The 46,132-nt window shown below is 72.0% G+C and carries 42 protein-coding genes and 2 tRNA genes; 8 read left to right on the top strand and 36 right to left on the bottom strand.

Features of this window, described 5'->3' with window-relative positions; translation table 11 throughout:
* Positions 1–89: 89 nt before the first annotated feature.
* Genes ruvX through ABTY56_RS33850 form a run of 4 tightly spaced genes read right to left on the bottom strand, consistent with a single transcriptional unit; the run spans position 90 to position 4,156 of the window.
* Positions 90–569, bottom strand: coding sequence for a Holliday junction resolvase RuvX (gene ruvX / locus ABTY56_RS33865; protein WP_350633210.1), 480 nt, complete (start codon positions 567–569; stop codon positions 90–92).
* On the bottom strand, positions 569–3,238 hold the full coding sequence (gene alaS / locus ABTY56_RS33860) for an alanine--tRNA ligase (protein WP_350633209.1): 2,670 nt from the start codon (positions 3,236–3,238) through the stop codon (positions 569–571). The genes ruvX and alaS overlap by 1 nt, the downstream gene beginning before the upstream one ends.
* A complete protein-coding gene (locus ABTY56_RS33855; RefSeq protein WP_350633208.1) occupies positions 3,238–3,672 on the bottom strand; it encodes a DUF6167 family protein in 435 nt (144 codons plus the stop codon). The genes alaS and ABTY56_RS33855 overlap by 1 nt, the downstream gene beginning before the upstream one ends.
* A 4-nt stretch (positions 3,673–3,676) precedes the next feature.
* Positions 3,677–4,156: a DUF948 domain-containing protein gene (locus ABTY56_RS33850; RefSeq protein WP_350633207.1), complete on the bottom strand. Its 480-nt coding sequence runs from the start codon at positions 4,154–4,156 to the stop codon at positions 3,677–3,679.
* Positions 4,157–4,376: 220 nt separating this feature from the next.
* Between ABTY56_RS33850 and ABTY56_RS33845 the strand changes: the two genes are divergently transcribed.
* Positions 4,377–6,605, top strand: a complete 2,229-nt coding sequence (locus ABTY56_RS33845) for an ATP-binding protein (protein ID WP_350633206.1) — start codon at positions 4,377–4,379, stop codon at positions 6,603–6,605.
* 48 nt (positions 6,606–6,653) lie between these two features.
* Entirely contained in the window at positions 6,654–6,980 is a 327-nt protein-coding gene (locus tag ABTY56_RS33840; protein ID WP_350633205.1) for a tetratricopeptide repeat protein, read from the top strand.
* A gap of 93 nt (positions 6,981–7,073) precedes the next feature.
* Here ABTY56_RS33840 and rpsD read toward each other — a convergent pair whose 3' ends face one another.
* The 8 genes from rpsD to ABTY56_RS33800 all read right to left on the bottom strand — a co-directional run bounded on the left by rpsD (position 7,074) and on the right by ABTY56_RS33800 (position 15,539).
* Positions 7,074–7,688: a 30S ribosomal protein S4 gene (rpsD, locus tag ABTY56_RS33835; protein ID WP_063346792.1), complete on the bottom strand. Its 615-nt coding sequence runs from the start codon at positions 7,686–7,688 to the stop codon at positions 7,074–7,076.
* 311 nt (positions 7,689–7,999) lie between these two features.
* Complete coding sequence (locus ABTY56_RS33830) at positions 8,000–9,454, bottom strand: replication-associated recombination protein A (RefSeq protein ID WP_350633204.1); 1,455 nt, start codon at positions 9,452–9,454, stop codon at positions 8,000–8,002.
* 120 nt (positions 9,455–9,574) lie between these two features.
* Positions 9,575–10,186 carry a hypothetical protein gene (locus ABTY56_RS33825; RefSeq protein ID WP_350633203.1) on the bottom strand — a complete coding sequence of 204 codons (612 nt, stop codon included), beginning with the start codon at positions 10,184–10,186 and terminating at the stop codon, positions 9,575–9,577.
* 73 nt (positions 10,187–10,259) lie between these two features.
* Positions 10,260–11,063 carry a polyphosphate kinase 2 gene (gene ppk2 / locus ABTY56_RS33820; RefSeq protein ID WP_350633202.1) on the bottom strand — a complete coding sequence of 268 codons (804 nt, stop codon included), beginning with the start codon at positions 11,061–11,063 and terminating at the stop codon, positions 10,260–10,262.
* A 105-nt stretch (positions 11,064–11,168) separates the two neighbouring features.
* Positions 11,169–11,615, bottom strand: a complete 447-nt coding sequence (locus ABTY56_RS33815; RefSeq protein ID WP_502893245.1) for a GNAT family N-acetyltransferase — start codon at positions 11,613–11,615, stop codon at positions 11,169–11,171.
* Between the two features lie 155 nt (positions 11,616–11,770).
* Positions 11,771–13,561, bottom strand: a complete 1,791-nt coding sequence (aspS, locus tag ABTY56_RS33810) for an aspartate--tRNA ligase (RefSeq protein WP_350633201.1) — start codon at positions 13,559–13,561, stop codon at positions 11,771–11,773.
* Positions 13,558–14,820, bottom strand: coding sequence for a histidine--tRNA ligase (gene hisS, locus ABTY56_RS33805; RefSeq protein ID WP_350633200.1), 1,263 nt, complete (start codon positions 14,818–14,820; stop codon positions 13,558–13,560). The genes aspS and hisS overlap by 4 nt, the downstream gene beginning before the upstream one ends.
* An 11-nt stretch (positions 14,821–14,831) precedes the next feature.
* A complete protein-coding gene (locus ABTY56_RS33800; RefSeq protein ID WP_350633199.1) occupies positions 14,832–15,539 on the bottom strand; it encodes an MBL fold metallo-hydrolase in 708 nt (235 codons plus the stop codon).
* Between the two features lie 251 nt (positions 15,540–15,790).
* Here ABTY56_RS33800 and ABTY56_RS33795 point away from each other — a divergent pair, with 251 nt between their 5' ends.
* Both ABTY56_RS33795 and ABTY56_RS33790 read left to right on the top strand, forming a co-directional pair.
* Entirely contained in the window at positions 15,791–16,633 is an 843-nt protein-coding gene (locus tag ABTY56_RS33795; RefSeq protein ID WP_350633198.1) for a peptidylprolyl isomerase, read from the top strand.
* Between the two features lie 276 nt (positions 16,634–16,909).
* Positions 16,910–18,139, top strand: coding sequence for a DUF349 domain-containing protein (locus tag ABTY56_RS33790; RefSeq protein WP_350633197.1), 1,230 nt, complete (start codon positions 16,910–16,912; stop codon positions 18,137–18,139).
* An 81-nt stretch (positions 18,140–18,220) separates the two neighbouring features.
* Here ABTY56_RS33790 and ABTY56_RS33785 read toward each other — a convergent pair whose 3' ends face one another.
* From ABTY56_RS33785 to pgsA, 16 genes are all read right to left on the bottom strand, one after another.
* Complete coding sequence (locus ABTY56_RS33785) at positions 18,221–20,635, bottom strand: RelA/SpoT family protein (protein ID WP_502893246.1); 2,415 nt, start codon at positions 20,633–20,635, stop codon at positions 18,221–18,223.
* Between the two features lie 191 nt (positions 20,636–20,826).
* On the bottom strand, positions 20,827–21,378 hold the full coding sequence (locus ABTY56_RS33780) for an adenine phosphoribosyltransferase (protein ID WP_350633196.1): 552 nt from the start codon (positions 21,376–21,378) through the stop codon (positions 20,827–20,829).
* Positions 21,379–21,406: 28 nt separating this feature from the next.
* On the bottom strand, positions 21,407–22,495 hold the full coding sequence (gene secF / locus ABTY56_RS33775) for a protein translocase subunit SecF (RefSeq protein ID WP_350633195.1): 1,089 nt from the start codon (positions 22,493–22,495) through the stop codon (positions 21,407–21,409).
* A 4-nt stretch (positions 22,496–22,499) separates the two neighbouring features.
* Positions 22,500–24,338, bottom strand: coding sequence for a protein translocase subunit SecD (gene secD, locus ABTY56_RS33770; RefSeq protein WP_502893244.1), 1,839 nt, complete (start codon positions 24,336–24,338; stop codon positions 22,500–22,502).
* A gap of 148 nt (positions 24,339–24,486) precedes the next feature.
* Positions 24,487–24,894: a preprotein translocase subunit YajC gene (gene yajC / locus ABTY56_RS33765; protein WP_350633194.1), complete on the bottom strand. Its 408-nt coding sequence runs from the start codon at positions 24,892–24,894 to the stop codon at positions 24,487–24,489.
* 260 nt (positions 24,895–25,154) lie between these two features.
* Positions 25,155–26,243, bottom strand: coding sequence for a Holliday junction branch migration DNA helicase RuvB (ruvB, locus tag ABTY56_RS33760; RefSeq protein WP_350633212.1), 1,089 nt, complete (start codon positions 26,241–26,243; stop codon positions 25,155–25,157).
* A 55-nt stretch (positions 26,244–26,298) separates the two neighbouring features.
* Positions 26,299–26,910 (bottom strand): Holliday junction branch migration protein RuvA, encoded by a 612-nt coding sequence (gene ruvA, locus ABTY56_RS33755; protein ID WP_350633193.1) that lies wholly within the window; start codon positions 26,908–26,910, stop codon positions 26,299–26,301.
* A complete protein-coding gene (gene ruvC / locus ABTY56_RS33750) occupies positions 26,907–27,476 on the bottom strand; it encodes a crossover junction endodeoxyribonuclease RuvC (RefSeq protein ID WP_350633211.1) in 570 nt (189 codons plus the stop codon). The genes ruvA and ruvC overlap by 4 nt, the downstream gene beginning before the upstream one ends.
* A gap of 143 nt (positions 27,477–27,619) precedes the next feature.
* A complete protein-coding gene (locus tag ABTY56_RS33745) occupies positions 27,620–28,378 on the bottom strand; it encodes a YebC/PmpR family DNA-binding transcriptional regulator (RefSeq protein WP_049651428.1) in 759 nt (252 codons plus the stop codon).
* Between the two features lie 112 nt (positions 28,379–28,490).
* A complete protein-coding gene (pdxT, locus tag ABTY56_RS33740) occupies positions 28,491–29,114 on the bottom strand; it encodes a pyridoxal 5'-phosphate synthase glutaminase subunit PdxT (RefSeq protein ID WP_350633192.1) in 624 nt (207 codons plus the stop codon).
* Positions 29,115–29,217: 103 nt separating this feature from the next.
* A complete protein-coding gene (gene pdxS / locus ABTY56_RS33735; protein ID WP_350633191.1) occupies positions 29,218–30,129 on the bottom strand; it encodes a pyridoxal 5'-phosphate synthase lyase subunit PdxS in 912 nt (303 codons plus the stop codon).
* A gap of 128 nt (positions 30,130–30,257) precedes the next feature.
* Positions 30,258–30,803, bottom strand: coding sequence for a LemA family protein (locus tag ABTY56_RS33730; RefSeq protein WP_350633190.1), 546 nt, complete (start codon positions 30,801–30,803; stop codon positions 30,258–30,260).
* Between the two features lie 43 nt (positions 30,804–30,846).
* The gene (locus ABTY56_RS33725) at positions 30,847–31,215 is read right to left on the bottom strand and encodes a 5-carboxymethyl-2-hydroxymuconate Delta-isomerase (RefSeq protein ID WP_350633189.1); all 369 of its coding nucleotides are present in this window, start codon (positions 31,213–31,215) and stop codon (positions 30,847–30,849) included.
* A 111-nt stretch (positions 31,216–31,326) separates the two neighbouring features.
* On the bottom strand, positions 31,327–32,511 hold the full coding sequence (locus ABTY56_RS33720; protein WP_350633188.1) for a glycosyltransferase family 4 protein: 1,185 nt from the start codon (positions 32,509–32,511) through the stop codon (positions 31,327–31,329).
* 40 nt (positions 32,512–32,551) lie between these two features.
* Positions 32,552–33,514, bottom strand: a complete 963-nt coding sequence (locus tag ABTY56_RS33715; RefSeq protein ID WP_350633187.1) for a phosphatidylinositol mannoside acyltransferase — start codon at positions 33,512–33,514, stop codon at positions 32,552–32,554.
* 16 nt (positions 33,515–33,530) lie between these two features.
* Positions 33,531–34,178 carry a phosphatidylinositol phosphate synthase gene (gene pgsA, locus ABTY56_RS33710; RefSeq protein WP_350521275.1) on the bottom strand — a complete coding sequence of 216 codons (648 nt, stop codon included), beginning with the start codon at positions 34,176–34,178 and terminating at the stop codon, positions 33,531–33,533.
* Between the two features lie 255 nt (positions 34,179–34,433).
* Between pgsA and ABTY56_RS33705 the strand changes: the two genes are divergently transcribed.
* Complete coding sequence (locus ABTY56_RS33705) at positions 34,434–36,482, top strand: elongation factor G-like protein EF-G2 (protein WP_350633186.1); 2,049 nt, start codon at positions 34,434–34,436, stop codon at positions 36,480–36,482.
* A gap of 77 nt (positions 36,483–36,559) precedes the next feature.
* On the opposite strand, the gene ABTY56_RS33700 is transcribed toward ABTY56_RS33705, so the two are convergent.
* The gene (locus tag ABTY56_RS33700; protein ID WP_350633185.1) at positions 36,560–36,985 is read right to left on the bottom strand and encodes a thiol-disulfide oxidoreductase DCC family protein; all 426 of its coding nucleotides are present in this window, start codon (positions 36,983–36,985) and stop codon (positions 36,560–36,562) included.
* A 205-nt stretch (positions 36,986–37,190) separates the two neighbouring features.
* Here ABTY56_RS33700 and ABTY56_RS33695 point away from each other — a divergent pair, with 205 nt between their 5' ends.
* On the top strand, positions 37,191–38,837 hold the full coding sequence (locus ABTY56_RS33695) for an AbeC-like domain-containing protein (protein ID WP_350633184.1): 1,647 nt from the start codon (positions 37,191–37,193) through the stop codon (positions 38,835–38,837).
* 85 nt (positions 38,838–38,922) lie between these two features.
* On the opposite strand, the gene ABTY56_RS33690 is transcribed toward ABTY56_RS33695, so the two are convergent.
* The 4 genes from ABTY56_RS33690 to ABTY56_RS33675 form a co-directional block, all read right to left on the bottom strand.
* Positions 38,923–39,483: an HIT family protein gene (locus ABTY56_RS33690; protein WP_350633183.1), complete on the bottom strand. Its 561-nt coding sequence runs from the start codon at positions 39,481–39,483 to the stop codon at positions 38,923–38,925.
* 81 nt (positions 39,484–39,564) lie between these two features.
* Complete coding sequence (thrS, locus tag ABTY56_RS33685) at positions 39,565–41,544, bottom strand: threonine--tRNA ligase (protein ID WP_350633182.1); 1,980 nt, start codon at positions 41,542–41,544, stop codon at positions 39,565–39,567.
* An 88-nt stretch (positions 41,545–41,632) separates the two neighbouring features.
* Positions 41,633–42,796, bottom strand: coding sequence for a hypothetical protein (locus ABTY56_RS33680; RefSeq protein WP_350633181.1), 1,164 nt, complete (start codon positions 42,794–42,796; stop codon positions 41,633–41,635).
* A gap of 32 nt (positions 42,797–42,828) precedes the next feature.
* Positions 42,829–43,383 carry a DUF4365 domain-containing protein gene (locus ABTY56_RS33675; RefSeq protein WP_350633180.1) on the bottom strand — a complete coding sequence of 185 codons (555 nt, stop codon included), beginning with the start codon at positions 43,381–43,383 and terminating at the stop codon, positions 42,829–42,831.
* A 169-nt stretch (positions 43,384–43,552) separates the two neighbouring features.
* Here ABTY56_RS33675 and ABTY56_RS33670 point away from each other — a divergent pair, with 169 nt between their 5' ends.
* Positions 43,553–44,320 (top strand): exonuclease domain-containing protein, encoded by a 768-nt coding sequence (locus ABTY56_RS33670; protein ID WP_350633179.1) that lies wholly within the window; start codon positions 43,553–43,555, stop codon positions 44,318–44,320.
* Between the two features lie 80 nt (positions 44,321–44,400).
* Here ABTY56_RS33670 and ABTY56_RS33665 read toward each other — a convergent pair.
* The 3 genes from ABTY56_RS33665 to ABTY56_RS33655 all read right to left on the bottom strand — a co-directional run bounded on the left by ABTY56_RS33665 (position 44,401) and on the right by ABTY56_RS33655 (position 45,287).
* Positions 44,401–44,472, bottom strand: a tRNA-Val gene (locus tag ABTY56_RS33665).
* 206 nt (positions 44,473–44,678) lie between these two features.
* Positions 44,679–44,750: transfer RNA gene (locus tag ABTY56_RS33660), tRNA-Val, on the bottom strand.
* Positions 44,751–44,828: 78 nt separating this feature from the next.
* A complete protein-coding gene (locus tag ABTY56_RS33655; RefSeq protein WP_350633178.1) occupies positions 44,829–45,287 on the bottom strand; it encodes a TIGR02611 family protein in 459 nt (152 codons plus the stop codon).
* A gap of 195 nt (positions 45,288–45,482) precedes the next feature.
* Here ABTY56_RS33655 and ABTY56_RS33650 point away from each other — a divergent pair, with 195 nt between their 5' ends.
* Positions 45,483–45,896 carry an SsgA family sporulation/cell division regulator gene (locus tag ABTY56_RS33650; protein ID WP_030056266.1) on the top strand — a complete coding sequence of 138 codons (414 nt, stop codon included), beginning with the start codon at positions 45,483–45,485 and terminating at the stop codon, positions 45,894–45,896.
* The last annotated feature ends 236 nt before the right edge of the window (positions 45,897–46,132 follow it).

The raw sequence follows: 46,132 nt of genomic DNA, 5'->3' as shown, positions 1-46,132 counted from the left end.
GCTGAGGAGCCTGATCTAACGTCCCGATTGAGGGGTCCGTGCGGACGCGTCCGCACGGACCCCTCAATCGGGACGTTAGATCAGGCTCCTCAGCCGACCGCCTCGACGCTCTCACCGGGCGGGCGTCCGCTCACCCGTTCGGACTCAAGGGCGGTCTGCAGGATCACCACCGCGGCGGCCTGGTCGACCACCGAGCGGCCCTTCTTCGCCTTGACCCCCGAGGCGCGCAGCCCGTGGGTCGCGGTGACGGTCGACATCCGCTCGTCCACCAGCCGCACCGGCACCGGGTAGAGCCGGTTGGCCAGCCGCGCCGCGTACGCCCGGACCTTCTCCGCCGCCGGGCCCTCCTTGCCGCTCAGCGAGCGGGGCAGCCCGACGATCACCTCCATCGCGCCGTACTCCTCGACGATGGCGGCGATCCTGGCCTGCGACTTCACGCCGGCCGGGACGGTCTCCACGGGCGTGGCGAGCACCCCGTCGGGGTCGCAGGACGCGACCCCGATCCGGGCGTCACCGACGTCGACGGCGATCCGCCGCCCACGCCGGAAGGGCCTCTCCTCCTGCTCCATCAGCTGGCGCGCTCCGCGACCAGACCGCGCACCGCAGCGATGGCCTCGCCGACCGCGGCCGGGTTGGAGCCGCCGCCCTGGGCGACGTCGTCCTTGCCGCCACCGCCGCCGCCGAGGGTCTTGGCGGCGGTCCGGACCAGCTCGCCGGCCTTGATGCCGCGGCCGCGGGCGTCCTCGTTGGTGGCGATCACGGTCAGCGGGCGGTCGTTCGCCACGGTGAACGCGGCGACCACGGCCGGGCGCGAGCCGAGGCGGCCGCGCACGTCCAGGACCAGCTTGCGCAGCTCGTCCGCGCCCACGCCGTCGGCGACCTGGGCGGCGACCACGGCGATGCCGTGCACGTCCTCGGCCGAGTCGGCCAGGCCGGCCGCGGCGGCCAGCACCTTCTCGGCGCGGAAGCGCTCGATCTCCTTCTCGGCGTCCTTGAGCTTGGCGAGCATGCCCGAGATCTTCTCCGGCAGCTCCTCCGGGCGGCCCTTGACCAGCTCGGTGAGCTGGGAGACCACGGTGTGCTCGCGGGCCAGGAACTTGTACGCGTCGACGCCGACCAGCGCCTCCACGCGGCGCACGCCGGAGCCGATCGAGGACTCGCCGAGCAGCTTCACCAGGCCCAGCTGGGCGGTGTTGCCGACGTGCGTGCCACCGCACAGCTCCTTGGAGAAGTCGCCGATGGTGACGACCCGAACCTCGTCGCCGTACTTCTCGCCGAACATCGCGATGGCGCCGGCCTTGCGGGCCTGGTCCATCGTCATGACCTCGGCGGTGACGTCGAGTTCGCGGCCCAGCACGTCGTTGATCTTCTGCTCGACGTCGACCAGCACGCTGCCCGGGACGGCCGCGGGCGAGCCGAAGTCGAAGCGGAAGCGACCGGGGGCGTTCTCGGAGCCGGCCTGGGCGGCCGTCGGGCCGAGCGCGTCGCGCAGCGCCTGGTGGGTCAGGTGGGTGGCCGAGTGGGCGCGGGCGATCGCCCGGCGGCGCTCGGTGTCGATCGTGGCGTACGCCGAGGCGCCCAGCACGACCTCGCCGAACAGCACGCCGCCGGAGTGCACGATGACACCCGGGACGGGCTGCTGCACGTCGCGGATCTCCACCACCGCGCCGGACTCCAGCCGGATCCGGCCGTGGTCGGCGAGCTGGCCGCCGCCCTCGGCGTAGAACGGGGTACGGTCGAGGATGAGCTCGATCTCGTCGCCCTCGGAGGCGGCCGGCGAGGGCACGCCGTCCACCAGCAGGCCGACGACGGTGGCCTCGCCCTCGGTGAGGGCGTAGCCGGTGAAGACGCTCGCGCCGGACTTGTCGGCGACCTCGCGGTACGCGGCGACGTCGGCGTGGCCCATCTTCTTGGCCTTGGCGTCCGCCTTGGCGCGGTCCCGCTGCTCCTGCATCAGGCGGCGGAAGCCGGACTCGTCCACCTGGAGGCCCTGCTCCTCGGCCATCTCCAGGGTGAGGTCGATCGGGAAGCCGTAGGTGTCGTGCAGTTTGAACGCCTGCTCGCCGGAGAGCACCACGCCGCCGGACTGCTTGGTCTCGGTGACCGCGGCGTCCAGCAGGCTGGTGCCGGCCTTCAGGGTCTGCAGGAAGGCCGCCTCCTCGCCGATGACGACCGTCTCGATGCGCTTGCGGTCGCTCTCCAGCTCGGGGTACTGCGGCGCCATCGCCTTGATGGCGACGTCGATGAGCTCCTTCGCCACCGGCTCGGTGGCACCCAGCAGGCGCATGTTGCGGATGGCGCGGCGCAGGATGCGGCGCAGCACGTAACCGCGGCCCTCGTTGCCGGGGGTGACGCCGTCGCCGACCAGCATCAGCGCGGTGCGGATGTGGTCGGTGACCACGCGCAGCGAGACGTCCGACTTGTGGTCGGCGCCGTAGGCGTGGCCGGTGAGCTCGGCGGCGCGGTCGAGGATCATCCGGCTGGTGTCGATCTCGAAGAGGTTGTCGACGCCCTGCAGGATGGCGGCGAGACGCTCCAGGCCGAGGCCGGTGTCGATGTTCTTGCTCGGCAGGTCGCCGAGGATCTCGAAGCCGTCCTTGCCGTCGCCGTGGCCGCGCTCGTACTGCATGAAGACCAGGTTCCAGATCTCCAGGTAGCGCTCGCCGTTGACGGCCGGGCCGCCCTCCTCGCCGTACGCGGGGCCGCGGTCGTAGTTGATCTCCGAGCACGGGCCGCACGGGCCGGGGACGCCCATCGACCAGAAGTTGTCCTTCATGCCGAGGCGCTGGATCCGCTCGGCGGGGACGCCGATGACGTCACGCCAGATCTGCTCGGCCTCGTCGTCGTCCTTGTAGACGGTGATCCAGAGCTTCTCCTTCTCCAGGCCGTAGCCACCGTCCGCGACGGGCGAGGTGAGCAGGTCCCACGCGAACTTGATGGCTCCTTCCTTGAAGTAGTCGCCGAAGGAGAAGTTGCCGCACATCTGGAAGAAGGAGCCGTGCCGGGTGGTCTTCCCGACCTCCTCGATGTCCAGGGTGCGCACGCACTTCTGGACGCTGGTGGCGCGCGAGAACTGCGGCTTGACCTCGCCCAGGAAGTAGGGCTTGAACGGCACCATGCCGGCGTTGACGAGCAGCAGGGTGGGGTCGTCGGCGACCAGGGACGCCGACGGAACGACGGTGTGGCCGCGCTCCTCGAAGAAGCGCAGCCATCGGCGGCGGATCTCAGCCGACTCCATTAGTGGTCCTTCCGGTTCGGGGTTCCGCCCCGCGGCGGCAGGGCGCGGCGGGGCGTCTCTTCAATGGCTTGGGGAGCGGTACGGGAACCGCGGGCGGGGGGCAGGGCGGCGGCCGGGCTGCCGGGCGCCGCCGAGATAGCTCGGTACTGCGGCTCGCCGCGCAGGACTCTGCGCGCACCCCGGAGCTCGCTCCGGGGCTCGACGACGGCGGTGCCGTGCAGCCCGAGGTCGTCCTTCAGCTGCTCCTCGCGCTCGGCCATGCCGGCCCGCACGTCCTGGGCGAACTGCTTGGCGAGGTCGCCCAGGTGCAGCGCGCCGCGCGCGGCGGTGCCGGAGAGGCTGTCCGGGGTGAGCTTCTGCACCGCACCGTTGGCCTTTTTCATGGCCCACACCGCGGCGCCGGCGCCGACCGCCATCCAGAAGATGCGTGCCATGCCGTCAGCCCCTCACCGCTCGCCGGACCCTGGAGAGCAGGCCGCCCCTGGGCGCGGTCGCGGCGCGCACCTCGGCCCGGATCAGCCGGGCCAGCTCCTCGCGCTCGCCGGTCTGCAGCGGCACGGAGGGCAGGTTGCCCTGCTGCTTGGCGACGGCCTTGCGGACGCCGTAGCTGAAGGCCGCGACCTTCACCAGCGGTCCGCCCAGGGTGGCGGCCACGGTGGAGGAGAGCGCGTTGGCGTTGGCGGCGGCGTCCTGCACGTTGGCGGTGATCTCGTCCACCCGCTCCAGCTGCTCGTTGGCGCTGCGCACGGCGGCGCCCGCGTCGGTCAGCAGCGGCACGGCCTGCTCGGTGACGGCGGAGACCAGGACGGCGGCCTCCTTCAGCACCCGCGAGAGGCGGACCAGGACCACGGCGAGCAGGGTGACCAGGACCGCCCAGAAGACGGCGACGAGCAATCCGGCCAGCTCTCCCATGGACACCTTTGCGCGCTCCCTCGCCTTGCTGTTCTCCAGACGGAACCCTATCGCGCCCACACCCGGTTTCCGGACCGGGTTGTCGACGCGGGAGGTCCGACCGGGTGTGCGATCCGCGCGCGTAACCTACCCGCCGGTCACCTCGTTCTGCCAGGCAGGCCGTCGCGCGGACGGCCGGAGCACGTCCGGGCCGCGAACGGTCCGGCCTGGAACACGGGAGCAGCGCTTGGCCGGCGACTGGACAGCACAGCCCGGGGAGCCCTCGGCGGGGCCGCGCGAGCCGGAGCACGGCCGGTTGCCGGCCGAGGTGACCGGCTTCGTCGGGCGGCAGCGGGAACTGGCCGAACTGGCGCGCCTGCTGGCCGCCGCCCGGCTGGTGACGGTGACCGGTCCGGGCGGGGTGGGCAAGAGCCGGCTGGCGCTGCGCGCGGCGGCCCGCGCGGGCGGTGTGTTCCCCGACGGCACCTGGCTGGTGGACATCGCCCCGGTGCAGGACCCGCTGCTGCTCGGCCACGCCGTCCTGGAGGCCCTGCGACTGACCGACGGCACCGCCCGTCCACCGCTGGACGTGCTGACCGAGCGACTGGCCGGCCGCCGCCTGCTGCTGGTGCTGGACGGCTGCGAGCACCTGGTCGAGGCCTGCGCCGAGCTGGCGGACGCACTGCTGCGGGCGCTGCCCGGCCTGCGGCTGCTGGCCACCAGCCGCACCGCGCTGCGCGCCTCCGGCGAGCACCTGCTGACCCTCGCGCCGCTCCCGGTCGACCCGGCGCCGGCCGGCCCCGCGGGGCCCGGCGCACTGCCGGACGCGGTACGGCTGTTCGCCGACCGGGCCCGGGCGGTGCTGCCCTCCTTCGCGGTGACCGAGGCCAACGCCGAGGCGATCGGGCTGCTCTGCCGACGGCTGGACGGCATCCCGCTGGCCGTGGAGCTGGCGGCCGGGCGGCTGCGCGCGCTGTCCGTGGAGCAGATCACCGCCCGCCTGGACGACCGCTTCCGGCTGCTCACCGGCGGCTCCCGGACGGCCCTGCCGCGGCACCAGACGCTGCGGACGACGATCGGCTGGAGTCACGAGCTCTGCGCGGTGCAGGAACGTTTACTCTGGGCCCGCCTGTCGATCTTCGCCGGCAGCTTCGACCTCGAGGCCGCCGAGTACGTCTGCGCCGGCGACGGCATCGAGCCCGAGGACGTGCTGGACCTGCTCGACGAGCTGGTCGCCAAGTCCGTGGTGCTGCGCGAGGACAGCGCCTTCGGCGTCCGCTTCCGCCTGCTGGACACCCTGCGCGAGTACGGCGGCCACTGGCTGCGCGCCGCCGGCGAGGAGCCGCGGCTGCTGCGCCGCCACCGGGACTGGTACCTGGGCGTCGCCACCTGGGGCGAGGTCGAGTGGTTCGGCCCCCGCCAGGCGGAGACCGCCGAACGCACCGAGCTGGCCCACACCAACCTCCGCGCGGCGCTGGAGTTCTGCCTCGGCGAGCCCGGCGAGGAGCAGATCGCCCTGCTGCTGGCCGGCACGCTCTGGTTCTACTGGGTCGGCTGCGGCCACCTCGGCGAGGGCCGGCACTGGCTGGACCGCGCACTCGCGCTGGACCGCGAACCCACCGAGGCCCGTGCCAAGGCGCTCTGGGTGACCGGCTACACGGCCACGCTGCAAGGGGACCTGGCGGCCGCGCGTCCGGCCCTGGAGGAGTGCCGCCGCCAGGCCCTGGACACCGGTGACGACCGGGCCCTCGCCTACGCCGTCCACCGCCAGGGCTGCGCCGCCCTGATCGGCGACGACCCGAACCGCGCCGCCGAGCTGTTCGAGGAGGCGCTCTGGCACTACCGGACCATCGGCGAGCTCAACAGCAACGTCGTGATGGCCATGCTGGAGCTCGGCCTGGCCTACCTGTTCCAGGGCGACCTGGACAGCGGTGAGCTCTGGTTCGGCCAGGCCCGCGAGCTGTGCGAGGAGCACGGCGAGCAGTGGGCGTACGCGTACGTGCTGTACGCGACGGCGTACTCGCACTGGCTGGACGGCGCGGTCCAGGCGGCCCGCGCGCTGGCCCGGGAGTGCGTGCGGCTGAACCACCGCTTCCACGACCTGCTCGGCATCGTGCTGGGGATCGACCTGCTGGCGTTGCTGGAGACCGAGCCGAGCGGCCCGGACGAGGTGGGCGACCTGCGCGAGGCCCGGGTGCTGCAGGGCGCTGCACACCGGATCTGGCGCGCGGTCGGCACCCCGTTCCTCGGCTCGCGGAACTTCTTCGGCACCCACCAGGAGTGCGCCGAGCGGGCCCGGGCCGGGCTGACCGAGCAGGAGTACCGGGAGTGCTACGAGGCCGGCGCCCGGCTGGACCTGGACGAGGCCGTGTACCGGGCGCTCGGCCGCGGAGGCTCCGCGGAGGGCCCCGAGCGCGGTCCGGGGCCCTGCTCGGTACCGCCCGCTCCGGCTCCCTCGCCGGTCCGGAATAGTTGAAACTTGTCCGTTGCTTGAGGAGGCAAGGATCCACCCGGAAGGAGCACCATGGCCGTCCACAACGCCGCCGACGAGTACCGCATGGCGAAGTTCTACTTCGACTCCAAGGCGTACACCGACGCCGCCCGCATGCTTGAGGGCGTGCTGGCCGAGGAGCCGGCCAACCTCTCCGTCCGGCTGCTGCTCGCCCGCAGCTACTACCACTCCGCCCAACTCGGCAAGGCCGAGGCCGAGTTGATCCGGATCCTGGACGCCGACCCGGCCGAGGACTACGCCCGGATGATGCTCGGCCGCACCCTGGAGCGCCAGGGCCGCACCGAGGAGGCCCGCCCGCACCTGCGGCTGGCCGCCGCGATGGCCGGCGAGAGCGTCTGACCGGCGCAGGCCGGAAAAGGGGCGAGCCCCCGCCGCCTCGAAAGGCGACGGGGGCTCACTCGTGGTCCTGCGAAGAGCGGAACCGCTCGCGGGTCAGCGCGAGTAGTACTCGACGACGAGCTGCTCGTCACAGATCACCGGGACCTCCTTGCGCTGCGGCGCACGGTCCAGGCGGAAGGCCAGGGCCTTCAGGTTGACCTCGAGGTACTTCGGGGTCTGGCCCTCACCCGCGTAGCCACCCTCACGGGCGACCTGGAACGGGACCTTCTCCTTGCTGCGCTCGCGGACGGTCACCACGAAGCCCGGCTTCATCTGGTACGACGGCTTGTTGACCTTGCCACCGTTGACCTCGATGTGGCCGTGGACGACCATCTGGCGGGCCTGGTAGATGGTGCGGGCGATGCCCGAACGCAGGACCAGGGAGTCCAGACGGGTCTCCAGCTCGGCGACGAGCGCCTCACCGGTCTTGCCCTCGGCCTTCTTCGCGCGGTCGAACGCGCGCGCCATCTGCTTCTCGCTCAGGTCGTACTGGGCGCGCAGACGCTGCTTCTCGAGCAGACGGACCTTGTAGTCCGAGTTCTGCTTGCGACCACGGCCGTGCTGGCCGGGCGGGTACGGGCGGGCCTCGAAGTACTTGACGGACTTCGGGGTCAGCGGCACGCCGAGCGCACGCGCGATCTTGACCTTGGGACGCTTCTGGTTCGCCATGAACCAAACCTTCCTTGCTTACGAATACGGCTTTCACCAGGTGTTGACGGAGGTCGCATGTCGCGACCCGGAGAAAACCCCGCCGCCTGCGCGATGGGATCAGCCGCTCTCCGGAGCCGGGCACGAGAGTGCTTGTCACACGGGCCGGCCCAGAACCTGGGCCACCCGCGACACCGAAACGGTGCGCGACGCTCCTGGTGCGGGCCCCTCGGAAGGGGCCTACCGCCGATGTCCCGCTGGTGCGGCCGGTCGGTGGGGTCTCCCCCGCCGCCGTCCCGGGACATGGCACTCCGATCGAGTATAGCCGCCGATCACTCGCCCATCTGCCCGGGCTCCCGCTCGGGCTCCCGCTCCGCCTTCGGCGCGGGCTTCTGCTCCGGCTTCTCGGGCTTCCGATCCGCCTTCTGCTCGCTCCGCCGCTCCCCGCGCAGCCGCCCCCGGGTCCAGTCCACGACGTCCGCGTACCGCGCCTCGCCGCCGCGCCGGGTCGGCTGGTAGTACTCCCGGCCGTGCACCGCGTCCGGCGCGTACTGCTGGGCGGCGATGCCCTCCGGCAGGTCGTGCGGGTACCGGTAGCCCTTGCCGTGGCCGAGCTTGCCCGCGCCGCCGTAGTGCGCGTCCCGCAGGTGCGCCGGCACCGCCCCCGCCAGGCCCTGCCGGACGTCCGCCAGCGCCGCGTCGATCGCCAGGTAGGCCGCGTTGGACTTGGGCGCCAGGGCCAGCGCGATCGCCGCCTGGGAGAGGATGATCCGCGCCTCCGGGAAGCCGATCAGCGCCACCGCCTGCGCGGCCGCCACCGCCGTCTGCAGCGCCGTCGGGTCGGCCAGGCCGACGTCCTCGCTGGCCGAGATCATCAGCCGGCGGGCGATGAACCGCGGGTCCTCCCCCGCCTCGATCATCCGGGCCAGGTAGTGCAGGGTCGCGTCCACGTCGCTGCCGCGGATCGACTTGATCAGCGCGCTCGCCACGTCGTAGTGCTGGTCGCCGTCCTTGTCGTAGCGGACCGCCGCCTGGTTGACGGCCGTCTCCGTGGTGGCCAGCGTGATGCTCGGCTCGCCCTTCTCCAGCGCCGCCCCGGCCGCCGCCTCCAGCGTGGTGAGCGCCCGCCGGGCGTCCCCGCCGGCCAGCCGCACCAGGTGGTCCTCGGCCTCCTCGGTCAGCTCCAGCGCGCCCTCCAGGCCGCGCTCGTCGGCCACCGCCCGGCGCAGCAGCGCCCGGATGTCCTCGTCGGTCAGCGACTCCAGGGTGAGCAGCAGCGAGCGGGACAGCAGCGGCGAGATCACCGAGAAGTACGGGTTCTCGGTGGTCGCCGCGATCAGGGTGACCCAGCGGTTCTCCACGGCCGGCAGCAGCGAGTCCTGCTGGGCCTTGGAGAAGCGGTGGATCTCGTCCAGGAAGAGCACCGTCTCCCGGCCGGACATCCCGACCGCCCGCCGGGCGCCGTCGATCACCGCCCGGACCTCCTTGACCCCGGCGGTGATCGCGGACAGCTCGACGAAGCGGCCCTCGACGGCCTGGCTGATCACGTGCGCCAGCGTGGTCTTCCCGGTGCCGGGCGGGCCCCAGAGGATCACCGAGCTGGTGGCCGCCGGCCCGCGCGAACTCGCGACCAGCCGCCGCAGCGGCGAGCCGGGCTTGAGCAGCTGCCGCTGCCCGGCCACCTCGTCCAGGGTGCGCGGGCGCATCCGTACGGCCAGCGGCGCCCGGCCGGGCTCCCTGGTCTGGCGTTCCTCGGCGGCGGCGGTGAAGAGGTCCGGTTCGTCCACACCGGAAGCCTATGCGAGGCCGCCGACACGCCGGGGGCCGTCGTCGCCTCGCGGGCGACGGTTCGAGGACCGCGGTTCGAGGACGGCGGTTCGAGGGCGGCGGTTCGGGAGCGGCGGGCCCTACGGCCGACGACGGTCGAGCAGGACGACCTCGAACTCCTCCAGCGACCGCACCGTGACGCCGGCCGCCGCGACCGCCCTGGCCCGGGCGTCGGCCTGCGGACCGCGCGAGGCCACCAGCGTCTCCCGGTCGGCGAAGATCGCGCCCACCGAGGCGCGGCCGGTCGCCCGGTCGACCAGCATCGCGGCGGAGACGAACCCCGGCGCCTTCTCCAGCATCGGCAGCGCGCGGCCCCGGAAGGCCTCCGTCATCCGGTCCACCGCGGCCGGGTCGGCGTCGGTACGCACCAGGCGGAACCAGGCGCCCGGCCCGGCCTCGCCGGGCGGGGTGTCCACCGCGACCTCCCAGACGTCGGTGGCCACGGTGCCCTCGAACGGTGCCAGCAGCTCGGCGCGGCGCTCCCGCAGCTCCAGGTCGCTGTCCCGCTCGGCCTGCGCGGACTCCCACCACGAACCCATGGTGATCTTGCCGAGCTCGCGGTCGGCGAACAGTCCGTAGCCCCGGTATCCGGGCCGGGCGGTGAGCAGTCCGACGGCCTCGGCCCTGAGCCCGTCGAGGGTCCGGTCGATCCGCTCCGGGTTGCCGGTGGCGTAGACGGTACGGACGAACATGAGCGCGCCTCCTGCGGACGCCCGGGCGCCACACGGGGCCGGTTCTCGACAGCAGCGCCCGGTGGGGCCCCGTCTACTCCAGTCTGGCAGCGTGGTCCGGGACGTACTTCTGCAGGTCGCGCGGGGGCCGCTGGTAGCCGCGCGGGGCCGGGCGCGGCGGCAGTTCGATCTGCGGCGCCTTGATCTCGTGGTACGGCAGGGTGGAGAGCAGGTGGGCGATCATGTTGATTCGGGCCCGGCGCTTGTCGTCGCTCTCCACCACGTGCCACGGCGATTCCGGGATGTCGGTGTGGATGAACATCTCGTCCTTGGCCCGCGAGTAGTCCTCCCAGTGGGCGATCGACTCGACGTCCATCGGGGAGAGCTTCCAGCGCTTCATCGGGTCCCCCAGCCGGGCCCGGAAGCGCTGTTCCTGCTCGGTGTCGCTCACCGAGAACCAGTACTTGCGCACCAGGATGCCCGCCTCGATCAGCATCCGCTCGAAGTTCGGGCACTGGTGCAGGAACTGCCAGTACTCCTCGTCGGAGCAGAAGCCCATCACCCGCTCGACCCCGGCGCGGTTGTACCAGCTGCGGTCGAACAGCACGATCTCCCCGGCCGCGGGCAGGTGCTCCACGTACCGCTGGAAGTACCACTGGGTCTTCTCCCGCTCGGTCGGCGTGGGCAGCGCCGCGACCCGGGCGATGCGCGGGTTCAGGTACTCCGTCACCCGCTTGATCGCCCCGCCCTTGCCGGCGGCGTCACGTCCTTCGAAGACCACCACCAGCCGGGCGCCCTCGACCCGCACCCACTCCTGGAGCTTCACCAGCTCCTGCTGCAGCCGCAGCAGCTCCCGCTCGTACGGTCTCCTCGCCAGTCGCTCCGGCTTCGCCGCCACCCTCTGATCCTCCGTCCGACCGATGCTGATGCACACTCACCGTAGGCGCAGGGCGACGGGTTCGCAGGCCGGACCGGCCCGGACCGCCGGAGGAGCGGCAGCGGTCTAGACCGCGACGAAGGGCTCGGGGTAGCGGCAGAGCCCGCGCGGGCCGCCGTCGTACGACGCCAGCGGCAGCGCCTGGAAGTACGCCTCCGGCACCTCGAACGGGCCGACGACCTCGTGCCGCCCGGCCGGCGTGAAGCCGAACCGCCCGTAGTACGCCGGATCGCCGAGGACGACCACGAGCTTCTCCCCCGCGCCCTCGGCCGCCGACAGCGCGGCCCGGACGACGAGCTCGCCGACGCCCCGGCGCTGCCACTCCGGCGCCACGGCGACCGGCGCGAGCGCCAGCGCCTCGCCGTCGCCGACCCGCAGCCGGGTCAGCAGCGCGTGGCCGACCACCAGCCCGGTCTCGTCGACCGCGACCACGGACAACCCGGGCAGCCAGGCGGGATCGCGGCGCAGCGCGTCCACCAGGTCCGCCTCGTCCGGGCCGGGGAACGCGGCCATGTGGACGCGTCTGGTCGCCGGTGCGTCCGCCGGACATTCCATTCTCGTTGTGACCTTCATCGGTCAACCCTCCCTGTGTCCCACATCGTTGTGGACCGGCCCCGGACGGTGGGTGGACCGTCCGGGGCCGTTGCAGGTTAGCGGATGACGCTTCGTCAGGACTTGGGCTCAGCCTCGGACTTGGCGTCCTCGCGGACCTTGGGCTTGGCGTCCACGCCGGCCTCGCGGCGCTGCGCCGGGGTGATCGGGGTCGGGGCACCGGTCAGCGGGTCACCACCGGTGGACGTCTTCGGGAAGGCGATGACGTCCCGGATGGTGTCGTACCCGCCGAGCAGCGTGACGATCCGGTCGAGGCCGAAGGCGACGCCACCGTGCGGCGGCGGGCCGTAGTTGAAGGCGTCCAGCAGGAAGCCGAACTGCGAGGCCGCCTCCTCCTCGGAGAGGCCGATCGCGTCGAACGCCCGCTTCTGCACGTCGCGCTGGTGGATACGGATCGAACCGCCGCCCAGCTCCGAGCCGTTGAGGACCAGGTCGTACGCGTTGGACAGCGCCGAGCCCGGGTCGGTGTCGAAGGTGTCCAGCGACTCCTTGGTGGGGGCGGTGAACGGGTGGTGCACCGCGTGCCAGCCCTGGAAGGCGCCCTTGTCGTCCTCGATCGGCTCGAACATCGGGAAGTCGACGACCCAGAGGAAGGCCCACTTCGACTCGTCGATCAGCTCGCAGCGGCGGCCGATCTCCAGGCGGGCGGCGCCGAGCAGCTCCTGGGAGGCGCGCTCCTTGCCGGCCGCGAAGAAGACCGCGTCGCCGTTCTTGGCGCCCGCGGCGGCGGCCAGGCCGGCCAGGTGCTCCTCGGAGAGGTTCTTGGCGACGGGGCCGCGCAGCTCGCCGGTCTCGGCGTCGATGAGCACGTAGGCCAGGCCCTTGGCGCCGCGCGCCTTGGCCCAGTCCTGCCAGGCGTCGAGCTGCTTGCGCGGCTGCGAGGCGCCGCCGGGCATGACCACGGCGCCGACGTACGGGGCCTGGAAGACGCGGAACTCGGTGCCCTTGAAGTACTCGGTGAGGTCGGTGAGTTCCTGGCCGAAGCGGACGTCCGGCTTGTCGGAGCCGTAGCGGCCCATGGCGTCCGCGTAGGTCATCCGGGGCAGCGGGTTGGGGACCTCGTAGCCGTGCACCTCGCGCCAGATCGCACCGATGATCTTCTCGCCGAGGGCCAGGATGTCCTCCTGGTCGACGAAGGAGGCCTCGATGTCCAGCTGGGTGAACTCCGGCTGCCGGTCGGCGCGGAAGTCCTCGTCGCGGAAGCAGCGGGCGATCTGGTAGTAGCGCTCCATGCCGGCCACCATCAGCAGCTGCTTGAACAGCTGGGGCGACTGCGGCAGGGCGTACCAGTGGCCGGGCTGCAGGCGGACCGGGACGAGGAAGTCGCGGGCGCCCTCGGGGGTGGAGCGGGTGAGGTACGGCGTCTCGATGTCGAGGTAGTCGTTCTCCTCCATCACCCGGCGGATGATGTTGTTGACCTTGGAGCGCAGCCGCAGGCCCTTGGCCGGGCCCTCACGGCGCAGGTCCAGGTAGCGGTAGCGCAGCCGGACCTCCTCGTTGACCGTGCCCGGCTCGTACTCGGCGACCGGGAAGGGCAGCGGGGCGGCCTCGGAGAGCACCTCGATCTCGCTGACGACGACCTCGATCGCGCCGGTCGGGATGTCCGGGTTCTCGTTGCCCTCGGGGCGGACTCGGACGTCACCGACGACCTTGACGCAGTACTCGGCGCGCAGGCCGTGGACCGAGTCCAGGTCGCGGACCACGATCTGCACGGTGCCGGAGGCGTCGCGCAGGTCGATGAAGGCCACGCCGCCGTGGTCGCGGCGGCGGGCGACCCAGCCGGCCAGGGTGACGGTGGTGCCTGCGTGCTCCGGGCGGAGCGTGCCCGCGTCGTGCGTGCGGATCACAGCTGCTTCTCCTTCAGGGTGGTGACGAGTGCGTCGAGGGCGACGGGGGTCTGCTCGCCGGTGCTCAGGTCCTTGAGCTGGACGACGCCCTCGGCGAGGTCCCGGTCCCCGGCGATCAGGGCGAAGCGGGCGCCGGACCGGTCGGCGGACTTCATGGCGTTCTTGATGCTCTTGACGCCGAAGGCGAGGTCGGTGGCCACGCCGGCCCGGCGCAGCTCGATCACCTTGGCGAACAGGACGTTCTTGGCCTCCTCGCCGAGCGCGACCGCGTACACCGCGGTGGCGGCCGGCAGGTCGAGGGTCACGCCCTCGGCCTCCAGCGCGAGGTAGGTGCGGTCGACGCCGAGGGCCCAGCCGACGGACGGCAGAGCCGGGCCGCCGATCATCTCGGAGAGACCGTCGTAGCGGCCCCCGCCGCCGATCGCGGACTGGGCGCCGAGGCCGTTGTGCACGAACTCGAAGGTGGTGCGGGTGTAGTAGTCCAGGCCGCGGACCAGCTTCGGGTCGTCCTCGAAGGCCACGCCGGCCGCGGTGAGCAGCTCGCGGACCTTCTCGTCGTACGCCTTGCAGTCCTCGCACAGGTAGTCGCGCAGCATCGGGGCGTCGGTGAGCTGGGCCTGCACGGACTCGCGCTTGTCGTCCAGCACGCGCAGCGGGTTGATCTCGGCGCGGCGGCGGGTGTCCTCGTCCAGGTCCAGGCCGGAGAGGAACTCGATCAGCGCGGCGCGGTAGACCGGGCGGCACTGCTTGTCGCCGAGGCTGTTGAGCAGCAGCGAGTAGTCGCTCAGGCCCAGCGAGCGGAAGGCGTCGTCGGCCAGGATGATCAGCTCGGCGTCCAGCGCCGGGTCCTCGGCGCCGATCGCCTCGGCACCGACCTGGGAGAACTGGCGGTAGCGGCCCTTCTGGGCGCGCTCGTAGCGGTAGTACGAGCCGGAGTACCAGAGCTTGACCGGCAGGTTGCCCTGCTTGTGCAGGTTGGCCTGGAGCGCCGCGCGCAGCACCGAGGCGGTGCCCTCCGGGCGCAGCGCGAGCTCGTCGCCGCCCTTGGTGGTGAGGTTGTACATCTCCTTGGTGACGATGTCGGTGGACTCGCCGACGCCGCGGGAGAAGAGCTTCACGTCCTCGAAGACCGGGGTCTCGACGTAGCCGTAGCCGGCCCGGCGGGCGGGCGCAGCGATGCGCTCGCGGATCGCCAGGAAGGTCGCGGAGCTGGGGGGCAGCAGGTCGTAGGTGCCCTTGGGGGCGGTGAAGGTGCTCAACTTCTCTTCCGTCACATTCCTCGTCGCGGGAAAGCCGGGGCGCCGACCGCCCCTGCTGCCTGTCGGAGGTAGGGGTTGGTGGCGCGCTCGCGGCCGATGGTGGTCTGACCGCCGTGGCCGGAGAGGACCACGGTGGAATCGTCGAGGGGCAGGCACACCCGGGCCAGCGACGTCATGATCGCCTCGCTGTCCCCGCCCGGGAGGTCGGTACGCCCGATGGAGCCGGCGAACAGCAGGTCGCCCGAGAACAGCACCGGGGGGAGGTCCTCGGCACCGGGCGTCCGGAAGGTCACCGACCCCCCGGTATGGCCCGGGGCGTGGTCCACGGTGAGCTGCAGGCCGGCGAGCTCCAGCACGCTGCCGTCGGTGAGTTCGCGCACGTCGTCGGGCTCGCCGACGGTGAGCTCGCCCATCAGCTGGGTGCCCAGGGAGCGGCCGAGCGCCTTCTCCGGGTCGGACATCATGTACCGGTCCTCGGGGTGGATCCAGGCCGGGACGCCGCGGGCGCCGCAGACCGGGACCACCGAGGCCACGTGGTCGATGTGGCCGTGCGTGAGCAGCACGGCGACCGGCTTGAGCCGGTGCTCGCGGACCATTTCCTCGACGCCGCGGGCCGCCTGGTGGCCGGGGTCGACGATGACGCACTCCTCGCCCGCCGCCGGAGCGACCAGGTAGCAGTTGGTGCCCCAGGCTCCAGCGGGGAATCCGGCGATGAACACGCGCGTCCTTCGGGTGTGCGGCGGTCGGCTTGCGAGAACCACCTGTAGTGATGCTGTCTATTGGTTACCCAGGGGCAGCCTACCGGCGGTCCGGCTCCGGTTGCGAACCAGATAGGGGTGGCGGGACACGGCCGCGTGTCAGGTTCACCTCGCCCTTACGGGCCCGGTCCCTACACTTGGCCGCCGGGGGATGCGATGATCCGCTCCGGAATCCATCCACTTTTTCCGCACATGCGTAGGAGACACGGCCGGTGGTCAGCAGCGAACAGCGGCGGCGGCAGCTCGCCCGCGAGAAGTACGAGCGCCAGATGGAACGCCGCGTCGAGGCCGCGGCCGCGCGCAAGCGCCGCAACACGGTCCTGGGCGCCTCGTTGGCCGTCGTGGTCCTCGCCGGCGGCGGGACACTGATCGCCACCGGCGCGTTCAGCTCGGACGACAAGGACAAGGCCTCGGCCGCGAGCAGCCCGCAGGCCGCGCCGACCCAGGCCGCCGAGCCGACCGCCCCGACCCGCAAGCCGGTCGAGGGCTGCACGGACCCGGCGCCGGGCGCCCCCAACGGCAAGAAGTGGCAGGCCGAGCCGGCCATGTCGATCGACCCGGGCGCGTCGTACACCATGGCGCTGGACACCAACTGCGGCAAGGTGACCATCGCGCTGGACGCGGCCAAGGCCCCGCACACGGTGAACTCCTTCTCCTTCCTCGCCGGCGAGAAGTACTTCGACCACACCAAGTGCCACCGCCTCACCACGGACGGCATCTACGTGCTGCAGTGCGGTGACCCGACCGCCAGCGCGACCGTCCCCGGCGGCACCGGCGACCCGGGCTACAAGTTCGCGGACGAGAACCTGACCGGCGCGACGTACCCGGCGGGCACCGTGGCGATGGCCAACTCCGGCCCCGGCACCAACGGCAGCCAGTTCTTCCTGGTCTACAAGGACACCAAGCTGTCGCCGAACTACACCCCCTTCGGCAAGATCAGCGGCGGCCTGGACGTGGTGCAGAAGATCGCCGCCGCCGGCACCCTGGAGGGCTCCCCGGACGGCCACCCGATGGCCGACGTGACCTTCAACTCCGTTACGGTGTCGAAGGGTTGATCAGTCCCGGGGCCGGCGCAACCCTGGTCGGGCGGACGCACCGCCGCCGAAGTCGCCCGGCCCCGGCCCGAAATCGCCCGGCCCGGATGCGGACAGCACCGGGCCTGGTCGCCTATGTTGGCGTTGTATAGGGTGCCCGGACCCGCCTAGCCGTCACCCTCGGCAGAAAGGCACGGCGGACGGGGACGGCGGACTCATCGGTCCGCCGCACATCAACTGTGGACGACGGACGCGCGCCGCCCCGGCGCGGGCGCGACGTCATGTGGAGGACGCGCTATGAGCAGCGACCCGTGGGGCCGTGTGGACGAGCAGGGCACGGTCTACGTCAGGACGGCCGACGGCGAACGCGTCGTGGGTTCCTGGCAGGCCGGCTCGCCCGAGGAGGCCCTCGCCTACTTCGAGCGCAAGTACCAGGGCATCGAGGTGGAGATCGGCCTGCTGGAGAAGCGGGTGCGCACCACCGACCTGGCCGCCAAGGACGCCCAGACCGCGCTGGAGCACCTGCGCGCGCAGGTGGTCGAGGGGCACGCGGTCGGCGACCTGGACGCCCTGGCCAAGCGACTGGACACGCTCGCCGGCGAGATCGAGACCCGGCGGGAGGAGCGCAAGGCCGCCCGCGCCAAGGCGCAGGACGAGGCCCGCGCGGCCAAGGAGGCGCTGGTCTCCGAGGCCGAGCAGCTCGCCGATTCCACCCAGTGGCGGGAGGCCGGGGACCGGCTGCGCGCCCTGGTGGACACCTGGAAGGGCCTGCCGCGCCTGGACCGCAAGAGCGACGACGAGCTGTGGCACCGCTTCTCGCACGCCCGCTCGGTCTTCTCCAAGCACCGCAAGGCGCACTTCGCCACCCTGGACGCCGAGCGCGACAAGGCCCGGCAGACCAAGGAGTCGCTGGTCGCCGAGGCCGAGGCGCTGTCCTCGTCCACGGACTGGGGCAGCACCGCGGCCGCCTACCGCGACCTGATGGCGCGCTGGAAGTCCGCCGGCCGGGCCCAGCGGGACATCGAGGACGAGCTGTGGGCGCGGTTCCGCGGCGCGCAGGACGTCTTCTTCCAGGCCCGCTCCGCGGTGTTCAGCGAGCGGGACGCCGAGCAGGTGGAGAACCAGAAGCTCAAGGAGGCGCTGGCCGTCGAGGCCGAGGCGATCCTGCCGATCACCGACCTGAAGGCCGCCAAGGCCGCGCTGCGTGACGTCAACGAGCGCTGGGAGGCGATCGGGCACGTGCCGCGCGAGGTCCGTCCGAAGCTGGACGGCCGGCTGAACGCGGTCGAGCGGGCCATCCGCGAGGCCGAGGACTCCGAGTGGAAGCGCTCCAACCCGGAGGCCAAGGCCCGTGCGGCCGGCATGGTCGGGCTCTTCCAGAGCAAGGCCGACAAGATCCAGGCCGACCTGGACAAGGCCCGCGCGGCCGGCAACGCCGGCAAGGTCGCCAAGCTGGAGTCCGAGCTGGCCGGCGTGCAGACCCTGCTGGAGCAGGCGCACAAGAGCCAGGAGGAGTTCAGCGGCTGATCCTTGCCGCCGAATTCGAACGCCGAGAGGGGCCCCGGGAAGACCCGGGGCCCCTCTCGCGCGTCCGCCCTCGCGCGTCCGCTACTTGCGGGCGGAGGTGACGCGGTAGACGTCGTACACGCCCTCGACGCCGCGCACCGCCTTGAGCACGTGGCCGAGGTGCTTCGGGTCGCCCATCTCGAAGGTGAAGCGGCTCATCGCCACCCGGTCGCGGGAGGTCTGCACCGCCGCCGACAGGATGTTGACGTGCTGGTCGGAGAGCACCCGGGTGACGTCCGAGAGCAGGCGGGAGCGGTCCAGCGCCTCGACCTGGATGGCCACCAGGAAGACCGAGGACTGGGTGGCCGCCCACTCGACGTCGATCATGCGCTCCGGCTGCTGGCTCAGCGACTCCACGTTGACGCAGTCGGCGCGGTGCACCGAGACGCCGTTGCCGCGGGTGATGAAGCCGACGATCGGGTCGCCCGGCACCGGGGTGCAGCAGCGGGAGAGCTTGACCCAGACGTCCTCGACGCCCTTGACGATCACGCCCGGGTCGCCCTTGGCCCGGCGGCGCGCCGCACGGCGGTTGTCGTGCGTCGGGGTGGCGGTCTCCGCCAGGTCCTCGGTCGCGCCCTCCTCGCCGCCGAGTGCCTGGACCAGCTTCTGGACGATGTTCTGCGCGGCGACGTGCCCCTCGCCGATCGCGGCGTAGAGCGAGGAGATGTCGGGGTAGCGCATCTCGTGGGCCAGGGTGACCAGCGAGTCGCCGGTCAGGATCCGCTGGATCGGCAGGCCCTGCTTGCGCATCGCCCGGACGATCGCCTCCTTGCCGTGCTCGATCGCCTCCTCGCGGCGCTCCTTGGAGAACCAGGCACGGATCTTGTTGCGGGCACGCGGCGACTTGACGAAGCCCAGCCAGTCCCGGGAGGGGCCGGCGTTCTCCGCCTTGGAGGTGAACACCTCGACGGTGTCGCCGTTCTCCAGCGTCGACTCAAGCGGCACCAGCCGCCCGTTCACCCGGGCGCCTATCGTCCGGTAGCCGACCTCGGTGTGTACCGCGAAGGCGAAGTCGACCGGGGTCGCGCCGGCCGGCAGGGCTATCACGTCGCCCTTGGGGGTGAAGACGAAGACCTCGTTGCTGGCCAGGTCGAAGCGCAGCGACTCCAGGAACTCACCCGGGTCGGCGGTCTCCTTCTGCCAGTCCAGCAGCTGCCGCAGCCAGGCCATCTCGTTGACGGCGCCGGCCTTGTCGTCCTTGCGGGTCTGGGTCGGGGTGTCGGTGCGGACCTTGGAGGCCCCGGCGACCGCGCGCTGCTTGTACTTCCAGTGCGCGGCGATGCCGTACTCGGCCCGCCGGTGCATGTCGAAGGTGCGGATCTGGAGTTCGACGGGCTTGCCGCCGGGACCGATCACCGTCGTGTGCAGCGACTGGTACATGTTGAACTTGGGCATCGCGATGTAGTCCTTGAACCGCCCCGGCACCGGGTTCCACCGCGCGTGGATGGTGCCCAGCGCCGCGTAGCAGTCGCGGACGGTGTCGACCAGGACCCGGATGCCCACCAGGTCGTAGATCTCGGCGAAGTCCCGGCCCCGGACGATCATCTTCTGGTAGACCGAGTAGTAGTGCTTCGGCCGGCCGGTGACGGACGCGGTGATCCGGGCGCCGCGCAGGTCCGCCTGGACCTGGTCGATCACGGTCGCCAGGTACTCGTCCCGCTTGGGGGCGCGCTCGGCGACCAGCCGGACGATCTCGTCGTACATCTTGGGGTAGAGGATCGCGAAGGCGAGGTCCTCCAGCTCCCACTTGATGGTGTTCATGCCCAGCCGGTGCGCCAGCGGGGCGTAGATCTCCAGCGTCTCGCGGGCCTTCTTCTCCTGCTTCTCCCGCTTGAGGTAGCGCATCGTGCGCATGTTGTGCAGGCGGTCGGCCAGCTTGATCACCAGGACGCGCGGGTCCTTGGCCATCGCGACGACCATCTTGCGGACGGTCTCGGCCTGCGCAGCCTCGCCGAACTTGACCCGGTCCAGCTTGGTGACGCCGTCCACCAGCAGGGCCACCGAGTCGCCGAAGTCCTTGCGCAGGGTCTCCAGGCCGTAGTCGGTGTCCTCGACGGTGTCGTGCAGCAGCCCGGCCATCAGGGTCGGGGCGTCCATGCCGAGCTCGGCCAGGATCGTCGCGACGGCCAGCGGGTGGGTGATGTACGGGTCGCCGCTCTTGCGCTTCTGACCGCGGTGCCACTTCTCGGCGACCGCGTACGCCTTCTCGATGTCGCGCAGCAGTGCCGGGTCGGCCTTGGGGTCGTTCGCCCGGATCGAGCGGAACAGCGGCTCCAGGACGGGGTTGAGCACGCTGGAGCGCTGGCCGCCGAGGCGGGCCAGGCGGGCGCGCATGCCGCCGGTGGAGCCGCGGCCCGAGGGGGCGAGCGAACGCGAGGAAGTCGGCGCCGGGCGTGCCGGGGTGGCCCCCGAGGGCGTGGGACGGTTTTCGGGGGTGGCCGCTGCGGCCGTGGGCACAACCTCGTCGGGCAAGGACAACTCCTCGGGGCACCGGGCCGACCCCTGCCGGGGCCCGAACGGACGGACACAACCGGGAGGGGATGAATCTTCATGGTACCGAGCCGGGCGCCCGGGTGTTCATCCGGCCGGGCCAGGAAACGGAAGGGCGGCAGTCGGATGTTCCGACTGCCGCCCTTCGCGGGGTTGCCTCAGACCGTGACCAGCGTCTCCAGCGGAGCGCCGTCCAGGTGCCCGGCCAGCCGCGCGCGGCCGTCCAGGAAGCCCAGCTCCATCAGCACCACGACGCCCACCAGTTCGGCGCCGGCCTCCTTCACCAGGTCCAGCGAGGCGCCGATGGTCCCGCCGGTGGCCAGCACGTCGTCCACCACCAGCACCCGCTCACCGGGCGCGAAGGCGTCGCACTGCACCTCCAGCGTCGCCGAGCCGTATTCCAGCTCGTACGAGCGCCGGAACACCTCGCCGGGCAGCTTGCCCTGCTTGCGGATCGGCACGAAGCCGAGTCCGGCCGCGAAGGCCGCCGGGGCCGCCAGCACGAAGCCGCGGGCCTCCAGGCCCACCACCTTGGTCGCCCCGAGCTCCTTCGCCCGGCCCGCCAGCGCCTTGGTGAGGGCACCGAAGGCCTCGGCGTCGGCGAGCAGCGGCGCGATGTCCTTGAACAGCACACCCGGCTTCGGGTAGTCCGGGACGTCCCGGATCCGGCTGTTCAGCAGCTCGGCCAGTGCGGTGTCGGCGGTGGTCACGGTGGTGTCCTCGGGATCGTGGTTCGGATCAGCGCTTGGTGGACGGACGGCCCTTGGCACGGGTGCCGGCCGAGCGACCACGCTGACCGACCATACCCGCAGGCTGGCCCTCCTCCACGACCTCGTCCGCGGGCGCCTCGTCCCCGGCCTTGGCGGCCGCGGCCCGGTGCTGCAGGACGCGCTTGCGCAGCGCCTTCATCTCCGGCTGCTCCTCCTTGAGCTGCGCCAGCAGCGGCGTGGCGACGCAGATCGAGGAGTAGGCACCGGCCGCGAGGCCGATGAACAGCGCGAGCGAGATGTCGTTCAGCGTGCCGGCGCCCAGGAGGCCGCCACCGATGAACAGCAGCGCGGCGACCGGCAGCAGCGCGACCACGGTGGTGTTGAGCGAGCGCACCAGGGTCTGGTTGAGGCCCGCGTTGGCCGCCTCGCTGTAGGTGAGCTTGTTCTGCTTGGCGATCCCCTTGGTGTTCTCCTTCACGGTGTCGAAGACGACGACCGTGTCGTAGAGCGAGTACCCGAGGATCGTCAGGAAGCCGATCACCGTACCGGGGGTGACCTCGAAGCCCACCAGGGCGTAGACGCCGATGGTGATCAGGAGGTCGTGGATGAGGGCCACCAGGGCGGCCACCGCCATCCGCCACTCGAAGGCGATCGCCAGGTAGGCCGTGACGAGGATCATGAAGATGATCAGGCCGGTGACGGCCTTGTTGGAGATCTGCTTGCCCCAGCTGGGGCCGATCACCTGGGCCTCGACGGTGTCCAGCGGAACGCCGATCTTGTCGGCGAGCTGCGAGCGCACCTCGTCCGAGCTCTTCGGCTCCTCGGTGCTGACCTGGATGCGGATCTTGCCGTTGTCGGTCGACTGCACCAGCGGGTGCGAGGAGACGACCTGGTCGGCCTTCTCCTGCGCCTGCGAGACGGTCAGGCCGGGCTTGGCCACGGTGTAGACCGAGCCGCCCTTGAACTCGATGCCCAGGTGCAGGCCCATGGCCAGGCCGATCGCCGCGACGAGCACGATCACGCCGGAGATGGAGTACCAGAGCTTGCGGCGTCCGACGAAGTCGAAGCTGACTTCGCCCTGGTAGAGCCGGTGGCCCAGGTTGGAGAAGCGTGACACGGTGTCAGGCCTCCTTCACGGCGGCAGAGGAGGGGCTACGGCGACGGCTGCTGCGCAGCGGCGGGCGGGCGCCCAGCCGCTTCGGGTCCAGACCGGACCACGGGTGGCCGTCGAGGAAGAACTTGCGGCGGGCCAGCAGCGTGATCAGCGGCTTGGTGAACAGGAAGATCACCACGACGTCGAGCGCAGTGGTCAGACCGAGGGTGAACGCGAAGCCCTGGACCTTGCCGACCGAGACCACGTAGAGCACGGCGGCACAGAGGAAGGACACGAAGTCCGAGACCAGGATGGTGCGCCGGGCGCGCGGCCAGGCCCGCTGGACCGCCGGGCGCAGCGGGGCGCCCTCGCGGACCTCGTCGCGGATGCGCTCGAAGTACACGATGAAGGAGTCGGCGGTGATACCGATCGCGACGATCGCACCGCAGACCGCGGGCAGGTTCAGCGCGAAGCCGATCCCGCCGCCGAGCAGGCTCATGATCGAGTAGGTCAGGGCCGCCGAGACGAGCAGACCGGCGATCGAGACCAGGCCGAGGCCGCGGTAGTAGATCAGCGAGTAGACGACCACGAGCAGCATGCCGATCGCACCGGCGATCAGACCGGCCTTGAGCTGGTCGCTGCCCAGCGCCGGGGAGACGGTGGTGATGTCGCTCTTGGCGAACTCCAGCGGCAGGGCGCCGTAGCCCAGCACGTTGGAGAGGTCCTGCGCCTCGGCCTGGGTGAAGCCACCGGTGATGACCGCGGTGCCGCCCGGGATCGGGCCGTTGACCTGCGGGTGCGAGACGACCTGGTTGTCCAGGACGATGGCGAACTGGTTGGTCGGCGGGGCCTGGGTGGCCAGCTGGCCGGTGATCTTGGAGAAGGCGTCGGTGCCGGTGCCGTTGAACTGCAGCTGGACCTGCCAGCCCTGACCGGTCTGGGTGTCGATGGTGGCCTGGGCCTTGGAGACGTCCGAGCCCTTCACGGCCGCCGGGCCGAGGGCCAGCTTCTCGTAGTAGCCGCCCTTACCGGGCTTCTGGGAGCAGGCGACGACGGCCTTGTCCTCGGCGCCGGTCTGGGCGACGCGGACCTCGGGCTTGGAGCAGTCGAGGGTGGCGAACGCGGCGGACAGCTCCGGCGGAACGGTGCCCTGCGTCATCGCGGCGCTCAGGTCGGCGGCGCTCGGCGGGGTGGCCGCGGCACTCGGGGTGCCGGTGGCGGCCGGGGCGGCGCTGCCTGTGGCGGCGGACGGGGCCGCGCTCGCGCCGGTGGCGGCGGGCGACGGGGTGGTGCCCTCGGCGGCCAGCGCCTCACCGACGGTGCGGCCCTGCTTGGTGGCGCTCGCGGTCGCGGACGGCGTGCCGGTCGCGGCGGGCGCGGTGGCCGACGGGGTGGCACCGGCCGGCGGGGTCGCGCCCGGGGTGCCGGTGGCGCCGGCGGACGGGGTGCCGGTGGGGGCCGGGACGGTGACGCCGCTGGGGGCCACGGCCAGGACCGGGCGGAAGAACAGCTTGGCGGTGGTACCGACCTGGTCCGCCGCGTTCTGCTGGTTGCCGCCCTTGGGGATGTTCACGATGATCGTGTTGTCGCCCTGGGTCTGGACCTCCGCCTCGGAGACACCCATACCGTTGACACGGCGCTCGATGATCCCGGTGGCGATGTCCATGTTGGACTTGGTGATCGCCTTGGGGTCGGTCGACTTCGCGGTCAGCGTGATGCTGGTGCCGCCTGCGAGGTCGATCCCGAGCCGGGGCTTGGTGTTGCCCGTCCCGAACATGAGGGCGACCAGTCCGACGGTGACGACCAGGATGAGGGCCAGCGCCCGCCCTGGGTAGCCGTCGCGCGGGCGCGACTTGGGTGTTGCCACCTTGCTCGTTTCTCCCTGTCCATGCCACCTCCCCGACCGGACCCCCGTCCGGCTCGTGGCTGGACAGGGGTCCGGGTGGTTCTGCGGCCCTGAGGTCCTGTGGGCTCGCGGCACTGCGCCGCGCGACCGGGCGGGTTGCCCGGCCGTACTACTTGCTCGCGGGAGCCCCGCCCTCGACGTCGCCCTTCTCGGCGCTGTCCTTGGTCAGCGACAGCGGCTTGTCCTCGACCGGCTCGGCGTCGGCGTCCTCGGCCTCCGGCTCGGGAAGCTCGTCGTCGGCGGGGCGACCGTTGATGATCGCGTCGTACTCCTGGGGGTCCAGGACGGCAGCGATCGCACTCTTGGTGAAGTGGGTGAACACGCCGGGCGCGATCTCCAGCTCGACGGTCTCGTCGTTGACCGCCTTCACCTGGGCGTACAGACCGCCGATGGTGCGCACTCCGGCCCCCGGCTCCAGTGCCGTCTGCATCTGCTGCATCTGCGACTGGCGCTTCTTCTGCGACCGGAACATGAGCACGATCGCGACGATCGGGAGGAGAAGGATGATGAGGTTCACTGCAGCCAGGGTCCTTAACGGGCCGCCGGCCGGCGGCCTGTGTGGTATGGGTCGGCCCGTCGGGTGAGAGGGGCGGTCCGGCGGAGTCTATGCAACCCCGAATCGATCGGACAACGCCAAGCATCGCATCCTGCCGCCGAAAGTGGCGACCCTCTGCCTGCACAGTTTCGAGGGACCCCGGTCCCGGCTCCCCCTTGCCGCGTCCCGGCCGCGCCCTGCGGGAACGCACCACCCCGGCTCACCCGTTCAGCCGATGGCGGTCAACTTCCGTCGGCCGGGAAGAGCTCCGGCGGCTGCGGCGGGACACCGCCGCGCGTGGTCTGGACCGGCGCGGTCCGTGCCGGTGGGGTCAGGCCGAGGTGCTGCCAGGCGGCGGCGGTGGCGATCCGCCCGCGCGGGGTCCGGGCGAGCAGGCCCTCGCGGACCAGGAAGGGCTCGGCGACCTCCTCGACCGTCTCCGACTCCTCCCCCACCGCGACCGCGAGTGTCGACAAACCGACCGGGCCGCCGCCGAACAGCCGCAGCAGCGCGTCCAGCACCGCGCGGTCCAGCCGGTCCAGGCCGCGGGCGTCCACCTCGTAGACGTCCAATGCCTGCGCGGCGATCCCGGCGGTGACCACGCCGTCGTGCCGGACCTGCGCGTAGTCGCGGACCCGCCGCAGCAGCCGGTTGGCGATGCGCGGGGTGCCGCGCGAGCGCCCGGCGATCTCCGCGGCGCCGGCCGGGTCTATCTCCACGTCGAGCAGCGTGGCCGAGCGGTGCACCACCCGCTTCAGCTCGGCCGGGGCGTAGAACTCCATGTGGCCGGTGAAGCCGAAGCGGTCGCGCAGCGGCGGCGGCAGCAACCCGGCCCGGGTGGTGGCGCCGACGAGGGTGAAGGGCGGAAGCTCCAGCGGGATGGCGGTGGCGCCCGGGCCCTTGCCGACGATCACGTCGACCCGGAAGTCCTCCATCGCCATGTAGAGCATCTCCTCGGCGGGCCGGGACATCCGGTGGATCTCGTCGAGGAAGAGCACCTCCCCCTCGGTGAGCGAGGAGAGGATCGCGGCGAGGTCCCCCGCGTGCTGGATCGCCGGGCCGGAGGTGATCCGGATCGGGGCGCCCAGCTCGGCCGCGATGATCATGGACAGGGTGGTCTTGCCCAGCCCGGGCGGCCCGCTCAGCAGCACGTGGTCGGGCGCGCTGCCGCGCTTGCGGGCGGCCTGGAGCACCAGGGACAGCTGCTCGCGCACCCGCTCCTGGCCGATGAACTCGTCCAGCAGCTTGGGGCGCAGCGCCGCCTCCACCGCCTGGTCCTCACCGTCGGCGGAGGCCGTGACCAGCCGGTCGGCGGGTTCCGAGTCGTACATCGTCACGGGCTCCAGGTATTCCGAGGTCGACAAAGGGACAGATCGTCAGACGGTCTCAGCGGGCGCGGTTGAGGCCGCGCAGCGCGAGCCGGAGCAGGGCGCCGACGTCCGGCGTCTGCTGCGCCTCGGCCTCCGGGGCGACGGCCGCGACCGCCTCGTCCGCCTCGCGCGGGGCGTAGCCGAGGCCGGTCAGCGCGGAGTGCAGCTGCTCGCTCCACGGCGCCGGGCCGGCCGAGATCGGCTTCTGCGCGGGCACCGCACCGTGCGGGGCGCCCAGCTTGTCCTTGTACTCCAGCAACAGCTTGGCCGCCTTCGCCTTGCCGATGCCCGGGACGGCGATCAGCGCCTTCTCGTCGCCGTTCGCGACCGCGGCCCGCAGCGCGTCGGGGCTGTGCACGCCGAGGATCGCCTGCGCCAGCTTGGGGCCGACGCCCGGCGCGGCCTGCAGGATCTCGAAGACGGCGCGCTCGTCGTCGTCCGCGAAACCGAACAGGGTCAGCGAGTCCTCCCGCACCACCAGCGAGGTCGCCAGCCGGGCCGGCTCGCCCAGTCGCAGGCCGGCCAGGGTGTTCGGGGTGCACTGCACCGCCATGCCCACCCCGCCGACCTCGACCACCGCGAGCCCGGAGGAGATGGCCGCCACGGGCCCTTGTACGAAGGCGATCACCGGACAGTGCCTTTCACAGGAGCAGTGCCTTTCACGGAAGCGGAGCGGGGTGTGGCGCGGGCGGCCCGGACGGCGGCCTCCAGGCGGTTGGTCGCCCCGCCGCGCCAGATGTGGCAGATGGCGAGCGCCAGCGCGTCGGCGGCGTCCGCGGGCTTGGGCGGTGCGTCCAGCCGCAGCAGGCGCTGCACCATGGCCGTGACCTGGGCCTTGTCGGCCCGGCCGGAGCCGGTGACGGCCGCCTTGACCTCGCTGGGGGTGTGCAGGGTGACGGGGATGCCGCGGCGCGTCGCGCAGAGCATCGCGACCGCGCTGGCCTGGGCCGTTCCCATCACGGTGCGCACGTTGTGCTGGGCGAAGACCCGCTCGACGGCGACCAGGTCGGGCCGGTGCTCGTCCAGCCAGGCCTCGATGCCCTCCTCGACCAGGAGCAGCCGCTGCCCGATCTCGGCCTCGGCGGGGGTGCGCACCACCCCGACCCCGGCCATCCGCAGGGGCCGGCCCGGCGCGCCCTCGACCACGCCGACCCCGCACCTGGTCAGCCCCGGGTCCACACCCAGTACCCGCACCACCGGCCCCGCCTCCCGTTCTCGACCTGCGAAGGCTACCGTCCGGGTCCGACAACCCCGCCGACGACACCGGCCCGGCGGTCCTGGGACCACCGGGCCGGGCAGTGAGAACGATCACTCACCGTCGATCGATCGGTGCCGTGTCACTCGGCGTCGAGCTGCGCACCGACCTCGTCGGAGATGTCGAAGTTGGCGAAGACGTTCTGCACGTCGTCGCTGTCCTCCAGCGCGTCGATCAGCTTGAGGATCTTGCGGGCGCCGTCGACGTCCAGCTCGACCTGCATGCTCGGGAGGAAGTTGGCCTCGGCCGAGTCGTAGTCGACGCCGGCGTCCACCAGCGCGGTGCGCACGGCGACCATCTTCGAGGCCTCGGAGACGATCTCGAACGAGTCGCCGAGGTCGTTGATCTCCTCGGGCTCCTGGTCGAGGACGACCTCGAAGAGCTTGTCCTCGTCCACGCCGTCGGCCTTGGGGACGATGACGACACCCTTGCGGGTGAACAGGTACGACACCGAGCCCGGGTCGGCCATCGAGCCGCCGTTGCGGGTCATCGCCACGCGCACGTCGGAGGCGGCGCGGTTGCGGTTGTCGGTGAGGCACTCGATCAGGACGGCGACACCGTTCGGGCCGTAGCCCTCGTACATGATGGTCTGGTAGTCGGCGCCGCCGGCCTCCAGACCGCCACCGCGCTTGACGGCGCGGTTGATGTTGTCGATCGGGACCGAGCTCTTCTTCGCCTTCTGGATGGCGTCGTAGAGGGTCGGGTTGCCCGCCGGGTCGGGACCGCCGGTGCGCGCCGCCACCTCGATGTTCTTGATCATCTTGGCGAAGAGCTTGCCGCGCTTGGCGTCGATCACGGCCTTCTTGTGCTTGGTGGTAGCCCACTTAGAGTGGCCGGACATCGCCAGCTCCTTTACGTCGCCAAATGGAAATGAAACAGATGAGATCTTACCGGTGTCGTCACCGGTGAGGCGCACACGGTCAGCGCGCGGCAGACACGAGGTCAGTGGGCGCTCAGCGCGCGGCCGCCGCGAGGTGCTCCTCGACCATCCGCACGAAGTACGCGTGCACCCGGTGGTCGCCGGTCAGCTCCGGGTGGAACGAGGTGGCCAGCAGGTTGCCCTGGCGCACGGCCACGATCCGGCTGTCCGGGCCGTCCGCGGCGGGCAGCTCGGCCAGCACCTCGACGCCCGCGCCGACCGCCTCGACCCAGGGGGCGCGGATGAAGACGCCGTGCACCGGCGCGTCGTCCAGGCCCTTGAAGGCGATCCCGGACTCGAAGGACTCGTTCTGGCGACCGAAGGCGTTGCGGCGCACCGTCATGTCGATGCCGCCGACGGTCTCCTGGTCCTCGCGGCCGTCCAGGATCTTGTCCGCCAGCATGATCATGCCCGCGCAGGTGCCGTACACCGGCATCCCGGCGGCCACCCGCTCGCGCACCGGGTCCATCACGCCGAACAGCAGCGCCAGCTTGGACATCGTGGTGGACTCCCCGCCGGGGATCACCAGCGCGTCGACCTCGGCCAGCTCCTCGGCACGGCGCACCGGACGGGCGAGCGCGTCGGCCTCGGCCAGCGCGACCAGGTGCTCGCGGACGTCGCCCTGCAGGGCGAGGACGCCGATGACTGGAGTGCTCACGGTCTTCAACCTCAATCGATCGTTGCTACGGATTTACGTGGCGCGGCCCGCCGCAGCGCCGAAGCGCTGCGGCGGGCCCGGGCCCTCGGAACCTGCGGGGCGACTACCAGCCGCGGTTGGCGTAGCGCTCGGTCTCCGGCAGGGTGTCGCAGTTGATGCCGACCATGGCCTCGCCCAGGTTGCGGGAGGCGTCCGCGATGATCTTCGGGTCGTCGAAGAAGGTGGTGGCCTTCACGATGGCGGCGGCGCGCTTGGCCGGGTCGCCCGACTTGAAGATGCCGGAGCCGACGAAGACGCCCTCGGCGCCCAGCTGGCGCATCAGCGCGGCGTCGGCCGGGGTGGCCACGCCACCGGCGGAGAACAGCACGACCGGCAGCTTGCCGAGCTCGGCGACCTCCTTGACCAGCTCGTACGGGGCGCGCAGCTCCTTGGCGGCGGCGTACAGCTCGTTGTTGTCCAGGGCGCGCAGCCGGCCGATCTCGTTCTTGATCTGGCGCAGGTGGCGGACGGCCTCGACGACGTTGCCGGTGCCGGCCTCACCCTTCGAGCGGATCATGGCCGCGCCCTCGGCGATGCGGCGCAGGGCCTCGCCCAGGTTGGTGGCGCCGCAGACGAACGGGGTGGTGAAGGCGAACTTGTCCGAGTGGTTCACCTCGTCGGCCGGGGTCAGGACCTCGGACTCGTCGATGTAGTCGACACCCAGCGACTGCAGCACCTGGGCCTCGACGAAGTGGCCGATGCGGGACTTGGCCATCACCGGGATGGAGACCGCCTCGATGATCTCCTCGATCATGTTCGGGTCGGACATGCGGGCCACGCCGCCGTCCTTGCGGATGTCCGCCGGAACCCGCTCGAGCGCCATGACGGCCACCGCGCCGGCGTCCTCGGCGATCTTGGCCTGCTCGGCGTTGACCACGTCCATGATCACACCGCCCTTGAGCTGCTCGGCCATGCCGCGCTTGACCCGGGCGGTGCCGATCTGCGGCTGGTCTGCGGTGGTGGGGGTGGTGGACACGTGAGACCTCACTCGAAGATGAACCAGTGCTATCGCCCTATGGTAGGCGGACCGGGTGACGCCTCCATGTGCCACCGAGTCCAGCCGGGACGACGGGATACGACAATCGGGCCGTATCCGAAGACACCCTAAGCAGGAGCCCCTTCGGGCGTAAGGGCGGGCGGCGGAGCGTCGTCCATTTCGAAGGCCATCGGGAACGGCGCCTTGCCCGCCAGCCGGAAGTAGCGCACCAACCGGTGCTCACGCACCGCACGCGCCGCCCGCACCGCGTCGTTGTGGAACCGACGGGCCATCGGCACCCGGCGCACCGCGGCCGTCAGATCACGAACCGCGTCCTCGCCACCCGGCTCGGCCTCCAGCGCCGCCACCTGCTCCGGCTCCTCCAACACCGCCCGCAGCGCCAGGCTCAACTGACTCTCCGCCACCTCGCGCTGCTCGTCGTCGGCCTGCCGGGCCGCGTGCGCCGCGTCCAGCAGCAGCAGCGAGGCCGCCGGATCCAGCAGCGAGGACGTCGCCAGCTCCATCGCCACCGAGGCCCGGCGGACCAGCTGCGCGTCCAGCGCCGCCCGCGCGGCGTCGATCCGAGCGTGCAGCCGGTCCAAGCGGCCGGCCGTCCAACTCAGGTACATGCCGAAGAGCACCACGGCCACGCCGGCCCAGATCCAGGTAGTCACGGGCCGCTACGTTACCGGGTGTCACCGGCCGGTCCGACCGGTGTCAGCCGGCCGCGACCGCGTTCCGGTAGCTCTCCCGGTCGATGTCGGCGATGTTCACCGCGGTGAACAACCGGGTCCCGGGCCGCGGCCGCACGAACCGGGCCACCAGCTCCAACACGCCCTCGCTCAGCGCCGCCTTCGCCTCCGGCGTCCGCCCCGGGAAGATCTGGAACTCCACGAACACCTGGACGTCCCCCATCACCCCGCTGGTACCGACCACCAGCTCCTCGCTCTGCCGGAACACCGTCTTGCAGGACTCCGGCTTGGCGTCGATCGTCTGCTCCGCCAGCCGGTTGATCGCCAGGCCCAGCCCACGGCGGTCGAAGGTGCCGGCCAGGCCGGCCGAGTAGTCGACGGAAATCTGCGGCATCGGTTCCCCCATGCGGTGAAGCGGTACGGTCGCCCGACCCTAACCCCACCCACAGCCGGGCCGACCCACGGCCCCGCCACAGCCCCCGACCGGCTCCCGGTCAGGCCCCGATCAGTCCCTGGCCAGCCCGAACCGGCCGCGCCGACCGCTGCGCACGTCCTCCTCGACCACCGCCGCCGCCCCCGCCGTCACCGTCTCGTACACCGCCAGGATGTCCGCGCCCACGGTCGACCAGTCGAACCGCCGCACGTGCCGCGAGGCGGCCTTGCGCAGCTCCTCCAGCCGCGCCGGGTCCCCCAGAAGGCGCAGCGCCGTACGGGCCAGCGCCTCCGCGTCCTCCACCGGGAACAGCTCGCCGGCGTCCCCGCCGTCCAGCACCTGCTTGAACGCGTCCAGGTCGCTCGCCAGCACCGGCGCACCCGCCGACATCGCCTCGACCAGGATGATCCCGAAGCTCTCGCCACCGGTGTTCGGCGCCACGTACAGGTCCACGCTGCGCAGCAGCCGGGCCTTCTCCGCGTCGCTCACCATGCCGAGGAACTCCACCTGCCGGCGCACCTCCGGCGCCAGGCCCGCGACGGCCTCCTCCTCGTCGCCCTTGCCCGCCACCAGCAGCCGCACCCCCGGCCGCTCCGCCAGGATCCGCGGCAGCGCCGCCAGCAGCGTCGGAAGGCCCTTGCGCGGCTCGTTGATCCGGCCGATGAAGCCGATCGTGCCCGGCTCCCCCTTCGCCGCGTGGCCCATCCAGCGCTCGTCCGGCTCGGCGTCCGCGAAGAAGTTCACGTCCACCCCGTTCGGGATCACCACCGCGTCCCCGCCCAGGTGCTCCACCAGGGTCCGCCGGGCGTACTCCGACACCGCGATCCGGGCCCGCATCTTCTCCAGGCCCGGCTGCAGGATCGGCGAGGCCGCGATCATCGCCCGCGACCGCGGGTTCGACGTGTGGAAGGTCCCCACCATCGGCCCGGTCGCCGACCAGGCCGCCAGCATCGACAGGCTCGGCGAGGCCGGCTCGTGCACGTGCAGGATGTCGAAGCGGCCGTCGTGCAGCCACCGCCGCACCCGCGCCGCCGACAGGATGCCGAAGCTCAGCCGCGCCACCGACCCGTTGTACGGCACCGCCACCGCCCGCCCGGCCGAGACCACGTACGGCGGCAGCGCCTCGTCGTCCTCGGCCGGCGCCAGCACCGAGACCTCGTGCCCCAGACCGATCAGGTGCTCGGCCAGGTCCCGGATGTGGAACTGCACCCCACCGGGGACGTCCCAGTCGTACGGGCAGACGATGCCGATCTTCACGGGTTCCTCAAGCTCCTTCGGACAGTCGTACGGGCCGGGCTCAGGACCCGGAGGCCTCGGCCGCGGGCTCGGGGGCCGCCTCCGCGCGCACCGCGGAGGACTCCTTCACCGTCTCACGGACCGGCAGGTCGGCCAGCCAGAACCTCTGCAACATGTGCCAGTCCTGCGGGTACTCGCGGACGCCTCGCTCCCACACGTCCGCCATCGCCTGGGTCATCAGCCGCGTCCGCTCCTTGCGGTCGTCCCCCTCGGGCACCGTCACCTCGGGGTGGATCAGCGCCCGCAGCACCGGACCGTCGTACCAGAGCGTCACGGGCAGCAGCGCCGCCCCGGTCCGCTGGCACAGCGCCGCCGGACCGGCCGGCATCCGGGTCGCCTCACCGAAGAACGACACCTCGATGCCCGCCTCCGAGAGGTCCCGGTCCCCCACCAGGCACACCAGCCGGCCCTCGCGCAGCCGCCGCGCCAGCGTGCCGATCACGTTCACCGAACCGCCGGTCAACGCCAGGACCTCCATGCCCTGGCCCTCCCGGAACGCCACGAACCGATCGAACAGCCGCTCCGGCTTCAACCGCTCCGCGACCGTCGTGAACGGGTAGCCCTGCTGCGCCACCCAGGTGCCCGCCAGGTCCCAGTTGCCCATGTGCGGCAGCGTTATCACCGCGCCCCGACCGGACTCCATCGCCGCCCGCAGGTGCTCGAAGCCCTCCACCTGCACGTCCCGGGCCACCCGCTCCCGGCTCCACACCGGCAGCCGGAACGACTCCATCCAGTACCGCAGGTACGAGCGCATCCCGGCCCGCGACAGCGACCGCAGCGCGGCCTCGTCCAGCTCCGGACGGACCCGGCGCAGGTTCGCCTCCAACTGCAGCACCCGCTTGCCGCGCTTGCGCCACGCGTAGTCCGCCAGCCGCTCGAACAGGCCGCGAGCCACCGGCTCCGGCAGGTGCTTCAGCAGCCCCCAGCCCAGCGCGTACGCCCAGTACACCAGTCGGTCCGTCACCGCAGGACGCCCCCCATCAGCTCCCGGCCGCCGCTCGGTCGGCCTCGAACGCCTCCCGGCGCACGGTCAGCATCCGCTGGAACACCGTCACCAGACTTCCCGCCGCCACCAGCCACAGCGCCACCGGCAGCAGCCACTCCACGTACGGCACACCGAACTCGTGCAGGCCCGCGATCCCGGCCGCCACCAGGCTGGCCACCAGCCGCTCGGCCCGCTCCACCAGCCCCGACACGTCACACGGCAGGCCCTGGCTCTCCGCCCGGGCCTTCGTGTACGACACCACCAGGCCGCTCGCCAGGCAGAAGATCGCCACCGCGCACAGCAGGTTGTTGTCACCCTTGCCCGCGTACCACATCGCCAGGCCGCCGAAGATCGCCGCGTCCGCGACCCGGTCCAGCGTGGAGTCCAGGAACGCCCCCCACTTCGTGCTCCGACCCAGCTGACGGGCCATGTTGCCGTCCACCAGGTCAGAGAAGATGAACAGCGTGATCGTGATGGTGCCCCAGAAGAACTCCCCACGCGGGAAGAACACCAGCGCCCCGGTCACCGAACCGGCGGTACCGACCAGCGTCACCGTGTCCGGGCTCACGCCCAGCCGGATCAGGAACGCGGCGAACGGGGTCAGAACACGTGTGAAGAAGGCACGCGCGTATTTGTTGAGCATGGCCTTCCCAGCCGCCCCGATCTCCCAGATACCCGCCTGGCGCAACACGACACGGCAGACGGCCCGACGGATCAGCCCGTCCGGCCCACCCATCGTAGCCACGCCGGAGACACGCTCCACCGCACGCACCGCCGCACGACGCGCCCGCCACGGCACGCACACGCACGGTCACCGAGCGGCCGTACGACACGCGCTGCCGCGACACCCGGTCCTAGACTGCGATGGACAGCCTCGGCGCCACGGGAGGAGACCCCGATGCCCGACCGCAGCACGGCACGAGCCGGCCAGGCACCCGCCGTCACCGGCCCCCGGGACCTGCGCAACGTCGTCCTGATCGGCTCCAGCGGTGTGGGCAAGACCACCCTCGCCGAATCCCTCGCCCACGCCGCCGGCGCCACCGGCCGCGTCGGCCGCGTCACCGACGGCACCACCGTCTCCGACCACGAGGACATCGAGCACCAGCAGCAACGCTCCGTACAGCTCTCCCTGCTGCCCCTCGAGTGGAAGGGCGTCAAGATCAACCTGATCGACCCGCCCGGCCACCCCGACTTCGCCGCCGACCTGCGCGCCTCGCTGCACGCCGCCGACGCCGCCGTCTTCGTCGTCTCCGCCACCGACCCCGTCACCGCACCCACCCGCGCGCTCTGGCGCGAGTGCGCCGCCGAGGGCATCCCCCGGGCCATCGCCGTCGCCAAACTCGACCTCGCCCGCACCGGCTTCGACGAGATCCTCACCGCCTGCCACGACGCCTTCGGACTGGGCCCGGACACCCTGCGCCCGCTCTTCCTCCCCGTCCTCCACGACGGCAAGCCCGACGGCAGCGTCGACCTCCTCACCGGCGACACCTACGGCGACGCCACCCCGCTCCCCGACACCGGCCCCGCCCACGAAAGCCTCGTCGAGGCCATCTCCGGCCAGGACGACACCCTCATGGAGCGCTACCTCTCCGGGGACACCCTCGACACCGACTCCCTCGAAGCCGGGCTCCGCCGCGAGGTCCTCGACTGCACCCTCCACCCCGCCGTCCCCACCAGCGACAACGGTCTCGGTGCCGCCGAACTCCTCGACCTGATCGCCCACACCTTCCCCGACCCCACCGAACGCACCCGCCCCGGCCCGGACTGCGACCCCGACGCCCCGCTCGCCGCCCAGGTCGTCCGCGTCACCGGCGACGCCTACGTCGGCCGGATCAGCCTGCTGCGCCTGTACGCCGGCACCCTGCGCCCCGACACCAAGATCCACCTCGTCGGCCCGGCCCACACCGCCGACCAGAACGGCGACGAACGCGTCACCGCCCTCACCAGCCCGTTCGGCAAACTCCAGCGCCCCGTCCCGCACGCCGTCGCCGGAGACCTCGTCTGCGCCGCCAAACTCACCACCGCCCGCGCCGGCGACACCGTCCACGACCCCGGCCACCCGGTCGAGCTCGACGGCTGGCTCCTCCCCGAGCCCCTCCTGCCGATCGCCGTCGAAGCCCACAGCAAGGCCGACGACGACAAGCTCTCCCAGGCCCTCACCCGCCTCACCGCCGAGGACTCGGCCCTACGCCTCGAACAGAACCCCGACACCCACCAGCTCGTCCTCTGGTGCACCGGGGAAGCCCACGCCGAAGTCGTCCTCGACCGCCTGCGGACCCGCCACGGCGTCCACGTCGACACCGTCGCCCCCAAGGTCGCCCTCCGCGAGACCTTCGGCACCGCCGCCGCCGGCCACGGCCGCCTGGTCAAGCAGTCCGGCGGCCACGGCCAGTACGCCATCTGCGACCTCGAAGTCGAACCCCTCCCGGCCGGATCCGGCTTCGAGTTCCAGGAACACGTCGTCGGCGGCGCCGTCCCCAAGCACTTCATCCCCTCCGTCGAGAAGGGCATCCGCGCCCAACTCGCCAAGGGCGTCTCCACCGGGTACCCGCTCGTCGACGTCCGGGTCACCCTCACCGACGGCAAGGCCCACTCGGTCGACTCCTCCGACGCGTCCTTCCAGAACGCCGCCGCCCTCGCCCTGCGCGACGCCGCCGAGCACGCCGTCATCCGCCTGCTCGAACCCGTCGCCGCCGTCAGCATCCTGCTGCCCGACGACTACCTCGGCGCCGTCCTCGGCGACCTCTCCGCCCGCCGCGGCCGCGTCCTCGGCACCGAGACCGGCGGCACCGGCCTCACCCTGCTGCGCGCCGAGGTCCCCGAGCTCGAGCTCGTCCGCTACCCCGTCGACCTGCGCTCACTCACCCACGGCACCGCCGAGTTCTCCCGCGCCTACCTGCGCCACGAACCCATGCCCACCGCCCTGGCCGAGCGCTACACGGACTGACCACCGACCGGCGCACCGGCCGAACGGCCGCACCACCGCGCCGACTTACGGCCCGGCGGGCTTACGGCCACGCGGACTCACGACCGGACGGCCCCGCGGTTCGGCAGCGCACACGCCGCCGTACCCCCCGGCATCCGGTGCCGGTTCTTCGCCACCCACCGGTACACCACACCCGCCACCGGCCGCACCGGCGCCGCCGTCAACACCGCGCCCAGGTACGCCCACACCCCGCCGGAGCGCATCAACAGCCGCGCGACCGCCTGTGCGCCCCCGTACACCCGCCCGGTCGGCGTCACCCACAGCACCTCGCGCTCCGCCCGCTCGGCCGACACCTCACCCCGGCCGCCCGCGAGCGCGTCCAGCGCCGCCAGGTCCGCGAACTGGAACGCCACCGCCTCCCAGCCCCCCGAGGCCAACGTCTGCCGCAAGTACCGCTCCGCCCACCGCAGGCACGACGAACAGAACGCGCAGTCCCCGTCGAAGACCAGCACCGGATCCTTCACAACGACTCCCCTTCCATCGGCTCCACCACCATCCTCCTCCTCCCCACACCGGACCGCTCCGGCGGGTATCGACCCACCCGAACCTGGGCATCATGCCTCTCAGCCCCGGTACGGCTCGATCGTGACGGTACTTCAGACGATCATCGGCGCCCGGGGGCCGCGGCACGGTAACCTGCCGCTGACAAGGGGAGGAGGGGACGCCACCGTGACCACACTCGACATGACCCCGGGTGCGCAGATACCCCGGACCGACGCCGGCCCGCAGACCGCCGTCACCCAGGCGCTCTCCTCGGCCGCCTACCGCGACGGCGAGATCGGCGGCTTCGTCACGGCCGTCACCGAGGCCAAGGAGAAGAAGGGCCGCTTCGCCCTCTTCCGCCCCAACCTCGGGGAGGCCTTCAGCAAGGCACTGGTCTCCCGCGCCCTCGGCGGCGACCGCAAGCCCATCGTCCCGGCCTTCGGCGTCGACACCCGCCAGGTCGTCGAACACTGCCTGGCCGCCGAGGAACTGCGCAACACCCGCGACCGGCACCTCACCACCGTCACCCTGGTCACCGGCGGACTCTTCCTCCCCGGCACGCTGCTCTGGCTCGCCGCCTTCCAGGTGCGCGCCTGGCTCAAACGGGACAACCCGAAGAACGCCGGCGTCTACGGCGGCATCACCCTCGCGCTGGCCGCCGCCCTCGCCGTCTTCCTCGTGCTGCGCCCGCCGGCCGGCGGCGTCCTCGGCATCTACCTGCGCGTCACGATGCTGGCCCCGGTCGTCGGCTGGTACCTCGCCCGCCGGATCGTCGAGCGCTCCGCCAAGGACCTGCGCGCCCGCTGGCAGTCCCTGGTCGAGGGCTCCGCCGTCGCCGCCACCGTCGCCAAGGCCGTCCCGCGCGACGACCTCGACAAGAAGGCCGTCGACCTGCGCGACAAGCTCGGCCGGCTGGACGGCGAGCAGGAGACCAACGTCCACCACTACGCCGGCCCCAAGGGCATCCTCGGCGCCGGCCGCCGCTGGGGCGAGTGGCGGCTCGCCGACACGCTCCACCCCGCCGAGGGCCACGTCGACTTCCGCGCCTTCCACCCCTGGGACCTGGTCCGCCGGATCTCCACCCACCTCAAGGGCCTCGGCATCAGCCACGTCGCCAACAGCGGCATGCCCAACGTCACCATCAAGCAGTGGGTGGTCTTCGACATCGGCGAGGGCGCCGACGAGATCAGCCGCCCCGGCAACGCCGACATGGACGGCGACCGGATGCGCGACTTCGCCGTGCAGAGCATCGCCGACAAACAGACGTTCTCCGGTGGCCCCCGGCACTACCTCGCCACCCAGTTCATCACCCACGACGGCAAGCTCGTCCTGACCTTCACCATCACGGTGACCCTGCTCGCCAACGTGCTGACCATCTCGGTGGCCGGCTACGCGCTCGGCCCGGTCAAGGGCGTCTTCTTCGACAAGCCCAAGGACAAGGAGAAGACGGTCTCCAAGACGGTGAAGTTCTGGGAGGACCGCACCGTCAAGCTCCCCCTGATCGACAACGACGAGGTCGTCCGCCAGGCCGTCCGCGCCCCCTTCTACCGGATGCCCGGCCTGCTCGGCTGGCTCGGCGGCGGACTCGGCCTGCCCGAACCGTTCGGCCTGCGGCACGTCTGGGTCGGCCGCGCCTGGGACAACCGTTCCATGGTCGACAACGCCATGAACGCCTCCGTCCCGGTGCTCAACGCGGTCCACACCGCCACGCTGGAGTTCCTGGAGGAGCACGACCTCGACGCCGACCGCTTCTTCAAGACCCGCACCTCGATCATCAAGGCCGAGGCGCAGAGCCCCCGGCCGTACGACGTCGACACCTTCAACGCCGGCTGAGCCCGGCGCCCGCCGCGGACGCCGGAACGGCGAAGGGGCCCGCCACCGATCCCCTCGGTGACGGGCCCCTTCCGCGCTCTCCGGATCAGCCCTGCGGCCAGACCTCGGCCAGCATCTTGCGGGTGTCCGCCAGCAGCTGCGGCAGCACCTTGGTGTGGCCGACCACCGGCATGAAGTTGGTGTCCCCGCCCCAGCGCGGCACCACGTGCTGGTGCAGGTGCGCCGCGATCCCGGCACCGGCCGCCGTGCCCTGGTTCATCCCGATGTTGAACCCGTGCGCCCCGGACGCCGCCCGCAGCGCGGTCATCGCCTTCTTGGTGAAGTCCGCCAGCTCGGCCGTCTCCGCCTCGTCCAGGTCGGTGTAGTCGGCCACGTGCCGGTACGGGACCACCATCAGGTGCCCGCCGTTGTACGGGTACAGGTTCAGCACCGCGAACACGGCGCTGCCCCGCGCGATGACCAGCCCGTCCTCGTCGCTCAGCGACGGGATCGAGCAGAACGGACAACCGTCGTCCGGAGCCGGGCCGGTGGGCTTGTTCTCACCCTGGATGTACGCCATCCGATGGGGGGTCCACAGGCGGCGGAAGCCGTCCGGCTCCCCGACGCCCCGCTGCAGTTCCGGCTCAGTCGTCATGCTGATCAGCATATTCGCCCGACGGTGGATGCAAAGCCGCGCGGGGCAGACTCATCGAGAGCCTGCCCCGCGCGTGACGGTCGTGCTACCGGGTCACACCTGGATGCGGTTCTTCACCGCGTCCACGATCTCGGCCACGGCGTCCGCGACCGGGACGCCGTTCTTCTGCTCGCCGTTGCGGTAGCGGAAGGAGACCGCGCCCGCCTCGACGTCGTCGTTGCCGGCGATCAGCATGAACGGAACCTTGGTCTTCTGGGCGTTCCTGATCTTCTTCTGCATGCGGTCGTCCGAGGTGTCCACCTCGACCCGGATCCCGTGCTTCTTCAGCTCGGCCGCGACGTCCAGCAGGTACGGCACGTGCTCGTCGGTGATCGGGATGCCGGTCACGGTGACCGGGGCCAGCCACGGCGGCATGGCGCCGGCGTAGTGCTCCAGCAGCACCGCGAAGAACCGCTCGATCGAGCCGAACAGCGCACGGTGGATCATGACCGGCCGCTGGCGCGAGCCGTCCGCCGCGGTGTACTCCAGGTCGAAGCGCTCGGGCAGGTTGAAGTCCAGCTGGATGGTCGACATCTGCCAGGTGCGGCCGATGGCGTCCTTCGCCTGCACCGAGATCTTCGGGCCGTAGAAGGCCGCGCCGCCCGGGTCCGGCACCAGCGGGAGGCCCTGCTTCTCGGCCACGCTCGCCAGGACGCGGGTGGCCTCCTCCCAGGTCTCGTCGCTGCCGACGTACTTCACCGGGTCCTTGGTCGACAGCTCCAGGTAGAAGTCGGTCAGACCGTAGTCGCGGAGCAGGTTGAGCACGAAGGTCAGCGTGGAGTCGAGCTCCTCCGCCATCTGCTCGCGGGTGCAGTAGATGTGCGCGTCGTCCTGCGTGAAGCCGCGGGCCCGGGTCAGGCCGTGGACCACGCCGGACTTCTCGTAGCGGTACACCGTCCCGAACTCGAAGAGGCGCAGCGGCAGTTCACGGTACGAGCGGCCGCGCGCGTCGAAGATCAGGTTGTGCATCGGGCAGTTCATCGGCTTGAGGTAGTAGTCCACGCCCTCGTCGAGCTGCATGGGCGGGTACATACCGTCCGCGTACCAGTCGAGGTGGCCGCTCTTCTCGAAGAGCTTCCCCTTGGTGGCGTGCGGGGTGTAGACGAACTCGTAGCCCTCTTCCTCGTGCCGCTTGCGCGAGTAGTCCTCCATCGCGCGGCGGATGATGCCGCCCTTGGGGTGGAAGACGGCGAGGCCGGAGCCGATCTCCTCGGGGATGGAGAAGAGGTCGAGCTCGTTGCCGAGCTTGCGGTGGTCGCGCTTCTCGGCCTCGACCAGGAAGTCGAGGTGGGCCTTGAGCTCGTCCTTGGTCGGCCAGGCGGTGCCGTAGATGCGCTGGAGCATCGGGTTCTTCTCGCTGCCGCGCCAGTAGGCGGCCGCGTTGCGCATCAGCTTGAACGCCGGGATGTGCCGGGTGCTGGGCAGGTGCGGGCCGCGGCAGAGGTCGCCCCAGCACTGCTCGCCGGTCTTGGCGTCCAGGTTGTCGTAGATGGTGAGTTCGCCGGCGCCGACCTCGACGTCGGCGCCCTCGCCGGCGGTGGCGGCGGAGCCCTTGAGGCCGATCAGCTCCAGCTTGTACGGCTCGGCGGAAAGCTCCTCGCGGGCCGACTCGTCGGTGACCACGCGGCGGGAGAACTTCTGCCCGCGCTTGATGATCTCCTGCATCTTCTTCTCGATGGCCTTGAGGTCATCGGGGTGGAAGGGCTTCTCGACGTCGAAGTCGTAGTAGAAGCCGTCCTTGACCGGCGGGCCGATGCCGAGCTTGGCCTCGGGGTAGAGCTGCTGCACGGCCTGGGCCATCACGTGCGCGGTGGAGTGGCGCAGGATGTCGAGGCCGTCCTTGCTGCCGATCTCGACCGGCTCGACCTCGTCGCCGTCCTGGACGGCGTAGGCGAGGTCCTTGAGCAGGCCGCCGACGCGGGCGGCGATGATCGAGCGGTCGTCGGCGAAGAGCTCGGCGGCCGTGGTGCCCGTGGTCACCACGCGCTCTTCCCGATCGGGTTCGCGGCTGATGATTACCCGGACGTCCGTCACCGGTCTCTCCTGACGTACTGGATTTCAGAGGACGCAACACAGCGCTGCGCGTGACGATGGTACCGAGAGCGTCGCCCCCGCCGTCCACCTACGCCCCCTCGCCCCCTCCGTCCGCCTTCTCCCCGAGGGACTTCAGCAGCCGCTCGCGGTCCCCTTCCTCCCAGCCGCACGGTTCCAGTCCGTGTGGGCGGGTCAGTCGGCGGAAGCCGCCGTGCCGCTCCAGCCGGCCGGAGACCCGGACGGGCAGGCCCGCGAGGTGGGCCTCGGCGGCGAGCCGGTAGTCGGGGTCGGGCAGCCGGAGCTTGAGTTCGCGGACCTCGGCGCCGGCCAGGATGCGCAGCCGTACCGAGCCGGGGCCGGCCGGGTCGGCGCGCTTGAGCCGGGTGACGACGCCGACGACGGTGACGGCGACGGCGGGCTCGATCCGCTCCAGCAGGTCGGCGGCCTCGGTCAGGGCGGGCAGGTCGCCCGGTGAGAAGTCGAGCACGATCCGGCGGTCACCGAAGCCACCCGGCGTTCCGGCGGCGGGCGACCACGCGACGGTGAGCCGGGCCGCCGTCGCACCGCGGACGAGGTCCCCTACGGACTGGACGAGCTCCCGGCTGACCCCGGCCTGGACGGCGTTCTCGAAGGCCTCGGGCCCGCCGCTGACCCGGCGGTAGTCGACGGCGTCGCGCAGCGCCTCCAGGGCGCGCACGAGGGTGGTCACGGCGGCGCGGCCCTCGGGGGCGGGGGTGTACGCGGTGAGGGCGGCGCCGTGTTCGACCACCAGGACGCGGTCCAGGAAGTCCCCGGCGGGGCCGTCCAGCCGGGCGCCGAAGTAGGCGGCCCTGGCGCGGGCGGCCTTGGCCCCGGCGGCGAGCATCCCGCGTGCGGCCCGGCGGAGCCGCTCGGCGTCGTCCCAGGGGGTGGCCTCGGCGGCGCCGGGCCGTTCGCGGCGCCAGCGCAGTTCGTCGCCGGGGACGGCGAGGGCGAGCAGGATCGAGCGGGCCGAGGGGGTGCGGGAGCGGGAGAGTGCGGTGACGGCGTCGGTGAGGAGTTCGACGGCGTCGTCGAAGCCGTCCGCGGCCGGGACGAGGAGGCTGGTGCCGGGCTCGCCGTCGGGCGGGGTCCAGCGGCCGTAGCGGGTGGCCGGGCCGCCGCGGCGGATCCAGCCGTGCCGGGCGAGCAGGGTGGTCAGCACCGCGGGGTCGACGGTAGCCGGGTCGGGCAGGGGCTGGGGCGGCTCGCCCGGTCCGTGCGGCGGTGTCATGGGGTCGGCTCCTCGCTGCCGGGGCCGGGCGCTCACGGGCTGCCGCCCGCGCCGACCCGGGCCATGATGTCGCAGAGCGCGCGGTCGTCGAAGACCTTGTCGGTGGGCACCCGGACGTTGGTGCGCCGCTGTCCGGTGACGGGGTGGCCGGCCAGGTTGACCCAGTAGCAGCAGTGCCGCAGCTCCAGGGCGTCCGGGCGGGCCCGCAGCCAGTGGTCGACCCGGCTCGGCAGCAGCATCACGACCAGGATCCGGGGCACGGCGACCCGGGGCCGGGCGAGCTTGCGCAGGTGGTCGTTGTCCAGGGTGAAGCTGAAGAAGCGCCCGGCCGGGTCGGGCGCGATCTGCTGGGTGGCCTTGAGCTGGATCTTGATGGTGACCTCGTCGTCCACCTGGTGCGCCCGGGAGCCGTGGTTGACCTGCCAGTCGATGCCGTTGTCCGGGAACGGCTGGGAGAGCGAGCAGCCGGCCGCGGCGGCGACCGCGTGCAGGTAGCCGACCTGCAGCGTCTCCATGCACGCGGTGACCGCGAGGTTCCCCCGCAGGACGGCCGCCGCCTCCTCGGGCTGCGGCTGTGTCAGTGCCATCGCCCCGTGGCCTCCCCCGGCTGCGGGCCCGTCCGGCGTTCGAGCGGGCCGGTCGATCCGAACGGGACAGTCATGGGCAGGATCCCCGGTCCGGCCTGGGCCAAACGGGTTGAAGGTCCGTCAGAACCGGGTATCAACCGGGCGCGGAACGCACGCCTGAGGGGCAGTCATGCAGCAGCACTGGTACACCGGCCCACTCGCTTCCTTCGACACCGAGACCACCGGCGTGGACGTGGAGAACGATCGGATCGTCTCGGCCGCCCTGGTGGTCCAACTCGCCCCGGGCGCACCGGTGCGGACTACCACGTGGCTCGCCGACCCGGGCGTCCCGATCCCGGACGGCGCCCGCGCGGTGCACGGCATCACCGACGAGCACGTCCGGCTGCACGGCCGGCCGGCCGGCGCGGTGGTGGCGGAGGTCACCCGCGCGCTGGCGGCCGAGGCCCGGGCCGGGCACCCGGTGGTCGTGATGAACGCGCCGTACGACCTGACGCTGCTGGACCGCGAGTTGCGCCGCCATCACGGGCTGACGCTGGTCGGCGGCCTGGCGGCGGCCGGGCTGCTGGTGCTGGATCCCCGGGTGCTGGACAAGCACGTGGACCGCTACCGCAAGGGCCGCCGGACGCTGACCGACCTGTGCGCGCACTACGGCGTGGAGCTGGCCGGGGCGCACGACGCGGCCGCGGACGCGACGGCGGCGCTGACGTTGACCCGGTGCATAGGCGCCCGCTACCCGGCGGCGGTCGGCGGGCTGACGGTGGCGGAACTGCACCTGCGGCAGGCGGTCTGGCACGCGGCGCAGGCGCGCGGGCTGCAGGGCTGGTTCGACCGCTCGGGGGTGGCGGAGCGGGTGGACCTGTCCTGGCCGTTGCGGCCGGCCCGGTGCGGCTGCGGGCGGCGGTCGGAGCCGGAGCACGGCTGCGAGGCGGCGGCGTAGCGGGCGGCCCCGGCGCATCGGGCCCGGAACGCGCCGCAGGCCCTGACCGGTTCCCTGGTCAGGGCCTGCGTGCTGTCCGGTGGGCGATACTGGGATCGAACCAGTGACCCCTTCGGTGTGAACGAAGTGCTCTCCCGCTGAGCTAATCGCCCGGGCAACGAGAAGAACTGTAGCACCATTCGGGGGTCGTCGTACAACTCGTCCTTCCGGGGTGCGCCGACGCATCCGCAGAACTCGCGCTCCGCGCGGAAGGTGACTGTGCCTCAGTCGATTACCGGACTCCTCGGAGGGATTCCGGAAAAACATGTGAGGCCCAGCCGATAATCGGCTGGGCCTCACATATCACAATGCATTCCGGTGGGCGATACTGGGATCGAACCAGTGACCCCTTCGGTGTGAACGAAGTGCTCTCCCGCTGAGCTAATCGCCCGGGTGCAGGGAAAACATTACCGCATCCCGGAGGGTGGTCCGAACACCCTCCCTGCCCGCGGCCCCGGACCCGGACGGCTCAGCTCTCGTCCAGTTGCCAGGGGGCCACCAGGCCGTAGCGGGCGAGGTACCAGCCGCCCGCCCCGACGACGACGGCCAGCCCGATGGCGGTGATCGTCAGGTTGCGGCGGCGCACCCTCGGATCCATCGCCCGGTGGGCCGCCTCGGCGACCTTGCGGCGGGTCCAGCCCAGAGCCAGCTGGGCCCAGACGAACTCGGTGGCCCAGATCCCCATGCCCAGGAAGATCACCACCCAGCCGGGCCCGGGCAGCGGCAGCAGCACCACGCCGAGCCCGACCACGGCGAGGCCGGCCAGGAAGATCACCACCTGCCAGGCCCGGTGCAGCGCGCGGGAGCGGCGCACGAAGGCCGGGGCCCGGGAGCCGACCGCCCGGCCGCCGCCGACGGGTCCGTCATCCGGCGTGACCGCTTCACCCGTTCTCGTGTTCCCGGCCGTCTTGTCGTTTCGCACAGTCATGCCAGGAAACTAACCAAGAAGTGCCTCGGTAATGCCCGACCGGGCCGCTGCGCGACGATTCCGCAATGCGCCGTCAGGGGTACGACTCGCGCCTGAATCGGGACAGAGGGGTTTACATCGGTCTTGGGGGTGGGATGGTCCGTTCGCCGACGTGCGATTCCCCGAGCGCACACTGAGCGAAAGGCCATGGCGCTTATGAACACCACGGTCAGCTGCGAGCTGCACCTGCGCCTCATCGTGTCCAGCGAGTCCTCACTGCCCGTCCCCGCGGGCCTGCGCTACGACACCGCCGACCCCTACGCCGTGCACGCCACGTTCCACACGGGCGCCGACGAGACCGTGGAGTGGGTGTTCGCCCGAGATCTCCTCGCGGAGGGGCTGCACCGACCCACCGGTACCGGCGACGTCCGGGTGTGGCCGTCGCGCAGTCACGGGCAAGGGGTGGTCTGCATCGCGCTGAGCTCTCCGGAAGGAGAAGCCCTGCTGGAGGCCCCGGCCCGGGCGCTTGAGTCGTTCCTCAAGCGGACCGACGCCGCGGTGCCGCCCGGCACCGAACACCGTCACTTCGACCTCGACCGGGAGCTGTCCCACATCCTCGCCGAAAGCTGACCCCGACCGGAGGCGGTCACGCCCCGCCGTCGGCGGGGTCGCACCCCCTGCCGTCATCGCAGCCGTCCTACTCGGGGGCACGGCAGCGGACTCAGCCGCGCACGACGCGGTCTCGGGGCCGGTGGACGGCCCGCTCCCACCGGAGCGGGCCCGCAGCACCGCAGGCGCCCGGCATCGAGCCGTGCCAGTGGGCGGCCGTACCCGTGTGCCGTGCCCGCCCCGGGCGCATTGCACCG

It is taken from the genome of Kitasatospora sp. NPDC097691 (assembly GCF_040302665.1).
In the GTDB taxonomy this organism is placed as follows: Bacteria; Actinomycetota; Actinomycetes; order Streptomycetales; family Streptomycetaceae; genus Kitasatospora.
This window is presented reverse-complemented; position numbering and strand designations above follow the sequence as displayed.

Bases quoted from the DNA above. Each gene is read 5' to 3' on its own strand.
- ruvX (WP_350633210.1), bottom strand. From the start codon at position 569: ATGGAGCAGGAGGAGAGGCCCTTCCGGCGTGGGCGGCGGATCGCCGTC.
- alaS (WP_350633209.1), bottom strand. From the start codon at position 3,238: ATGGAGTCGGCTGAGATCCGCCGCCGATGGCTGCGCTTCTTCGAGGAG.
- ABTY56_RS33855 (WP_350633208.1), bottom strand. From the start codon at position 3,672: ATGGCACGCATCTTCTGGATGGCGGTCGGCGCCGGCGCCGCGGTGTGG.
- ABTY56_RS33840 (WP_350633205.1), top strand. From the start codon at position 6,654: ATGGCCGTCCACAACGCCGCCGACGAGTACCGCATGGCGAAGTTCTAC.
- rpsD (WP_063346792.1), bottom strand. From the start codon at position 7,688: ATGGCGAACCAGAAGCGTCCCAAGGTCAAGATCGCGCGTGCGCTCGGC.
- ABTY56_RS33825 (WP_350633203.1), bottom strand. From the start codon at position 10,186: ATGTTCGTCCGTACCGTCTACGCCACCGGCAACCCGGAGCGGATCGAC.
- ABTY56_RS33815 (WP_502893245.1), bottom strand. From the start codon at position 11,615: ATGGCCGCGTTCCCCGGCCCGGACGAGGCGGACCTGGTGGACGCGCTG.
- ABTY56_RS33790 (WP_350633197.1), top strand. From the start codon at position 16,910: ATGAGCAGCGACCCGTGGGGCCGTGTGGACGAGCAGGGCACGGTCTAC.
- ruvB (WP_350633212.1), bottom strand. From the start codon at position 26,243: ATGTACGACTCGGAACCCGCCGACCGGCTGGTCACGGCCTCCGCCGAC.
- ABTY56_RS33745 (WP_049651428.1), bottom strand. From the start codon at position 28,378: ATGTCCGGCCACTCTAAGTGGGCTACCACCAAGCACAAGAAGGCCGTG.
- ABTY56_RS33725 (WP_350633189.1), bottom strand. From the start codon at position 31,215: ATGCCGCAGATTTCCGTCGACTACTCGGCCGGCCTGGCCGGCACCTTC.
- pgsA (WP_350521275.1), bottom strand. From the start codon at position 34,178: ATGCTCAACAAATACGCGCGTGCCTTCTTCACACGTGTTCTGACCCCG.
- ABTY56_RS33705 (WP_350633186.1), top strand. From the start codon at position 34,434: ATGCCCGACCGCAGCACGGCACGAGCCGGCCAGGCACCCGCCGTCACC.
- ABTY56_RS33690 (WP_350633183.1), bottom strand. From the start codon at position 39,483: ATGCTGATCAGCATGACGACTGAGCCGGAACTGCAGCGGGGCGTCGGG.
- ABTY56_RS33680 (WP_350633181.1), bottom strand. From the start codon at position 42,796: ATGACACCGCCGCACGGACCGGGCGAGCCGCCCCAGCCCCTGCCCGAC.
- ABTY56_RS33675 (WP_350633180.1), bottom strand. From the start codon at position 43,383: ATGGCACTGACACAGCCGCAGCCCGAGGAGGCGGCGGCCGTCCTGCGG.
- ABTY56_RS33670 (WP_350633179.1), top strand. From the start codon at position 43,553: ATGCAGCAGCACTGGTACACCGGCCCACTCGCTTCCTTCGACACCGAG.
- ABTY56_RS33655 (WP_350633178.1), bottom strand. From the start codon at position 45,287: ATGACTGTGCGAAACGACAAGACGGCCGGGAACACGAGAACGGGTGAA.
- ABTY56_RS33650 (WP_030056266.1), top strand. From the start codon at position 45,483: ATGAACACCACGGTCAGCTGCGAGCTGCACCTGCGCCTCATCGTGTCC.